Annotated in this window: 41 protein-coding genes, 1 tRNA gene, 8 rRNA genes, 1 other RNA gene, 1 pseudogene and 1 other annotated feature (2 of these 53 cut by a window edge); of the genes and pseudogenes, 8 read left to right on the top strand and 44 right to left on the bottom strand. The window is 40.5% G+C overall.

Annotation, left to right across the window (positions count from 1 at the left end; translation table 11 throughout):
• Nucleotides 1-676: the 5' portion of a TatD family hydrolase gene (locus tag I5435_RS00305; protein WP_337983059.1), read on the bottom strand. It extends 95 nt beyond the left edge of the window; the window shows 676 of its 771 coding nt (coding positions 1-676); its start codon is at nt 674-676; the stop codon falls past the left edge of the window.
• A 253-nt stretch (nt 677-929) separates the two neighbouring features.
• Nucleotides 930-2,906, bottom strand: a complete 1,977-nt coding sequence (gene metG, locus I5435_RS00300; protein ID WP_024362581.1) for a methionine--tRNA ligase — start codon at nt 2,904-2,906, stop codon at nt 930-932.
• 347 nt (nt 2,907-3,253) lie between these two features.
• On the opposite strand from metG, the gene I5435_RS00295 reads away from it, so the two are divergent.
• Nucleotides 3,254-3,532 carry a transition state genes transcriptional regulator AbrB gene (locus I5435_RS00295; protein ID WP_024362580.1) on the top strand — a complete coding sequence of 93 codons (279 nt, stop codon included), beginning with the start codon at nt 3,254-3,256 and terminating at the stop codon, nt 3,530-3,532.
• Between the two features lie 269 nt (nt 3,533-3,801).
• Here the strand turns inward: I5435_RS00295 and rsmI are convergent, their stop codons facing one another.
• From rsmI to ffs, 19 genes are all read right to left on the bottom strand, one after another.
• Nucleotides 3,802-4,677, bottom strand: coding sequence for a 16S rRNA (cytidine(1402)-2'-O)-methyltransferase (rsmI, locus tag I5435_RS00290; RefSeq protein WP_337983058.1), 876 nt, complete (start codon nt 4,675-4,677; stop codon nt 3,802-3,804).
• 2 nt (nt 4,678-4,679) lie between these two features.
• A complete protein-coding gene (locus I5435_RS00285; RefSeq protein ID WP_108031371.1) occupies nt 4,680-4,937 on the bottom strand; it encodes a GIY-YIG nuclease family protein in 258 nt (85 codons plus the stop codon).
• Nucleotides 4,921-5,670 (bottom strand): tRNA1(Val) (adenine(37)-N6)-methyltransferase, encoded by a 750-nt coding sequence (locus I5435_RS00280; protein WP_024362577.1) that lies wholly within the window; start codon nt 5,668-5,670, stop codon nt 4,921-4,923. The genes I5435_RS00285 and I5435_RS00280 overlap by 17 nt, the downstream gene beginning before the upstream one ends.
• Nucleotides 5,671-5,733: 63 nt before the next feature.
• A complete protein-coding gene (gene yabA / locus I5435_RS00275; protein WP_024362576.1) occupies nt 5,734-6,090 on the bottom strand; it encodes a DNA replication initiation control protein YabA in 357 nt (118 codons plus the stop codon).
• Between the two features lie 27 nt (nt 6,091-6,117).
• Nucleotides 6,118-6,933, bottom strand: coding sequence for a PSP1 domain-containing protein (locus tag I5435_RS00270; RefSeq protein WP_024362575.1), 816 nt, complete (start codon nt 6,931-6,933; stop codon nt 6,118-6,120).
• Nucleotides 6,926-7,930: a DNA polymerase III subunit delta' gene (gene holB, locus I5435_RS00265; RefSeq protein ID WP_337983057.1), complete on the bottom strand. Its 1,005-nt coding sequence runs from the start codon at nt 7,928-7,930 to the stop codon at nt 6,926-6,928. The genes I5435_RS00270 and holB overlap by 8 nt, the downstream gene beginning before the upstream one ends.
• 158 nt (nt 7,931-8,088) lie before the next feature.
• Complete coding sequence (locus I5435_RS00260) at nt 8,089-8,529, bottom strand: YaaR family protein (RefSeq protein WP_024362573.1); 441 nt, start codon at nt 8,527-8,529, stop codon at nt 8,089-8,091.
• Between the two features lie 95 nt (nt 8,530-8,624).
• Nucleotides 8,625-8,954 (bottom strand): cyclic-di-AMP receptor, encoded by a 330-nt coding sequence (locus tag I5435_RS00255; RefSeq protein WP_024362572.1) that lies wholly within the window; start codon nt 8,952-8,954, stop codon nt 8,625-8,627.
• 281 nt (nt 8,955-9,235) lie between these two features.
• The gene (gene tmk / locus I5435_RS00250; RefSeq protein WP_337983056.1) at nt 9,236-9,865 is read right to left on the bottom strand and encodes a dTMP kinase; all 630 of its coding nucleotides are present in this window, start codon (nt 9,863-9,865) and stop codon (nt 9,236-9,238) included.
• A gap of 17 nt (nt 9,866-9,882) precedes the next feature.
• On the bottom strand, nt 9,883-11,307 hold the full coding sequence (locus tag I5435_RS00245; protein WP_337983055.1) for an aminotransferase class I/II-fold pyridoxal phosphate-dependent enzyme: 1,425 nt from the start codon (nt 11,305-11,307) through the stop codon (nt 9,883-9,885).
• Between the two features lie 534 nt (nt 11,308-11,841).
• A 5S ribosomal RNA gene (rrf, locus tag I5435_RS00240) occupies nt 11,842-11,957 on the bottom strand.
• Between the two features lie 65 nt (nt 11,958-12,022).
• Nucleotides 12,023-14,950 (bottom strand): 23S ribosomal RNA (locus I5435_RS00235).
• Between the two features lie 366 nt (nt 14,951-15,316).
• Nucleotides 15,317-16,868: ribosomal RNA gene (locus tag I5435_RS00230) — 16S ribosomal RNA — on the bottom strand.
• Together the 16S, 23S and 5S rRNA genes form the textbook arrangement of a ribosomal RNA operon.
• A gap of 291 nt (nt 16,869-17,159) precedes the next feature.
• Nucleotides 17,160-17,432 carry a pro-sigmaK processing inhibitor BofA family protein gene (locus tag I5435_RS00225; protein ID WP_024362957.1) on the bottom strand — a complete coding sequence of 91 codons (273 nt, stop codon included), beginning with the start codon at nt 17,430-17,432 and terminating at the stop codon, nt 17,160-17,162.
• 70 nt (nt 17,433-17,502) lie between these two features.
• Entirely contained in the window at nt 17,503-17,718 is a 216-nt protein-coding gene (locus I5435_RS00220) for a YaaL family protein (protein ID WP_024362956.1), read from the bottom strand.
• Nucleotides 17,719-17,731: 13 nt separating this feature from the next.
• Nucleotides 17,732-18,328 carry a recombination mediator RecR gene (gene recR, locus I5435_RS00215; RefSeq protein WP_024362955.1) on the bottom strand — a complete coding sequence of 199 codons (597 nt, stop codon included), beginning with the start codon at nt 18,326-18,328 and terminating at the stop codon, nt 17,732-17,734.
• Between the two features lie 11 nt (nt 18,329-18,339).
• Nucleotides 18,340-18,654: a YbaB/EbfC family nucleoid-associated protein gene (locus tag I5435_RS00210; protein ID WP_024362954.1), complete on the bottom strand. Its 315-nt coding sequence runs from the start codon at nt 18,652-18,654 to the stop codon at nt 18,340-18,342.
• 20 nt (nt 18,655-18,674) lie between these two features.
• Complete coding sequence (dnaX, locus tag I5435_RS00205; RefSeq protein WP_025218323.1) at nt 18,675-20,462, bottom strand: DNA polymerase III subunit gamma/tau; 1,788 nt, start codon at nt 20,460-20,462, stop codon at nt 18,675-18,677.
• A gap of 144 nt (nt 20,463-20,606) precedes the next feature.
• An RNA gene (gene ffs, locus I5435_RS00200) (signal recognition particle sRNA large type) lies at nt 20,607-20,874 on the bottom strand.
• Nucleotides 20,875-21,056: 182 nt separating this feature from the next.
• Here ffs and I5435_RS00195 point away from each other — a divergent pair.
• The 4 genes from I5435_RS00195 (at nt 21,057) to I5435_RS00180 (ending at nt 24,805) form a co-directional block, all read left to right on the top strand.
• Nucleotides 21,057-21,149: transfer RNA gene (locus tag I5435_RS00195), tRNA-Ser, on the top strand.
• A gap of 147 nt (nt 21,150-21,296) precedes the next feature.
• Complete coding sequence (locus I5435_RS00190) at nt 21,297-22,559, top strand: ATP-binding protein (protein ID WP_025218322.1); 1,263 nt, start codon at nt 21,297-21,299, stop codon at nt 22,557-22,559.
• Nucleotides 22,560-23,438, top strand: coding sequence for a response regulator (locus I5435_RS00185; protein ID WP_024362951.1), 879 nt, complete (start codon nt 22,560-22,562; stop codon nt 23,436-23,438).
• Between the two features lie 92 nt (nt 23,439-23,530).
• Entirely contained in the window at nt 23,531-24,805 is a 1,275-nt protein-coding gene (locus tag I5435_RS00180) for a cation:dicarboxylate symporter family transporter (RefSeq protein WP_024362950.1), read from the top strand.
• A 48-nt stretch (nt 24,806-24,853) separates the two neighbouring features.
• On the opposite strand, the gene I5435_RS00175 is transcribed toward I5435_RS00180, so the two are convergent.
• The 11 genes and pseudogenes from I5435_RS00175 to I5435_RS00130 all read right to left on the bottom strand — a co-directional run bounded on the left by I5435_RS00175 (nt 24,854) and on the right by I5435_RS00130 (nt 33,725).
• Nucleotides 24,854-25,474 carry an RraA family protein gene (locus tag I5435_RS00175; protein ID WP_337983054.1) on the bottom strand — a complete coding sequence of 207 codons (621 nt, stop codon included), beginning with the start codon at nt 25,472-25,474 and terminating at the stop codon, nt 24,854-24,856.
• A gap of 193 nt (nt 25,475-25,667) precedes the next feature.
• Nucleotides 25,668-26,159 carry a methyl-accepting chemotaxis protein gene (locus I5435_RS23120; protein ID WP_443136942.1) on the bottom strand — a complete coding sequence of 164 codons (492 nt, stop codon included), beginning with the start codon at nt 26,157-26,159 and terminating at the stop codon, nt 25,668-25,670.
• A 42-nt stretch (nt 26,160-26,201) separates the two neighbouring features.
• Nucleotides 26,202-26,576 (bottom strand): annotated as a pseudogene (locus I5435_RS23115) (PAS domain S-box protein); the annotation flags it as partial.
• Nucleotides 26,577-26,736: 160 nt separating this feature from the next.
• Nucleotides 26,737-27,267 (bottom strand): LOG family protein, encoded by a 531-nt coding sequence (locus I5435_RS00165; protein WP_029747256.1) that lies wholly within the window; start codon nt 27,265-27,267, stop codon nt 26,737-26,739.
• 301 nt (nt 27,268-27,568) lie between these two features.
• Nucleotides 27,569-28,237 (bottom strand): deoxynucleoside kinase, encoded by a 669-nt coding sequence (locus tag I5435_RS00160; RefSeq protein WP_024362947.1) that lies wholly within the window; start codon nt 28,235-28,237, stop codon nt 27,569-27,571.
• Entirely contained in the window at nt 28,234-28,872 is a 639-nt protein-coding gene (locus I5435_RS00155) for a deoxynucleoside kinase (protein WP_024362946.1), read from the bottom strand. The genes I5435_RS00160 and I5435_RS00155 overlap by 4 nt, the downstream gene beginning before the upstream one ends.
• Before the next feature lie 369 nt (nt 28,873-29,241).
• Nucleotides 29,242-31,653 carry a heavy metal translocating P-type ATPase gene (locus tag I5435_RS00150; protein ID WP_337983052.1) on the bottom strand — a complete coding sequence of 804 codons (2,412 nt, stop codon included), beginning with the start codon at nt 31,651-31,653 and terminating at the stop codon, nt 29,242-29,244.
• Between the two features lie 81 nt (nt 31,654-31,734).
• Nucleotides 31,735-31,941, bottom strand: coding sequence for a copper chaperone CopZ (gene copZ / locus I5435_RS00145; protein WP_024362944.1), 207 nt, complete (start codon nt 31,939-31,941; stop codon nt 31,735-31,737).
• A 57-nt stretch (nt 31,942-31,998) separates the two neighbouring features.
• Entirely contained in the window at nt 31,999-32,331 is a 333-nt protein-coding gene (locus I5435_RS00140; RefSeq protein WP_024362943.1) for a metal-sensitive transcriptional regulator, read from the bottom strand.
• A 76-nt stretch (nt 32,332-32,407) separates the two neighbouring features.
• Nucleotides 32,408-33,358, bottom strand: coding sequence for a cation diffusion facilitator family transporter (locus I5435_RS00135; RefSeq protein WP_024362942.1), 951 nt, complete (start codon nt 33,356-33,358; stop codon nt 32,408-32,410).
• Between the two features lie 31 nt (nt 33,359-33,389).
• Entirely contained in the window at nt 33,390-33,725 is a 336-nt protein-coding gene (locus tag I5435_RS00130; RefSeq protein WP_108031380.1) for an ArsR/SmtB family transcription factor, read from the bottom strand.
• Between the two features lie 139 nt (nt 33,726-33,864).
• Between I5435_RS00130 and tadA the strand changes: the two genes are divergently transcribed.
• Both tadA and I5435_RS00120 read left to right on the top strand, forming a co-directional pair.
• Nucleotides 33,865-34,380, top strand: a complete 516-nt coding sequence (gene tadA, locus I5435_RS00125; RefSeq protein ID WP_337983051.1) for a tRNA adenosine(34) deaminase TadA — start codon at nt 33,865-33,867, stop codon at nt 34,378-34,380.
• Between the two features lie 192 nt (nt 34,381-34,572).
• On the top strand, nt 34,573-38,085 hold the full coding sequence (locus I5435_RS00120; protein WP_337983050.1) for a S8 family peptidase: 3,513 nt from the start codon (nt 34,573-34,575) through the stop codon (nt 38,083-38,085).
• Nucleotides 38,086-38,310: 225 nt separating this feature from the next.
• Here the strand turns inward: I5435_RS00120 and serS are convergent, their stop codons facing one another.
• From serS to pdxS, 3 genes are all read right to left on the bottom strand, one after another.
• A complete protein-coding gene (gene serS, locus I5435_RS00115; protein WP_337983049.1) occupies nt 38,311-39,591 on the bottom strand; it encodes a serine--tRNA ligase in 1,281 nt (426 codons plus the stop codon).
• 79 nt (nt 39,592-39,670) lie between these two features.
• Nucleotides 39,671-39,887 (bottom strand) — a binding site (T-box leader).
• A 49-nt stretch (nt 39,888-39,936) separates the two neighbouring features.
• Nucleotides 39,937-40,500 (bottom strand): pyridoxal 5'-phosphate synthase glutaminase subunit PdxT, encoded by a 564-nt coding sequence (gene pdxT, locus I5435_RS00110; RefSeq protein ID WP_337983048.1) that lies wholly within the window; start codon nt 40,498-40,500, stop codon nt 39,937-39,939.
• A 1-nt stretch (nt 40,501) separates the two neighbouring features.
• Entirely contained in the window at nt 40,502-41,386 is an 885-nt protein-coding gene (gene pdxS / locus I5435_RS00105) for a pyridoxal 5'-phosphate synthase lyase subunit PdxS (protein WP_108031386.1), read from the bottom strand.
• Nucleotides 41,387-41,491: 105 nt separating this feature from the next.
• Here pdxS and pdxR point away from each other — a divergent pair, with 105 nt between their 5' ends.
• Entirely contained in the window at nt 41,492-42,922 is a 1,431-nt protein-coding gene (gene pdxR / locus I5435_RS00100; RefSeq protein ID WP_024362935.1) for a MocR-like pyridoxine biosynthesis transcription factor PdxR, read from the top strand.
• A gap of 18 nt (nt 42,923-42,940) precedes the next feature.
• On the opposite strand, the gene asnB is transcribed toward pdxR, so the two are convergent.
• From asnB to I5435_RS00055, 9 genes are all read right to left on the bottom strand, one after another.
• Nucleotides 42,941-44,779 carry an asparagine synthase (glutamine-hydrolyzing) gene (asnB, locus tag I5435_RS00095; RefSeq protein WP_337983047.1) on the bottom strand — a complete coding sequence of 613 codons (1,839 nt, stop codon included), beginning with the start codon at nt 44,777-44,779 and terminating at the stop codon, nt 42,941-42,943.
• 107 nt (nt 44,780-44,886) lie between these two features.
• A complete protein-coding gene (locus I5435_RS00090; RefSeq protein WP_107897517.1) occupies nt 44,887-46,218 on the bottom strand; it encodes a D-alanyl-D-alanine carboxypeptidase family protein in 1,332 nt (443 codons plus the stop codon).
• Between the two features lie 140 nt (nt 46,219-46,358).
• Nucleotides 46,359-47,822 carry an IMP dehydrogenase gene (guaB, locus tag I5435_RS00085; RefSeq protein ID WP_024362932.1) on the bottom strand — a complete coding sequence of 488 codons (1,464 nt, stop codon included), beginning with the start codon at nt 47,820-47,822 and terminating at the stop codon, nt 46,359-46,361.
• Between the two features lie 405 nt (nt 47,823-48,227).
• Nucleotides 48,228-48,343 (bottom strand): 5S ribosomal RNA (gene rrf / locus I5435_RS00080).
• Between the two features lie 66 nt (nt 48,344-48,409).
• Nucleotides 48,410-51,337 (bottom strand): 23S ribosomal RNA (locus I5435_RS00075).
• 180 nt (nt 51,338-51,517) lie between these two features.
• Nucleotides 51,518-53,069 (bottom strand): 16S ribosomal RNA (locus I5435_RS00070).
• Nucleotides 53,070-53,373: 304 nt separating this feature from the next.
• Entirely contained in the window at nt 53,374-54,267 is an 894-nt protein-coding gene (locus tag I5435_RS00065; RefSeq protein ID WP_024364927.1) for a patatin-like phospholipase family protein, read from the bottom strand.
• 517 nt (nt 54,268-54,784) lie between these two features.
• Nucleotides 54,785-54,900 (bottom strand): 5S ribosomal RNA (gene rrf, locus I5435_RS00060).
• Between the two features lie 66 nt (nt 54,901-54,966).
• Nucleotides 54,967-57,671: ribosomal RNA gene (locus I5435_RS00055) — 23S ribosomal RNA — on the bottom strand (it continues 223 nt past the right edge of the window).

Below are 57,671 nucleotides of genomic sequence, written 5' to 3'. Positions count from 1 at the left end.
CAACTAATGGCACCAATGCTGGTTCATTACGTTTACCACGATAAGGATGTGGAGCTAGATATGGCGCGTCTGTTTCGATCATCAAGTGCTCTAAAGGTATCTCTGTTGCTACTTCTTTCGGCATGCGAGCATTTTTAAAAGTCACCGGTCCGCCAAGACTAATCATAAAATTCATTGCGATGCATTGACGTGCTGTTTCTACACTTCCGCTATAGCAATGCATAACGCCTCCAACAGAAGCAGCATTCTCTTCACGTAAAATATCCACAACATCTGCTGTCGCATCTCGATTATGAATGATAATTGGTAAATTTACTTTTTGCGCTAAATGAATTTGCTTGCGAAAAAGAGCTTGCTGAACATCCTTTGGTGATTTATCCCAGTAATAATCTAAACCTGTTTCACCAATTCCAACGACTTTAGGATGTGCTGCCAATTCCTCAATCCATTGTAAATCTTCTTCAGTGCAATCAATAGCATCTACTGGATGCCAACCAATCACACCATAAATAAAATCGTATTGTTCTACTAATTCCATTGTTTTTTCAATCGTTTTACGATCAAAACCTACAACTACCATGGTTTCAACCTTTGCTTCAAGAGCTCGATCTATGACTTCTTGTAAGTCTTCTTGATACTGCTCTGCATTCAAATGTACATGTGTATCGATAAACATTGTCATTCCCCTAACCTTGATTTTATTAAAGATTATTATTTCATATTTTTCATCTGCATTACAATTTTGTTACAAACAAATTAGTATTGTGACAATACACTTATAAATATTCGGCAAAACTATTACCATGTACCTAAAATTCGTCAATTTACGCGTTGCATAAGTTATAGTAAAATAACTTTTAGCCGAATAATAGTCCAAATTTAGAATGGCCTGCTGAATATTTTCTACTCAACAGGCCATACTGCATTTTTTATTTTACTTTTGCACCATTTTCAAGTTTTGGATCAACAGAGGCTAGCTTTAAAATTCCATCTTTTTCACCCGCTAAAATCATCCCTTGTGATAATTCACCACGTAATTTTACAGGTTTCAAATTTGCAACAACAATCACTTTTTGTCCGACTAGCTCTTCCGCAGTATAATACTTAGCAATTCCCGAAACTACTTGGCGTTGCTCATATCCAAGGTCAACTTGAAGCTTTAATAATTTATCCGCTTTCGGAATCGGTTCACATGCTGTAACCGTTGCCACACGTAAGTCTACTTTCATAAAATCATCAATAGATATTTCTGGAATTTCTGGAATTTCCACAACTTTTGATTCTGTGCTTGGTTCTTCTTCTTGAGAAGTTTTTACAGAGCCGCGCATTTCTTCACGAATGTAAGTAATTTCAATTTCACTATCTAAACGTGGGAAAATTGGTGTACCTTTTTCTACCACTTTAATGTTTGCTGGAATAGTATTACCGAATGTTTCAATTGTTTCCCATGATAAAAATTTGTCGTCTAATCCTAATTGTTGCAATATGCGTGTCGGTGTAGATGTCATAAATGGTTGTAACATAACGGCAATATGATGTAAACTCTCTGCCAAATTTCGCATAACAGCCCCTAATTTTGGCTTATCTGCTTCTTCTTTTGCAAGTACCCAAGGCTGTGTTTCATCAATGTATTTATTTGTACGAGATACTAGTGTCCAGAGGTCAGCTAATACAACACTAAATTGCATTTTTTCCATACTTTCTTCATATTTAATACGTACAGTTTCTGCATGCACTTTTAATGCCTCATCAAATTCTGTCGATTGAAGATTTTCTGTAGGAATATTGCCATCAAAATACTTATTAATCATAGAAATTGTACGGTTTAATAAATTACCTAAATCATTAGCTAAATCAAAATTTGTTCGCTCCACAAATGATTCTGGTGAAAATACGCCATCTGAGCCAAATGGTAACTCTCTTAATAGGAAGTAACGTGTTGCATCTAATCCATAACGTTCGATTAACATTTCAGGATAGATAACATTTCCTTTTGATTTCGACATTTTTCCGTCTTTCATCATAATAAATCCATGCGCGAACACTTTTTTAGGTAATGGTAAATCAAGAGCCATTAAGAATATCGGCCAATAGATTGTATGGAAACGTACGATATCTTTTCCTACAACATGTACATCGGCTGGCCAATATTTATTAAATAACGTTTCATCTTCTGATAAGTAACCTAAAGAGGTAATATAATTTGTTAACGCATCTACCCAAACGTAAATTACGTGTTTTGGATCTCCCGGTACTTTAATGCCCCAATCAAATGAAGTTCGTGAAACTGATAAATCTTCAAGCCCTGGTTTAATAAAGTTATTAATCATTTCGTTTTTACGAGATTCCGGTTCGATGAATTCTAAATTTTCTTCATAATAAGCGAGTAGGCGATCTGCGTATTTCTTCATATTAAAGAAGTAAGATTCTTCTTTAACTTTGTGTACAGCGCGACCACAGTCTGGACACTTTCCATCTTCTAATTGTGTTTCAGTAAAGAATGACTCACAAGGGGTACAGTACCACCCTTCATACTCACCTTTATAAATATCGCCGTTGTCTAAAAACTTTTGGAAAATCTTTTCGACAGTTTTCTTATGACGTTCTTCCGTTGTTTGAATGAAATCATCATACGAAATATCCATTAATGCCCAAAGTTTTTTCGCTGCCTCGGCAATCTCATTTACATATTCTTGAGGATGCTTGCCAGCTTCTGCAGCTTTTTCTTGAATCTTTTGTCCGTGCTCGTCCATCCCAGTTAAGAAACGTACATCATAGCCACGTAAACGTTTGTAACGTGCAATCGTATCAGACGCTACTGTCGTATACGCAGTACCAATATGAAATTTTCCACTTGGATAGTAAATCGGGGTTGTTATATAGAATGTTTTGTTTTGTTCGCTCACGAGAACTGCCTCCAATGTTTCACAGTATAATATCTATTCTATCGAAGTACGAAATTCGTTTCAATGAAAGTTTATCGAATGCGAAAAATGTCGAATATTATATTAATCCATTTAATGTCTTTTATAAGAAGCTTTTTTACTATAAAATAAAATCTATAATAAAAACCTTTTAAAAACGTAGAAATAACAGTTTTCTCCTCAAAAATTTTTACAAACAAGAAATAATTACTGTATTAATTAATTGACGTTTATGGCATTACTTGGTATGATAACTATCAGACAAGGAAATTATGTCGAAATTTGACGAAACACAAATATAACTTTTACTTATAGGAGGAAAAATAATTATGAAATCAACAGGTATTGTTCGTAAAGTCGATGAATTAGGTCGTGTGGTAATTCCAATCGAACTTCGTCGTACATTAGGTATCGCTGAAAAGGACGCTTTAGAAATCTACGTAGATGATGACAAAATCATCCTAAAAAAATATATGCCAAACATGACTTGTGCTGTTACTGGTGAAGTTTCTGATGATAACTTCCGTCTAGTTGGAGGCAAATTAATTTTAAGCCCTGAAGGCGCAGAAATGCTGATGAAAGAAATCCAATCTAGCTTAAAAAAATAAACCCTTTCCTGCACCTAAATCGACAACAGCGGTTTAGGTGTTTTTATTATTTAATAAAAATTTCTTTTTATAATGGTAAAGTATTATATATACTTCCCATATAATGTCCATGTCAGACCTCTTTTAATAAGATTACTCGCTTTTACAATTATTATCAATTTAAACATTTGCATTTTAATAAGGATAATCATTCTCAATCGTTATAATTTGGTAAATATTGTTTATTTCGAATAAAAAAGATTGCCTCCGTGGAGACAACCTTTTCATACTCACTCACTATGGTATTCGTTATAAATATCACGCTTCGCTACTTGGCGCAGTTTCGCTACCTCTTTTATTGCTTCCTTAGAAGTAACGCCTGATTCGGCAATAATATAATCGACATGTTCCACAACATTCATGTCAATCCAATATACATCTTCTTGCATATCTTCTTCTACATTTTGATTTCCTTCTAAAACAATACAAAATTCTCCACGGATTTCTTCGGTTTGAGACCATTCCACCGCTTCTGATATAGTACCACGAAGAAACTCCTCGAATTTTTTTGTCAGTTCACGCGCCAGCACAATGCGGCGATTACCAAGAATTAATTCCATATCCTTTAGTGTTTCTTTTAAACGATGGGGAGCCTCGTAAAATAAGATGGTTTCTTGTCTTTTTTTTAATTGCTCTAATTGTTGTCGTCTCTCTTTTTTTCCACGATTTAAAAACCCGTAAAAGAAAAAGGGTTGTGGTGTTAAACCAGAAGCAATTAAAGCAGAAATTGCGGCATTTGCACCTGGAATTGGTACTACAGCTATTCCTTCGGCAATTGCCTTACTCACAATATCTGCCCCTGGGTCCGAAATACAAGGTAAACCAGCATCACTTACTAATGCCACCGTCTTTCCTTGACGTAAAAAACTTAGTAGCTTCTCTCCCCCGGCATCAATATTATGTTCGTGATAACTTACAAGTGGAGTTTCAATATCAAAATAGTTGCAAAGCTTCTTTGTATTCCGTGTATCTTCAGCAGCGATCACATCCGCTTCCTTTAAAATACGTAGTGCACGTACACTCATATCCTCTAAATTGCCAATGGGTGTTGCTACAAGGTATAAATGTCCTTGATGATCGTGCATCGTACTTTTTTGTGATTTCACGATTAATCCCTCCCTATATAGTTCGTTTTTTGCGCCCGTGTTAACTGCTTAAAAGCATATTCTGCCCGCATCGCTTCTTGTTTTGTGTCGAAAGTTTCGACATAAATACATTCAACTGGTCCTCTAGCCCGTGTATATTTGGCACCTTTTCCTGCATTATGTGCGGCAACACGTTTTTCTACATTATTTGTATAACCTGCGTAATAAGTCTTGTCCGCACATTCTAACACATAAAAGAAATGACTATTCGTTTTGTCCATAAAGCATTGCTCTCACTTCGGCTGTATATTCATTATTTGAATCATAGACATACAGTGGGGGTAATATTTTCAAATCTGGTTTACCATCCTTTATTGCTTCTATTAATAAAGTATTGGCTTCCTTCCCTACTTTCGGATAAATCAGTTGCATGCGTTTTGGTTCTAATCGATTTGCTCGCATAGCTGTGACAATATCCAATAAGCGACCAGGGCGATGTACAAATGCTGCTTTTCCACCTTGTTTTAATAATCTACTTGCCGATTGCACTGCTTCATCGAGTGTTAAATGTAATTCATGTCGTGCTATCGCGTAATGTTCGGATAAATTTTTATCACTTGCTTCATGCGCTAAAAAATATGGCGGATTACAAGTCACTACATCATATTTTTCTATTCCTAATTGAGATGGAATTTCCTTTACATCCCCAAGTACCATATTGATTTGTTGCGCTAGGTTATTATACCGAATACTTCGCTCTGCCATATCAAATAAACGAGGCTGTAATTCTACACCCGTAATATGCCCTTTCGTTCTAGCACTTAAAAATAACGGAATAACACCATTGCCTGAGCATAAATCCACTATTTCCCCTTTATGATAAGGTACATTGACAAATTTCGAAAGTAACACTGCATCCAATGAGAAAGAAAAGACAGATGGGCTTTGAATAATACGTAAATTCTCTGCCAACAAATAATCTAACCTTTCATCATCCTTCAACCAATTTTCCATGAGCCTTCCTCCTACTATACAAAACAAAAGACTGATACCACCGAAGCGGGAATCAGTCTTCTATTACACATTTTGCTTATTTAAAAATGATAGACAAAACAGACAATCTTCACCTTTACGTGAACTTCCAAAATGAACATGACAAACGTGGAAGCCCTCTTGGTATAGACGTGCTAAGTTATCATATCCCTCGCCAATATCTAATGGATTCTCTTTCTTCTCATCTGTAGCCTGTACGGTGTTCTCTTTAGAAAGTAGTTCTTCTAGACGTGTACGAAGGTGATGATTTTCTGTTTCGAGTGCCTTATGTTCTTCCATCATTAACGCTACAAATTGCTTCAATGCACCAAATTGCGCCTGCATTGCTTCGAGCTGTTGTTCGAACTCCATAACGGTATCTAAGAAATTACGGTCCTTCACCCAAGCCACCTCGTTAAATTCTCTATCTTATATAAGATTTTTTTCGCATGCTAGCAGTTCTTCGAGCGTATACTCAACCGTGCGCTCTTGCTCCTGTAAATATACTTGAATAAGTCTCTCTAGCACATTTAAACCAACAACTCTCCCACGGCCATCTGGTGTCATTGTCATTTCACCAATATCCGGCATACCCTCTTTTGCTTCTTCGTATTCATCGTTTTCATACTTCAAGCAGCACATTAAACGACCACATAACCCAGATATTTTAGATGGGTTTAAAGATAAATTCTGATCTTTTGCCATTTTAATAGACACCGGATCAAAATCACCTAAAAATGTTGAACAGCATAGCATTCGGCCACAAGGACCAATACCACCTAATAATTTTGCTTCATCTCGAACACCAATTTGGCGGAGCTCGATACGCGTTCTAAAAACAGATGCTAAATCTTTTACTAAATCCCTGAAGTCAACACGACCTTCTGCCGTAAAGTAAAAGATTATTTTATTGCGATCAAATGTATATTCAACATCAACAAGTTTCATCTCTAGTTTATGTTCTATAATTTTTGCATTTGCTAGCTCAAATGCACGTTTTGACTCTATCGCATTTTCTTCAACTTGAATACGATCACGTTCATCTGCTGGTCGTAGTACTTGTTTAAGTGGCAATACGACATCATTTTCCCCTACTACTTTTTGAGGGACAACTACCTTCCCGTATTCTACACCACGAGCTGTCTCTACAATGACATATTGACTGTCCTCTAGTAGAAATGATGCTGGATCGAAATAATATATTTTACCCGCCTTTTTAAAGCGGATTCCTACTACATTATACAAATGTATATCCCTCCTGCAGATTTAGCATTAGCTGCTCCATCAATAACGTCCTATTCATGTTACGCTGTAAAGATGCACGCGCCTGTAAAATGGACTCCATTTGACTAGATAGGCGTTCAAAAGTCGAATGTAACGCAGCTTCTTTAAAAGTCTGTAACATGTCTGGATAAGTACAAGCTGCTTCGGGATTAGCTTTTATTGACACTATATCACGGTAAGCAAATAGTAGTAAATCCAATGCTTGCTCCATTTCGCTTTTTTCCTTAAATAGTGGCAACCATTCCTCATGTACAACTATCATAGCTTCATGTACATTTTGGCGAATTGCCTCTACTAATTTTAACACTGTTTTTCGAGCCTGTGCAAACTGCTCATCTTTTGCTAAAAAAATAGCGGTTTCGAGCTCGTTCGTCATCATGCTAACCGTAGAAGCCATGGAGTGGGGAACGTCATTTTCTTGCAAATGCTTTAACAACAATTGACGCGGCATCTTTTGAAACTTAATATGCTGACAGCGCGAACGAATAGTAGGTAATATTGATTGCATCTGCTCTGTTAACAAAATAGCCGTAACTTCTCCATTGGGTTCTTCTAAAAATTTTAAAATCATATTAGCAGATGCTATATTTAAACGATCCGCATGATGCAGAACGTAAATTTTACGTCCTTGCTCAACACCCATCATTTTCATCTCAGAAATAAGATCACGTATTTGATCAATTTTAATAAATTGACCTTCCGGATAGATTTCGTGAATATTCGGATGATTTCCCGAATCAACACGTCTGCAATTTCGACATGTTTCACATGGAACATTTTCATGTGGATGTTCACATAGCATTAATTTTACAAAAAAATGCATAATATCCACTTTCCCTGTTCCTTTTTCGCCATCAAAAATGTATGCATGGGCTAATCTATTTTTGTCAAAAATCGTTTGAAGCTGCTTCATTACGACTGGCTGTAGTGTGAAAAGCTCTTCAACATTCTTCGCCATTTTTTATTATATTCCTTCCTATATCTATAAAGCCTTTTGGACTTGTACATGTAAATTTATTTTTGGTAGAAGCAACGCTTTACCAATTGTGATAGTAAGGAGTCCTACTGATCAAATTTGAAAAAAGCCCGCGCCTACAAGTGAACAAGACACGGGTTTTACATATATAAATTAATTAATAGACCTTTAATCTCGCCAATTTTGTCAAGAAGGTCAATCGCTTCCTTTTCTTCATCTAAAATATCTTGTGCAAGCTCCACAAGACGCGTATCAATTGTCTCAATGATTTTCAATCGTCTTCCTTCACCAAAACGATTCCATGTATGCGATTGTTTTAATTCCATACCATGCTCTACAGTTTCCTGTAAGAAACGCTTCACAAGCATTTTAAAACGAGCAAGCTCTCGCAAATTACGGGATCTTGCGACACGGTCACCAGCAGTTGAAATATCCCCCAACAATCGTGTTAGTTGTTCGGTTTGCAATTTGGAGCCTTGCTTGACGACCATATCACCAAATCGGTTATTTTGATTATTATTTTGTAGAGGCTCCTTACGATTAGTATTGATCCCGACACGTATATCTTGATTGATCTTCAAGCTTCATTCGCCCCCAATTGCTTTATTATCAATGTCATCTATAGTTATGAATTTTTACTGCCAGTTTGGCAATGCTCACTAAATATTAAATACTGTTAAAAGTGGTGAAATTGTTCGATTGGTAAAACAAAGACGGTAGCGCCCCCTACCTCTACCTCCACTGGATATGGGATATAGGAATCTGCATTACCACCTAATGGCGATACGGGTGCAACCAATTGTTCCCGTGCTCGACAATTATCACGGATAATATCTAAAACTTTGGGTATGAGAGAGTCTTCTGTTCCAATTAGAAACGTCGTATTACCAGAGCGTAAAAAACCCCCTGTACTCGCTAATTTTGTTGCGCGAAACTGATTTTTCGTTAAAGCATTCGATAAGCGGCTACTATCCTGATCTTGTACAACAGCTACGACTAACTTCATTCGCACTCACCCCTTTATATAATTGGCCTTGATAGAATTTATTCAAAACAGCAACATCTACTAACAATTTCAATCCACACTTAGAACGAAAAGGACGCTAACAACATTCATGTTAAAAAATCTTTGCGACAATTTGTCTTTGTTCATACGCGTATTAGATGAAAGTAGGCACATTGCATTCTTCTTAGCACTTATAAGGTAAAGTTTTCTTTTATCCGATGCAGTAAATGGGTCATCAGATGTTACCATTATATCACAATATGGTAGTTAACTTCATGTTTTTACTGCATTGCCTTATACACTATTGCCCATACATCTTCAACTACATGCTCCATATTTTGGTCGGCATTAATAACTCTGATACGTTCTGGATATCGTTTTACTAATTGTAAATATCCCTCACGCACCTTTTGATGAAAGGCCAAGCTTTCAACATCAAGGCGGTTTACTTCACGATCCCCATGTGCGTGTATTCGCGCTAAACCAACCTCTGGTGAAATATCAAATAGGATAGTTAAATCGGGTAATTTTTTCCCAATTGCAAATTCATTAATTGATAGTACTTCATCTACACCGATGCCACGTGCATATCCTTGGTAAGCTAACGATGAATCAATAAATCGATCACAAATAACCATTTTCCCAGCATCTAAAGCAGGACGTACTTTTTCAAAGTAATGCTGACTTCTCGCTGCTGCGTACAACAATGCTTCCGTCCGTTCATCCATTGCTGTGTGCGCGGGATTTAAAATGATTGTTCGAATTTTTTCGGCGATTTCAATGCCTCCAGGTTCTCTCGTTGCTAAAACATCTATATTTTCTTGTGCTAATCGTTCAGCTATTTTTTTAATTATGGTTGTTTTCCCGGCACCTTCTGGACCTTCAAATGTAATAAATAAATTGCAATTCATGCTGTTATTGCCTCCAACTATTTAATGACCTCGATCATTTTTTCCTCTAACCTGTGATTTCCTTGAAATGTTGCACCTGTTGCAAGTAATTCCTCTAACTGACTTAGTTTAGCCACCGTAATTTTTTCTCCTGGAACGAGTAATGGGATGCCAGGAGGGTAAGGAATAATCATACTTGCAGCCGTACGTCCCATTGTCCGCATGTAGGGTAGCCATTCCTTCTTCATATTTGCAATTTCATCAAATGAATATGCTGGTTCCGTAATAGCCGTGAAACTGTAGGCATTGTGCGAAACGGCTTGTATTTCTGTTTTTTCAGTGTTTAATAATGCTGTCACAGCCTCTTTTATACGTACGCGAATCTCTGCAAATGGAAAACTATACCCTTGTTTTAAAAGTGGCAATACAAGTAATACCTGATGAGCATCGGCAAGCTCTGCATATACCTGCTTCGCTTCTAATGCTTCCTGTAGTTGATAGCCATTATAACCTTTAACACGAAGCAATAACTTTAAAGGGTCATCTACCTCGATGACTTCAAGCGAACCAATTGAACGTAATGCATCGACCCATTGATTTTTTTTCTCTATTATATATGCACCATCGCTCTCCATATATGTCTGTATATAATAGCGTGCATCATCCAAAGAAGCTAACAATATATAAGATGGACTGCTGGATTGTAACATGCGTAAATAGTGATGGATACTATCAACATTCACTAATTGTGAGTTCACATGCATAAAAGAAGCCATGGTCATAGCGGGCAATGTTTTGTGCGCTGACTGCACAACAACATCCGCGCCGAAGGTTAAAGCAGATGGCTGGAATAAAGAACAAGCATTAAAATGAGCCCCGTGCGCTTCATCTACTAAAACGGGAATGTTTTTTTCATGACAATATGCTATTTGCTGCGATAGTTCTTTAGATATCATACCGTAATATGTTGGATACGTTAAAACCACTGCCTTAACGTCTGGATACTCATCAACTGCCTGTTTTAGATCGTGATAGGAAACATGTGTTGCAGTTAATGTTCGGTCGTCCCAAAGTGGAGAAACATAAACAGCCTTTGCTCCAACAAGCTCAATTGCATGAAAAATAGATTTATGAGCATTGCGTTGTACAATGATCGTATCGCCTCTTTTACATGTAGCATATATCATCGCTAAATTCCCAACTGTTGAGCCACCTACTAAAAAAAAGCTTTTCGTCGCACCATATGTTTCAGCTAGTAAATTTTCAGCCTCTAATATCATTCCCTCAGGATAGTGCAAGTCATCCATTCCTGTTAACTCTGTTACATCGTAGCGCATAACATCTTTAAAAGCCTGTGGTAAACGAGAAAATTCTCCATGTTTATGCCCTGGTACATGAAAGGATATATTTTGTTGTTGTCGAAAACGCTCTAAACCTTCTACAATTGGCTTTTTCTTTTGCAAAACAAGACACCCTTTTTCGTTTATTATATTCTTTAATTATACGGGATTATGGCACGATAAAAAAGCTATCCTATAAAATAGGATAGCTTAAGATTTAAGATGTAAGAATAACCATAAAACAGCATTTGGTTTTCATTCCAACTGCTACAACGATTCAAAAAGTGCCAATAATTTAGTTAGGTCAGCAAAATGCAGAAACTTCTCTCTTATTCCTAAAAAAGAATGGCCCCTCTCAATATAGCAAATTCTTTAAGTATCTCTTTTTCATCACTTTCACCATTTACAATACCTCTATCTATTTCTTACCGTATCTATTGATGTATGATGTCACCCATTCTCCAATAGTTTTCTCAGGTTAACGATACACATGCTGTTTAGAGTATCTCAACTATAAGTTAGAATAAGTGTCACATACTTTTTGAGCTAAGCAACTAATCATGATATTACAATGTGTGATTGTTTCTTTAGCGCTTTGGATACGTTAGGATTTCAAATAAAAAAAGACTGAAGATTTCTCTTCGGTCTTTTTAAGTTGCCTAGCGACGTCCTACTCTCACAGGGGGAAGCCCCCAACTACCATCGGCGCTAAAGAGCTTAACTTCCGTGTTCGGTATGGGAACGGGTGTGACCTCTTTGCCATCATCACTAGACAGTATTTAATTGAAAGATTGTTCTTTCAAAACTGGATAAACGGTGCATTGAATGTTTCAAACTTTTGGTTAAGTCCTCGATCGATTAGTATTCGTCAGCTCCATGTGTCACCACACTTCCACCTCGAACCTATCTACCTCATCGTCTTTGAGGGATCTTACTTACTTGCGTAATGGGAAATCTCATCTTGAGGGGGGCTTCATGCTTAGATGCTTTCAGCACTTATCCCGTCCACACATAGCTACCCAGCGATGCCTTTGGCAAGACAACTGGTACACCAGCGGTGTGTCCATCCCGGTCCTCTCGTACTAAGGACAGCTCCTCTCAAATTTCCTACGCCCACGACGGATAGGGACCGAACTGTCTCACGACGTTCTGAACCCAGCTCGCGTACCGCTTTAATGGGCGAACAGCCCAACCCTTGGGACCGACTACAGCCCCAGGATGCGATGAGCCGACATCGAGGTGCCAAACCTCCCCGTCGATGTGGACTCTTGGGGGAGATAAGCCTGTTATCCCCGGGGTAGCTTTTATCCGTTGAGCGATGGCCCTTCCATGCGGAACCACCGGATCACTAAGCCCGTCTTTCGACCCTGCTCGACTTGTAGGTCTCGCAGTCAAGCTCCCTTGTGCCTTTACACTCTACGAATGATTTCCAACCATTCTGAGGGAACCTTTGGGCGCCTCCGTTACCTTTTAGGAGGCGACCGCCCCAGTCAAACTGTCCGCCTGACACTGTCTCCTGCCCCGCTAAGGGGCATGGGTTAGAATTTCAATACAACCAGGGTAGTATCCCACCGACGCCTCCTTCGAAGCTGGCGCTCCGAGATCTCTGGCTCCTACCTATCCTGTACAAGTTGTACCAAAATTCAATATCAGGCTACAGTAAAGCTCCACGGGGTCTTTCCGTCCTGTCGCGGGTAACCTGCATCTTCACAGGTACTATAATTTCACCGAGTCTCTCGTTGAGACAGTGCCCAGATCGTTACGCCTTTCGTGCGGGTCGGAACTTACCCGACAAGGAATTTCGCTACCTTAGGACCGTTATAGTTACGGCCGCCGTTTACTGGGGCTTCAATTCGCAGCTTCGCTTGCGCTAACCACTCCTCTTAACCTTCCAGCACCGGGCAGGCGTCAGCCCCTATACGTCACCTTACGGTTTTGCAGAGACCTGTGTTTTTGCTAAACAGTCGCCTGGGCCTATTCACTGCGGCTCTCATGCGCTTGCACGCTCAAGAGCACCCCTTCTCCCGAAGTTACGGGGTCATTTTGCCGAGTTCCTTAACGAGAGTTCTCTCGCACACCTTAGGATTCTCTCCTCGACTACCTGTGTCGGTTTGCGGTACGGGCACCTCTCACCTCGATAGAGGCTTTTCTTGGCAGTGTGAAATCAGGAACTTCGTCCATACGGACTCGCCATCACAGCTCAACGTTACAGTGTGCGGATTTGCCTACACACACGCCTTACTGCTTGGACGCGCACAACCAACGGCGCGCTTACCCTATCCTACTGCGTCCCCCCATTTCTCAAACGGTGAGGAGGTGGTACAGGAATATCAACCTGTTGTCCATCGCCTACGCCTATCGGCCTCGGCTTAGGTCCCGACTAACCCTGAGCGGACGAGCCTTCCTCAGGAAACCTTAGTCATACGGTGGACGGGATTCTCACCCGTCTTTCGCTACTCATACCGGCATTCTCACTTCTAAGCGCTCCACCAGTCCTTCCGGTCTGACTTCAACGCACTTAGAACGCTCTCCTACCACTGACATCGTAGATGTCAATCCACAGCTTCGGTGAATCGTTTAGCCCCGATACATTTTCGGCGCAGCGTCACTCGACCAGTGAGCTATTACGCACTCTTTAAATGATGGCTGCTTCTAAGCCAACATCCTGGTTGTCTGTGCAACGCCACATCCTTTTCCACTTAACGATTACTTTGGGACCTTAGCTGGTGGTCTGGGCTGTTTCCCTTTTGACTACGGATCTTATCACTCGCAGTCTGACTCCCGTGTATAAATATCTGGCATTCGGAGTTTGTCTGAATTCGGTAAACCGGGATGGCCCCCTAGTCCAAACAGTGCTCTACCTCCAGTATTCTCATCACGAGGCTAGCCCTAAAGCTATTTCGGAGAGAACCAGCTATCTCCAAGTTCGATTGGAATTTCTCCGCTACCCACACCTCATCCCCGCACTTTTCAACGTGCGTGGGTTCGGGCCTCCAGTAAGTGTTACCTCACCTTCACCCTGGACATGGGTAGATCACCTGGTTTCGGGTCTACGACCACGTACTAATTCGCCCTATTTAGACTCGCTTTCGCTGCGGCTCCGCCTTCTAAAGCTTAACCTCGCACGTAATCGTAACTCGCCGGTTCATTCTACAAAAGGCACGCTATCACCCATTAACGGGCTCTAACTACTTGTAGGCACACGGTTTCAGGATCTCTTTCACTCCCCTTCCGGGGTGCTTTTCACCTTTCCCTCACGGTACTGGTTCACTATCGGTCACTAGGTAGTATTTAGCCTTGGGAGATGGTCCTCCCGGATTCCGACGGAATTTCACGTGTTCCGCCGTACTCAGGATCCACTCTGGAGGGAACGAACTTTCGACTACAGGGCTTTTACCTGCTCTGGCGGACCTTTCCAAGTCGCTTCATCTAACTCATTCCTTTGTAACTCCGTATAGAGTGTCCTACAACCCCAAGAGGCAAGCCTCTTGGTTTGGGCTCTTCCCGTTTCGCTCGCCGCTACTCAGGGAATCGATTTTTCTTTCTCTTCCTCCAGGTACTTAGATGTTTCAGTTCCCTGGGTCTGCCTTCAAGACGCTATGTATTCACGTCAAGATACTACGCGATTAAACGTAGTGGGTTCCCCCATTCGGAAATCTCCGGATCAAAGCTCACTTACAGCTCCCCGAAGCATATCGGTGTTAGTGCCGTCCTTCTTCGGCTCCTAGTGCCAAGGCATTCGCCGTGCGCCCTTAATAACTTAACCTGCAGCTTCCGATATACATCGTAATCCAGCGTCAGCTTCATTCGTTCGGTCAGTCACGTACAGAGGTACGCTCCTTCTCTCACTCAATCGCTTCCTTGTCTTACTCGTATCTCGAAACCTTCATTTGTTATTAAGCCTATAAAAAACTTAAAAAAATAAATGTGTTTGTTACAATTTCAATGTCGTTTTATCCAGTTTTCAAAGAACAAATTCACTACCTGTTTCTACTTCTTCGCAAATTTGCGACGAAAGCGTAGCGACAGGAGCACAGTTTTGAAGTGTTTCATTCAGAAGAATGAACCTTCAAAACTGAACGCAAAACGTAATCTTACAAACCCAAGGTTTGTATTCCGAAAATATCCTTAGAAAGGAGGTGATCCAGCCGCACCTTCCGATACGGCTACCTTGTTACGACTTCACCCCAATCATCTATCCCACCTTCGGCGGCTGGCTCCAAAAGGTTACCTCACCGACTTCGGGTGTTACAAACTCTCGTGGTGTGACGGGCGGTGTGTACAAGGCCCGGGAACGTATTCACCGCGGCATGCTGATCCGCGATTACTAGCGATTCCGGCTTCATGTAGGCGAGTTGCAGCCTACAATCCGAACTGAGAACGACTTTATCGGATTAGCTCCCTCTCGCGAGTTGGCAACCGTTTGTATCGTCCATTGTAGCACGTGTGTAGCCCAGGTCATAAGGGGCATGATGATTTGACGTCATCCCCACCTTCCTCCGGTTTGTCACCGGCAGTCACCTTAGAGTGCCCAACTAAATGATGGCAACTAAGATCAAGGGTTGCGCTCGTTGCGGGACTTAACCCAACATCTCACGACACGAGCTGACGACAACCATGCACCACCTGTCACCGTTGTCCCCGAAGGGAAAACCATATCTCTACAGTGGTCAACGGGATGTCAAGACCTGGTAAGGTTCTTCGCGTTGCTTCGAATTAAACCACATGCTCCACCGCTTGTGCGGGCCCCCGTCAATTCCTTTGAGTTTCAGTCTTGCGACCGTACTCCCCAGGCGGAGTGCTTAATGCGTTAGCTGCAGCACTAAGGGGCGGAAACCCCCTAACACTTAGCACTCATCGTTTACGGCGTGGACTACCAGGGTATCTAATCCTGTTTGCTCCCCACGCTTTCGCGCCTCAGTGTCAGTTGCAGACCAGATAGTCGCCTTCGCCACTGGTGTTCCTCCAAATCTCTACGCATTTCACCGCTACACTTGGAATTCCACTATCCTCTTCTGCACTCAAGTCTCCCAGTTTCCAATGACCCTCCACGGTTGAGCCGTGGGCTTTCACATCAGACTTAAGAAACCACCTGCGCGCGCTTTACGCCCAATAATTCCGGACAACGCTTGCCACCTACGTATTACCGCGGCTGCTGGCACGTAGTTAGCCGTGGCTTTCTAATAAGGTACCGTCAAGGTACAGCCAGTTACTACTGTACTTGTTCTTCCCTTACAACAGAGTTTTACGAACCGAAATCCTTCTTCACTCACGCGGCGTTGCTCCATCAGGCTTTCGCCCATTGTGGAAGATTCCCTACTGCTGCCTCCCGTAGGAGTCTGGGCCGTGTCTCAGTCCCAGTGTGGCCGATCACCCTCTCAGGTCGGCTACGCATCGTTGCCTTGGTGAGCCGTTACCTCACCAACTAGCTAATGCGCCGCGGGCCCATCCTATAGCGACAGCCGAAACCGTCTTTCAGTATTATCCCATGAGGGACGATAGATTATTCGGTATTAGCCCCGGTTTCCCGGAGTTATCCCAAACTTTAGGGTAGGTTGCCCACGTGTTACTCACCCGTCCGCCGCTAACGTCAAAGGAGCAAGCTCCTTCTCTGTTCGCTCGACTTGCATGTATTAGGCACGCCGCCAGCGTTCGTCCTGAGCCAGGATCAAACTCTCCATAAAAGAAATTTGATTAGCTCAAATTGTTTTGCTGGCATCAATTTTGATGTCCAAAATTTTGTTTCGTTCACTAACAAAGTTAGCTAGTAAAAACTATATTGATTACGTTTTGCTTGTTCAGTTTTCAAGGTTCATTTTGTCGCCTCTTGTTTCAGCAACTCTTATATAATACCATCTTTTCAAATCGATGTCAACAATTTATTTTAAATTGTTTTTTGTTTTATACAAGTTGTTTCAGTTGTTATCTTAACGACTCTTATTACTATATCACAATATTTATAGTTTGCAAGCCTTTTATAAAAATAATATTAAAAAAGTGATTCCTAGTACACCTGGAATGCCCAACAATGCAATTGTGAAAACGGAAAACAGGTTAATTGGTACATTATAACCGCTATAACCAACACCTAAATGAATAATGAATAATAATAAAAATGCAAATGCAAATCGGAACCAAAATACTGATAGTCCTTCTAATACTTTACCCAATTTAATGTGTCTTCCTACTATATAAAGAAAAAGAAGCGCTACAGGAACACAAATACTCACAATTACAGTCCACGGCATATGCTTGCCCCCTTCGATCATAATTATGTAATTTTATGATTCCTATAGCACGTCTATAACTCTACAATCATTATTTTATTAGTACTCGTCGAATTCTAGCTTCTTTAAATAAATAAAAATGAATACTCTCTGCTGCTTTTCGCTGAGCAATAACTTCTAAATCATAATCATTTAATAATTCTTCAATCAATTTTGCTTGTTGTAAATCTTCTTTTGTTTGTTTAATGAGATTAACAAGCTTTTCGTCAAATTCTCTTTTTAGCTTTCCTTTATTGCGGAAGAACATTTCAATCCCTCACTCATAACTCTCGGCGGCCTTCCATTGCCTTCGATAACGTTACTTCATCAGCATATTCTAAATCTCCACCTACTGGTAATCCGTGCGCAATGCGTGTTGTGCGGATGCCAGATGGTTTAACAAGACGAGAGATATACATAGCCGTCGCTTCACCTTCAATAGTAGAATTGGTTGCTAAAATAAGCTCCTGCACCGTTTCATCTTGTAAGCGTACTAACAGTGAGGCTACATTAATATCCTCTGGGCCGATACCATCCATAGGTGAAATAGCCCCCTGTAACACATGGTACTTACCATGGTAATCACGCATTTTTTCCATTGCAATAACGTCCTTTGTATCTTGTACAACGCAAATTACTGAGGCATCGCGTTGTTTATCGGTACAAATATGACATGGGTCTACATCGGTAATATTGCCACAAACAGAGCAATAACTTAAATTACGTTTTGCATCTATTAAAGCTTTGGAAAAAGAAAGAACGTCATCTTCTTTCATTGTTAACACAAAAAACGCCAGTCGGGCTGCGGTTTTTGGCCCGATACCTGGCAATTTCATAAAACTATCGATTAATTTTGATATTGGTTCTGGGTAATACATATTGTTACCTCCTAGAATGGAAGGTTCATGCCTTGCGTAAATTTACCCATTGTTGCATTTGTTTTTTCTTCTACTTTTTTAAGTGCTTCATTCGTTGCAACAACAATTAAATCTTGTAACATTTCGATATCGTCAGGATCTACTACTGAAGTATCAAGATTCACTTCTACTACTTCACGTTGACCTGTAACTGTTACTTTCACCATACCGCCGCCAGCAACACCTTCAAATTGTTCAGCATTTAAAGCTTCTTGAGCTTCCATCATTTCTTTTTGCATTTTTTGCATTTTTTTCATCATGCCTTGCATATTTCCCATTCCACGCATAACCTATTCCTCCTAAGTAATCAGTCTTCAATAATTTCAATAAAATCCTTACCGAACAGCTTTTCCGCTTCCGTCACCAATGGATCTTGTGATGCCAGCGGTTGCGCATCATCGATAAAAGGTTCTTCTGGCATTTCTGCCGGTGGTGGTTCCAATAATTCAACATTCGGATCATCGTTAGCTAATGGTGCTTTCTTTTGATGTAATCCGTGATCACGAATGAACTCTTCACGCAACTTTAACCATGTTTCTTCTGGCGTACAAAGCATTTCATACATCGTGCCTGTTTGACCTGCAATAAGTTGTGTGAATTGTGCTTTTAGCATTTGATTATCAGCAACCATTTGACAATGAATATCATACTTGAATTTTAACACAAAAGCACTCGAAGATGCCGCAACAGGTTCAGCTTCTGCTAAAAGAGCTGATTGTGACTTTTGCAATTGATTTAACGCCTGCGCCCATACAGCCTTTACACGTTGCACATCTTGCTTTGTCGCATCCTTTAGCACTTCTTGAATACGACCAGTAGGCGCCTTATAACCATTTGGACTTTTTGCACGCGGACGTTGTTCTTTGGCAACCTGAGTAGCTTGTGACGGCGCACCATTTTGTATTTGTAAAGATAGTTGTTGCACCATTTGCTCAAGCGCAATGATTTTTTGCGCTAGTTCTGGGCTCATTACCGCCTCACTTGATGGGGCAGTTTGATTGACTACGCCACCCGAAAACTGTGTCATTTTTAGCAATGCTGTTTCCAAATAGATTTTCGTATGATGCGAGAAACGCATTTCTTGTTGTGTTTTCGCTAAAATGTCGATGTAGCCGTAAAGCATATCTGGTGCAAAGTCATGTGCCAATGCAAATACGCGCTCCTCAGGTGATACTAACTCTAATAGTTCAGCTAAATTCTCACTCGTTTGTAAAAGCAGTAAATCGCGGAAAAATGTAATTAAATCCTCCGATAAGCGCAACGGATCCTTCCCATCTGCGATTAGCTGCTCTAATAGCGCAAGCATTTGTGCCACATCTTTGACCTTTAAAGCTTCAGCTAAATCATAGAAAACATCCTGACTAATTGAGCCTGTGACTAGTAGTGCATCCTCTAGTTTCAACATTTCACCGCTAAAGGATACAACTTGGTCCAACAAGCTCAATGCATCACGCATACCGCCCGCAGCTGACTGCGCAATCACTTTTAGACCTTGTTCTTCAAATGGGAGTTCAATATCTTCTAGTACGACCTTCATGCGCTCGATAATATCGTTAGTTGAAAGTCGCTTGAAGTCAAAACGTTGGCAACGCGAAATAATCGTTGCAGGTAATTTATGAGGTTCTGTTGTTGCTAAAATAAATACAGCGTGAGGTGGTGGTTCTTCTAGCGTTTTTAAAAGCGCATTGAAGGCACTTGTAGACAGCATATGCACTTCATCAATGATGTACACTTTAAACCTGCTACTAGCTGGAGCAAAACGTACCTTTTCAATAATGTCCCGTATTTCTTCAACACGTGAATTAGAAGCTGCATCAAATTCAATAACGTCTGGATGAGAACCATCTGTAATGCTTAAACAAGTTGCACACTCATTACAAGGTTCACTTGCTGGAGCATGCTCGCAGTTTAAAGCCTTAGCAAAAATTTTAGCTGTACTTGTTTTCCCTGTACCCCGAGGTCCAGAAAACAAGTAAGCATGAGTTGTTTTATTCGCTAGGAGAGCATTTTGCAGCGTTCTTTTGACATGCGCTTGACCTGACATTTCTCGGAATGATTGTGGTCTATACACACGATAAAATGCTTGATACGTCAATGATTTCCTCTCCCCTTCTTTTTCAATATTAATAAAACTATTATAGCATCGGCAGCCTTGTTTATAAAACCGTGTCCTATTTTATAATATAAAAAAACGCACTCGCCTACAGTAGACGAATGCGTTTAAATTGGCAATTTAATGCCGTGCACCTTTCTTCGACAGCCGCACATAAGCGTTACTCTTGTCGTTAGCTCAGATTAGGCAACCCCGCGGCACATGAATAAGACCACTTAATGCTGCTTCCTTCCGGACCTGACATGGTTCATGGGTATCCATTGCGCAGGACCCAATCGTCAACACTACGTGCAAAAGGCAGACCAAACAATACGGACAGCCTCGAAAAAGGAATTCAGTCTCGCTAGAGCGGATTGCGAGTTACAGGACACCGCTACCTTCCCACCTAGCACGGCAATAACTAGTATACTTTCAGTTTGTATAAATTGCAACGAATTGCACAAATTATTTAAGTACATTCTTAATTAATAAAAATTAATTTTTTAAAACCTACTATTTTTTCAAAAAGATGTTGACGTCAAAATAAAATCATGATAAATTAGTTCTTGTCGATAAGACATCGAAGCAATATAGTATGGAGGTATACCCAAGTCTGGCTGAAGGGATCGGTCTTGAAAACCGACAGGCGGGTAACACCGCGCGGGGGTTCGAATCCCTCTACCTCCTCCAGTTTTTTAAAATCCGACTACACGATGTAGCCGTTTTTTTTTGCTTAAAAAATTGTATGTCATACTTATTAAATACCACTTCCGATTAGGTTGTGGTATTTTTTTATTAGCTATCTTGCTCTTAAATACTTTAGGGAGGATATTTAATATGTATTCCAAAGCCTTTATTTCTCGTAGTTCCCTCACATGGATTATATCCATCGCTTTATTAACGGCTATCGGTAGTGAAATTAAAATCATCCCTTTCGCCAATACTTCTTTTCGCTTTGGTCTGGGGACAATTATATTCTTTTTATGCACCTTACTTAGACCGACACCTATTATATTAGCCGGTATTGTAACTAGCATTGTAACAACCACTTTACGAATCGCTATTAGTTACTATACGCATAATACATCTTTAATAGATGGTATTTATACTCACTTACCTGCTGGGACATTTTATTTATTGTTTGCAATATGCCTACAGCTTTTAAATATTCATCAATATCGTGAAAAGCCATTAAAGTTAGGATTACTAGTAGCCTTCAGTGAGGTCATTAGTAATTTAGCGGAACAATTGCTACGTTTCCTTGTACAATCCTATACAATTTTATTTATTCATGACCTGCTCATCTTATTAGCCGTTGCCCTATTACGTAGTTTTTTTGTTGTTGGCATTTATAGCTCTATTGTTATTGCCGAGCAAAAAAAACGCGTGCAGGAAATGCTTACGATTGGTTCAGATTTATATGTAGAGACGCTCTATTTAAAAAAATCTATGAATCATATTGAAACGATTACTGCTAATGGGTTTGATTTGTATAGACAATTAAAAGCACAGGGCAATCGTTCAGAAAGTATACAAGCACTTCATATTGCCCAGGAAATTCATGAAGTCAAAAAAGATTCTCAGCGTATTTATGCGGGTATATCTAAAATTGTTGGGGACAAGAGCTTTGGCTCATTACGATTATCAGAATTATTACATTATATAGAAGACGGCAATCGCAAATACAGTGAGTTACTCGGTAAAGACATCCAGTTTAATATAAGTTTAGATACTGATTTTTTAACGAAAGAGCACATTGCCTTGCTGGCACTATTAAATAATTTAACTGCTAATGCCATTGAAGCAATAGAAAAGCAAGGTATCATATCTATTGATATTCAACAGCAGGAGGTTGATACTGTAATAACAGTAAGTGATGATGGAAAAGGCATCTCCGAAAGTGACCTTTCTATTATTTTTGAACCTGGCTATACGACGAAATACAATGTTGAAGGTGTAGCAGCTACAGGAATTGGACTATCACATGTCGCTGAATTAATTTCAAAATTAAATGGCTCCATTTCAGTTGAATCAAATAACTACAAAACGGTGTTTAAAATTATAATTCCTACGCAAACTATTCTAACGGGAGAGACTTAAATGAGGTATTTTATTGTAGATGATGATCGTGCAAGCCGCGTGATGCTAAAACAAATTATTGAAGATAGTGGTTTAGGTACAGTAATCGGCGAAGCACGCAATGGAGTAGATGCCATTCCACAAATATTAATGACACAACCTGAATTTGTACTAATCGACTTACTTATGCCTAAGTTAGACGGTATAGCAACAGTGGAGCATCTTCTTCAGAATCGATTTGAAGGACAGTTTATTATGATTTCACAAGTTGTGAATAAGGAAATGGTCGGCGAGGCCTATGAACAAGGGATAGATTTCTTTATTCATAAACCCATTAACCGTATTGAGGTTGAAAATGTTTTACGCAAAACAACGGAACAATTTCGCCTAAAAAATTCCCTATTAGTTATTCGACAATCGCTAACGAACATCGATCTAAGTGAGCAAATAAACAATAAAGCTACATCGCGAGACCACATCCAATCGATCTTAAATGATATGGGGATTGTCGGTGAAATTGGAAGTGAGGATATTATAGCAATTATTGAAACATTATTAGCTCATCAGCACAAAATTGCGCCACTTCCTCCATTAAAAGAGCTCTATGAGGAAATAGCAGCTGTCACAAAGTCAACTCCTGATGAAATATTGAAAGAGAGTAAAGCGATTGAACAGCGTGTACGTCGAACGATTTTAGCTGCCATGATTAATCTCGCCAATTTAGGTGTCGTTGATTATACAAACTCTGAATTTGAATATTATGCACCTCGATACTTTGATTTTAAAGAGATTCGCCAGCTTATGACGCAAATCGAAGACCACGGGAATCGCAAAGCAAAGGTCAATATTAAAAAGTTTATTCAGGTGTTATATTCAGACATTTTAACAAAAGTAAATTAATTTTCTCGGATTTTGTCGGATTTCATAAGTCCTCCGTATTATTAAAGTAAGGCGTGTCCTAAAAATTTTAATATAGGGGAGGAATTAAGATTTTGAAAAAGAAATTTAAAATCAGTTTAGCCGCTCAAATTTTAATCGGTTTGATTTTAGGGATAATTATTGGTGGTATCTTTTATGGTAACCCCAAAGTTGAAACATATTTACAACCATTAGGGGATATCTTCCTACATCTAATTAAGATGATTGTAGTACCTATTATCATTTCGACTTTAATTGTTGGTGTTGCTGGAACTGGAGACATGAAACAGCTCGGAAGATTAGGCGGAAAATCGCTTATTTACTTTGAAATCATTACAACAGTAGCGATTGTTGTTGGATTACTTTCAGCAAACCTGTTCCAACCAGGTGCTGGCATCAATATGAACGAACTTTCGCAAGGGGATATTTCAAAATACGTTTCAACAACTGAAGAAGTACAGCATGAAGGTCCATTTGATATTATTGTAGGTATTGTACCGACAAATATTATTCAATCAATGGCTGAAGGCAATATGCTTGCCATCATCTTCTTCTCTGTTATTTTTGGTTTAGGGGTAGCTGCAATTGGAGAACGAGGTAAACCAGTATTGGACTTCTTCCAAGGTGTAGCAGATGCTATGTTCTGGGTAACGAACCTTGTGATGAAATTCGCTCCAATTGGGGTATTTGGTTTAATTGGTGTAACCGTTTCCAAATATGGTTTTGCTTCCCTCATACCTTTAGGTAAGCTTGCAATACTTGTATATGCCACAATGTTATTCTTCATCTTTGTTATTCTTGGCCTCGTTGCAAAATTTGCCGGTGTCAACATTTTCTACTTAATCAGAGTGTTAAAAGATGAGTTAATTTTAGCCTTCTCCACTGCTAGCTCGGAAGCTGTCTTACCACGAGTGATGTTGAAAATGGAGAAATTAGGTGCACCAAAAGATATTGTTTCTTTTGTTATTCCAACAGGTTATTCTTTTAACTTAGATGGTTCAACATTGTATCAAGCAATTGCTGCATTATTCATTGCCCAAATGTATGGTATTCACTTAAGCATCGGGGAACAAATTACATTAATGCTTGTATTAATGGTTACTTCTAAAGGGATTGCCGGTGTACCAGGCGTATCATTCGTAGTATTACTTGCCACTTTAGGTACTGTTGGTATTCCAATCGAAGGTTTAGCATTTATTGCTGGTATCGACCGTATCCTTGATATGGGACGAACAGTAGTTAACGTAATCGGTAACTCACTAGCTTCATTAGTAATGGCGAAATGGGAAGGCCGCTTCGATAAAGAAAAAATGAAAAACTACTTTAAAGAAAATGAAAATTTAGCATAAATTCATAAAAAATGCCTCACGATGGCTTAAGCCATCGTGAGGCATTTTTTATTTTGTCAGTACTTTATCTAAATAAGCAATAATAGACGCTTTGCCATTGACATGGGCTTCTTGTGCACGCACTTCATCCTTTTCGACTTTCGCCTCAGCGGCTGCAACAATACGCTCTGCATCCTCTTGAGGCACGACAATAACGCCATCTACATCTCCAATAATATAATCACCTGGTTGCACTGTTACACCGCCAATTGCGATTGGCACATTCACTTTACCGCCGCCATTTTTGTTGCCTGCTGCTACGGTTGTCCCAATTGAAAATACAGGAAAATCTAGTTCCCGAATCGCGGCAATATCACGAATAACCCCGTCTACTACAAAGCCCTGTACACCCATACCCTTTGCTAAAGAAATAACAAAATCTCCTGCTACCGCACGATTTCTATTACCCTTTGCATCAATGACCAAAATATCATCCTCGCTAGCTGCTCGAATCGCTTCAAGTACAGCTCCATTTTCGCCATCTGGTAAACGTACAGTAACCGCTCGACCTGCTATTTTAAAATGGTCTGCTAACGGTTTAATGTCACTGCGTAAATTTGTATGTCCCCCAGTTGCATCTGAAATTGCTGTCGTTGGTAAATGTTTAAAACTTATTTCCACCTTTGCCATGCATAACACCCCTATTATGATTTATGAATACCTTACACAATTATTGTAAATAAAACACATCTACTATTTCAATATAATTCAGAAAATTTAGTAAAATATGTTGTTAAAAACAAATCGCCGTTATCCCGTTTTTTAAACAAAATAAAACACCTAAGGCAATGTTCTTATCGTGACCATTTGCCTTAGGCGCCTTTTAAATTATTTCAATAAATTGTTTAGACCGTTCATCTAAAGCCTCTGCTGCAGAAGCGATTTCAGCAAAATCACTCGTCGTCACAGTAATTTGCCCATTCGTTTTTTCAATTTCCTCAGAAATTCGCGTGATGCTTTCTGTTACTTGCCCAACCTCGCGTACAATCCCTTCCACATTTTCTTTCACTTCTGAAATTGATTGCTCTACTCTTACGGAAAGTTTTCGTACCTCTTTGGCGACAACATCAAAACCTCTGCCATACTCTCCAGCTCTTGCGGCTTCAATAGCTGCATTTAAAGCTAGTAAGTTTGTTTGGGAGGCAATTTCTTGAATTGTTTTGACAATGCCTTTAATGGAATCTGCTTGATTTTGTAATTGATCTAAATTTTTAACATTTTCCGAAGATTCCTTTGAAACTTGTTGAATTGTTGCAAGTAAATTTTCACTATTTTTAATACCTGCCTCTGAACGACTGTAAAGCTTAGTGGACATTTGTTTTAACTGATCTGCTACATTGACAATGGTATTTTGACGTTCCGTAATATTTGTTGCTATTTTGGATACACCAATAACTCTTCTTGAATGATTATCAAATACGGGCATATAGGTAGCTTCTAGCCAAATACTATTTCCACGGGCATCCATTCGTTCTACTTTATCTTGATAGCTCTTACCTGCTGCTAAATTACGCCAAAACCTCTCGTATTCAGGACTCTTCACGTAATTAGGAAAACAAAATTCCTTATGGTCTTTCCCCATCATTTTTTCTACTGTATAGCCCATTGTTTTCGCAAAAAGCTCATTTACATAAGCAACTTTTCGGTTCATATCAAATCGGATAATCGCTATATTACGCTCAATTGCTTGAACAACTAATTCATCTGTGACTTGTGTATCATTCTTTTGCACAACATCCACCTCTATCACCCTATTGTACTAGCGTTATCTCTAATCTACTTTCTTCTTTTTAAAAAATGCATTGTTATATATTATAATATATCTAATAGTATCTTAAAAATACTATAAATTTGTATTTTTACTATTCTTATGCTCAATTATGCTTTTTTTCTTATTTTATCATTGTTAAAACTTCTTCTGCCGTTGTTGCGACACGAATTAATGCCTTGTGTTCTGGGCGTATAAAGCCCTCCTCTAGCATTTTAGAAAAATGTTGTAGCAGTGCGTCATAAAAACCATTGACGTTAAATAAAATAACAGGTTTTTCATGTAATCTAATTTGCGCCCATGTAAATACTTCAAAATATTCGTCCAGTGTACCGCCACCACCTGGTAACGCAATAAAAGCATCTGCTAATTCAACCATTTTTGCCTTACGTATATGCATGGATTCTACAAAATGGATTTCTGTCAATGCGGCATGAACAATTTCTTGTTTTTGTAAATGAGTAGGCATGACACCAATCACTTCTCCACCTGCTACTAATGCAGCATCTGCCACTTTGCCCATCAATCCTATTTTAGAACCTCCATAAACAATACCATGTCCATGTTGTGCTAATACCGTTCCTAATTCACTTGCCTTTTCAGCATAAATCGGGTTATTGCCAAGTCCTGATCCACAATATACTGCGATTCTCATATTTATTCCTCCTATTACAAAAGACGTGAAAACAATAGGTATCATATTGTCTCACGTCTCTTGGTCTTATTTCTGTTATTTATTTTAAAATACAAAGTCCTTATATTTCTATCTGGAAGCTTTCTACGTTCCTTTTGCTTTCGGCCAGAACGCTTTGAGGTTCCCTTCTTCAACGTCTTTACTGTTGCATAGCTTTTCTTCTATTTACGTAAATGACTTGTTTGGGCCTGATGCTTTGCTTTCGGCCAGAACGCTTTGATATTCCCTTCTTCAACGTCTTTACTGTTGCATAGCTTTTCTTCTATTTACGTAAATGACTTGTTTGCTTTAGCATATGACTTATGCGACTGACAATTGATTCAATTGCGTCTGGATTTTTTAATAAATCATAATCATTAATATCTAAACGTAGGACAGGGCATGAATTAAAATTATTTATCCAATTTTCGTAACGCTCATGCATTTCAATCCAATAATCATTCGGTGTTTGCTGCTCCATCTCACGACCACGCTCTTGAATACGTCCAATGACGTCATCAATCGGCCCCTCTAAATAAACTAATAAATCTGGGTGCGGGAAATACGGTGTCATCACCATCGCATCAAATAAATTACGATACGTTTCATAATCAGTTGGACTCATTGTTCCTTTATCATAATGCATTTTGGCAAAAATCCCTGTATCTTCATAAATAGAACGATCTTGCACAAAGCCCCCACCATATTCGAAAATACGCTTCTGCTCTTTAAAACGCTCTGCTAGAAAATAGACTTGTAAATGGAAGCTCCATTTTTCAAAGTCATCATAAAACTTATCTAAGTATGGATTGGTATCTACTTTTTCAAATGATGTACGGAAATTTAACGCTTGTGCTAGCGCCTTTGTCATCGTTGATTTTCCTACACCTACTGTTCCGGCAATTGTAATAACAGTTTGTGGTGGAATATCATATTTCTCTCTCAAATTCATTGTTGCAAGCTCCTTTGTTGTAACGTATCTTCGATTGTTTTTAATACATATTGTAAATCTTGTGGGTTTTTCACAAAATCAAGTTGATCTCCATTAAATCGGATTACAGGTATTTCGGGATGTAGCTGCTCAAAGTGCTCTGTAAAAGTATGATAGTCTGCTACTAACTGCTCCATATATTCACGTGAAATCATTTTCTCAAATTCACGCCCTCGTTTAGCAATGCGTTTCATTAACGTATCAACACTAGCATGTAAATAAACAACGACATTAGGCACAGGCATATCTTTTGTTAAAATTTGATAGATTTCTTCATACTTTTCGTACTCGGCAGGTGGCAATGTACGCTTTGCAAAAATTAAATTTTTAAAAATATGATAGTCCGATACAACTGATGTCTTTTGTGCTAAACGTAACTTCTTTATATCTGTTAATTGTTTATAGCGATTACATAGGAAGAACATTTCCGTTTGGAAACTCCATTCCTCTATATTTTCATAAAACTTATTTAAAAACGGATTTTCGTCTACAATTTCTTTTAATAGATGGTAATTAAATGTCGCCGCTACCTCTTTTGCCAATGAAGTTTTGCCTACACCAATCGGACCTTCTACTGCAACAAATGGAACCGTCACTAGAAGTTCCTCCTTTATATTTAGGATTCTATAAGTCAATTATGCCACTATTTTAAGGCTATATTGTATGAAACTAAAATGAATCAGTGCTTTTCATTGTATCATAGTGAGAAAATGAAAAACAGAATCAACATGTATCTCAATTTTTAACATTATTTGACCTGCCTAGTTGATAGATATCAAACAAACTTATAGCTCCATGCAACAAAAAAGACCCACCTTAGTGGGCCTAACTTTAGCCAGCAAATACTGCGTAAATTTCCGCTAGGCGGACGCTTTCCTCTCTGCACAAGTAACGTCCATTCTACGCAGGCGTTTTAGTAAAAATCTACTTAGAGAATTGTTTGAGAATTGTTTGAGTGACTGGCACTATAATTTTACTCGTTGTAAACGTAAGGCATTTAACACGACGGACACTGAGCTGAATGCCATAGCTGCACCCGCTACCCACGGTGCAAGAAGGCCCATAGCTGCAATTGGAATCCCTAATGTATTATATGCAAATGCCCAAAATAGATTTTGCTTAATATTGCGCATTGTTTTACGACTCATAATAATGGCATCTGCAATGCTAGTTAAATCACCACGAATAAGCGTAATATCAGCAGCCTCCATTGCCACATCTGTACCAGTTCCTATGGCCATCCCAATATTGGCAGTTGCTAATGCTGGTGCATCATTAATGCCATCACCAACCATCGCTACGTTTTTGCCTGTAGCTTGCAGTTTTTTCACTTCATCCGCTTTTCCTTCTGGAAGTACTTCTGCGATAACATGGTTAACCCCAACTTCCTGACCGATTGCTTGCGCAGTCCGTTCGTTATCACCCGTCATCATAATGACTGTAATACCCATATCCTGTAAACGACGAATGGCTTCTTTTGACGTATCTTTTACCGTATCTGCAACAGCAACAAGGCCAGCATATTGACCGTTTATAGCAGCCAACATAGCGGTTTTACCGTTTTCCTCTAATGTCTCCATTGTCGGCAATATATGCTGAATATCTATATCATATTGTTGCATTAATTTACGTGTCCCGATTACCACACCTTGACCCGAAACGGTTGCTTGCACGCCGTAACCTGGAATGGCCTCAAAAAATTGAACATCGCCAAGTGTGATACTTCGCTCTTCAATTCCTTGCACAATGGCTTGTGCTAGCGGATGTTCGGATTGTTTCTCTGCTGCCCCAATCAATGAAAGAAAGGATGCTTCTTCTTGCCCCGTTGCTAGTACAACGTCTGTTAATATCGGTTTGCCGTGTGTTACGGTTCCTGTTTTATCGACAACAACTGTATCAATGCGTTGCGTTTGTTCTAAATGCTCGCCACCTTTAAACAAAATCCCAAATTCAGCGGCGCGACCAGAACCTGCCATAATAGAGGTCGGTGTCGCTAAGCCTAGCGCACAAGGACAAGCAATAACAAGAACCGCAATTAACACTTCTAGTGCAGGTGTAAATTCACCAGGTTTTACCCATAAAATCCAAACAAGGAATGTCACAATCGCAATACCAACAACAATCGGCACGAATATACCCGAAATTTGGTCTGCTAAACGTTGTATGGGAGCTTTTGAACCTTGTGCATCTTCTACAACTTTAATAATTTGAGCAAGTGCTGTGTCTCGACCAACTTTGGTTGCTGACATTTTCACAAAGCCATTTTTATTAATGGTTGAACCGTATAATACATCTCCTTGTTTTTTATCTACCGGAAGACTTTCCCCTGTTAGCATTGATTCATCAACGGCTGTTGTACCTTCTACTACTTCACCATCTACAGGAATTTTTTCACCTGGTTTAACTAATAAAATATCACCAATCACAACTTCTTCTAATGGGACTTCTTTTTCTACTCCATCTCGCACAACTATCGCAGATTTTGCTTGCAGACCCATTAGCTTTTTAATCGCTTCTGATGAACGCCCTTTTGCCTTTGCTTCGAATAATTTACCTAAAAGAATTAACGTAATTAAAACGGCACTCGTTTCAAAGTATAGATGCGGTCCATGATGTGAATTAACTGTAACAAGGGCTTGATAAACGCTGTAAAAATAAGCTGCTGAAGTCCCCATAACGACAAGGACATCCATATTAGCACTGCCATTACGTAAAGCTTTATATGCACCTACATAAAATTGTTTCCCAATAATAAATTGAACTGGTGTAGCTAACACTAATTGCACCCAAGGATTCATTAAAAAATCGGGGACATATAAAAACGATGTCAATGAAAAGTGAGCAACCATCGTCCACAGTAATGGTAGCGAAAGAATAGCTGAAAAAAGAAATTTTTGTTGCTGTTGTTTTATTGCCTTTTCTCGATAATCTTCAGTTGCTCGCTCATCCGCTTTTTGATGAGCACCATATCCCAGCTTCTCAACCTTACCGATAATATCCGATACAGAAACCTCTGTTGGATTAAATTCGATGGATGCTTTTTCAAGTGCCAAGTTTACAGTTGCTGTTGAAACACCTGAAAGCTTATTTAAACCTTTCTCAATACGAGTGGCACATGCAGCACACGTCATACCTGTAATATCAAGTTCCGCTTTCTGTTTTACGACGCCATAGCCTAACGCTTCGATTTTCTTTTCAAAGTCTACTTCACTCAATATTGCTGGATCATATTTTATAGAGGATTTTTCAAGCGCTAAGTTTACGGTTGCTTGCTCGACACCCTCCATTTTTTTCAAGCCTTTCTCAATACGCGTAGCACACGCTGCGCAAGTCATGCCAGTAATTTGTAGGTTCGTTTCCTTCAATTCAGAACGCATTAACTTCCCACCTCTTTCTATACCATATAGGGGTATATAAATTTGAAAATAATAGAGTGCCTTGTGAGCACCCTATTGATCTTATTCTACCTCGTAGCCTTGATCGTCAATCGTTTCTTTAATTTGCGCAAGTGATACTTGGGCATCGTCAAATGCGACATCTACCAAACCATCTGCTAAATTTACTGTTACTTGTTCTACACCCGCTAATGCGCCGACACTTTTTTCCACTGCATTGACACAATGTCCACATGACATTCCTTGTACGTTTAATGTTACATTTTGCATAAATATCTCTCCTTTAAATTTAATGTACATGCTATATAAGAGTAACTACCCGTAAAATTATTTTTTCATTAATTTTTGAATGGTCACGACTAACTCATCTAGAACCGCTTCATCGCCTTCAGATAGGCGATCTACGACACAGCCTTTTAAATGACCTTCTAATAAAATTTTCGCTACGCTATTCAAAGCTGATTGCGTGGCAGACAGTTGCGTGATGATATCATCACAGTAAACGTCTTTTTCAATCATTCCCTTAATACCTCGGATTTGACCTTCTACTCGATTTAAGCGAGTCGTTAAATCCTTTTTCACGCGCTCAGGGTGATGACTTTTTCGACACGATGCAGTTTCCTCTGTATGACAAGCATCCTCTTTCACTGTGTCCTCCAAATTCTTCACCTCCTATTTGCTAATATCATACTATACCCACGAAGGGTATGTAAATAGGCGTTTTATTTTTTTATAATTAATGGTGATCGTGATGAACTGGCTCACTCTTAAGATTACATAAAATTGATTCATCATGGCGGTTCGCTGCGGTTTCCAATTGAATCGTTATATGCTTTATGCCCTTATGTTCAAGATTATGTTCAATTTCACGTAAAATATGCTCGCTTTCTCCAATGTTTAGCTGGTCATCGACAACTGCATGACAGGACAATGCATTTGTTCCGCTAGTTATCGTCCAAATATGAAGATCATGAATACTTTGCACACCTTCAGTTTGCTCCATTATTTGAATGATTTCCTGAACGTCGACATTTGAAGGTGTTCCTTCCATAAGAACATGGATAGCAGACTTTGTCACAAAATATCCACTACGTAGTACTAATAATGCAACAATAACACTGGCAAGTGGATCGGCCCAGCCCCAGCCGAAAAACATAATGACTAAAGCAGCAATGATGGCACCGACAGAGCCAAGCATATCACTAAGAACATGTAAAAATGCACCACGCATGTTTAAATTGTCTTCCGTATCTCCACCCCGCATCATAATCCAAGCCACTACTATATTAATTAACAAACCAATTACACTAATAATCAGCATACCTGTTGTTGCTACTTCTGGTGGATTTGCAAAACGCTCAATGGCTTCATAGAAAATAAATAACGCAATTAAAATTAATGTTACACCATTTAACACTGCAGCTAATATTTCAAACCTTTTATAACCATATGTTTTACTAAAGCTAGCTGCTTTTTCTCCAAAAATAAAAGCAAGAAGTGCAATGGCTAAAGAAATTGAGTCACTTAACATATGGCCAGCATCCGATAAAAGTGCCAAACTATTTGTTAAGAACCCACCAATTGCTTCAATCACCATATAACTCGTAATGATGATAAAGGATAGTAAAAGCACCTTTTTATTTGCACCATGTGTATGATCATGACCGTGATCGTGATTATGCCCCATCGTTTTCCCCTCCAAATATTAATTCATACAATTAGTTGTGCGTAGCGTGTTCAATTGCTTGCTTCAATAAATTCATAATGTGGTCATCATCTTTTGAATAATATAAGCTTGTTCCTTCCCTCCTGAATTTTACTAATCGTAAATTTTTTAAAAATCGTAATTGATGGGATACCGTTGACTGACTTAAGTCTAATATTTCAGCAATGTCGTTAACCGAATGCTCATCTGAACATAATAAATTTAAAATCCGTATTCTTGTTGGATCACTCAATGCTTTAAACGTTTGAGAAACAACAAATAACGTTTCCTCATCTAAGTGCTGGCCATTACCGGTTTCTATTTCGCCCTGTTTAACTTGTTCATCCATTTTCCGTTCCTCCTATAGTTTATTTATATATGAGCATGTGTTCACATATAAATATATAGGGTTATTTTAGAAATGTCAATTCAAAGCAAAATACAAAACGCCACCCGCATGATACACTACTCTGTAAGGAGAGATTCTAGTGGATATTTTTGAAAAAGACCGCATATTTATGAACCAAGCTTTAGTGGAAGCAAAAAAAGCTGCTTTGCTTGGTGAGGTACCAATAGGGGCCGTTCTTGTATATGAAGGAGAAATTATTGCGCGCGCGCATAATCTACGTGAAACAACTCAAAATGCAACTACGCATGCCGAATTAATGGTGATTCAAGAAGCATGTAAAAAACTTGGTAGTTGGCGTCTTGAACAAACAACACTTTATGTCACACTGGAACCTTGCCCTATGTGTGCAGGGGCTATTTTGCAGTCGCGAGTGCCACGTGTTGTATACGGCGCACGGGACATAAAAGCTGGCTGTGTCGATTCACTCTATCATTTATTAAATGATGCGCGCTTCAACCATGACTGTGATGTAACGGAAGGTATATTAGCTGAAGAATGCGGACAAATTTTAACCGATTTTTTTAGAGCATTACGCGAACGAAAAAAAGCTGAGAAAAAAGCACGGAAAATGGCAGAATCTAGTGAGCCACAATAAGTGGTATTTACGAGAGCATTTGCTGTCAACATGAAAAAGGTACCCCCAAATTTAGGTGGGTACCTTTTTCTATTCTCTAATAATAGGGGTAAATCAGGAAAGTAGACCGAAATTATCCTTTTATCCGAAACTTTTCCACGTTTCATTCGTATTAGATATAGAATAAATAAAACATCATGGGAGAGAGAACAATTGAAAAAATGGATGAAGAAATCAATTGCTTTAGTAGCGTCAGCTTCACTAATGGTTCCTGCTGCTTCTGCCTATGCTACAGCACCAGAAAAAACAGCACAGCACACAGAAGTAGAGAAAAGTCTTATAGCTAGCAATAAGGAAAAAGCATTAAAGTATGTAAAAAATGATAAGGAATGGATTAGTAAAGATACCATTATCGTCAAGCATACAGGTCTTGCTAAGAACGCACATAAAAACATTGGCTCCAAAGTAATACGATCTATTCCATCACTAGGATATGATGTAATCCAACTGAAAAAGGGAATTTCTTTAGAAAAAGCAGTTTCTTATTATGCAAAGCAAGACGGCGTTAAAAGTGTATCCCCAAGCTACGTATATCATTCCTTCGCTAACGGAGCAGATCCAAAGAAAAAAGATATGTATCATTTAAACTTACTTCAAATGGATAAGGCACTAGAGTTAGCAGGTAATCATGAAGTAAAAGTAGCGGTTATCGATTCTGGTGTGGATTTTAAACACCCTGATTTAAAATCTCAAGTACTTCCACCGTATAATGCCGCAGCACCAGCCAATACCACTTATACTGGTGACCACGGAACACATGTAGCGGGCATTATTGGCGCTGCAAAAGATAATAATGTAGGAGGACATGGGATTAATCCAAATGCTAAGCTTCTTCCAATTGATGTATTCAACGGAGAAGAAGGTGCCAATGATTTCGTCATTGCACAAGGTATTCTTTACGCCATTGAACAGGGCGCTGATGTTATTAACATGAGTCTTGGTGGTTATGGAGAATCTCCATTAATGAAAGACGCTGTTAAGCAAGCGATAGATAAAGGAATTACGATTGTAGCAGCAGCAGGAAACGAATCGACAGATGAATATTCTTTCCCTGCTTCTTACGAAGGTGTCATTAGCGTAGGTTCTACAAATGATATCAACAAACTATCAAGCTATTCAAACTATGGTCCATCGGTTGACGTGGTAGCACCAGGTGAGGAAATATACAGTACCGTTCACGACGAGAAAAAGGGATCATCCTTTGTCAAATTTAGTGGGACATCAATGGCAGCTCCCGTTGTAGCAGGTGTTGCCTCCCTACTAAAATCAAAACATCCAAATTTAAAGCCTCATGAAGTAGAAGCTATTCTCGAAATGACCGCAAATAATCTAGGTGAGAAAGGCTATGATCTTACATATGGACATGGTCTTATCAACCCGGTGAAAGCATTACAGTTTAATGTCAATAATCTTCCGAAAGAGTATTCAGAAACAACGGAAGAACGTATTAAAAACGCCAAAGTTCTTGCAAAGAATACATTGAATTCAGAAAAAGGTGAATTCAAACAACCAAACGAAAAAAAATGGTACAAGGTTGATTTAGATGCAAATGAATATGCTCAACTCACATTAAAGGGTGCAAACAAATACGATTATGCACTTGAATTGTATTTCTACCCTACAGATAGCAAAGAGGAAGTCGACCCAATCCATGTCAATGATGTGCGTGTAGGAAAGCAAGAGGGATACCTATACAAAGCAGATCAAAAAGGAACACTGCTTGTTGGGGTTAAAGATTATAATGGCAGCTATAACTTAAATGGTGAGTCGAATTATGTATTCACTGCTCAAACAACGAAGGATTTACCAGTTGATTCATTAGAGATGGACAAAAAGGAGAACATTCAACAGTTCCCATTCAGTACAAAAGGGAAAAACTATACCCTGCTTTCTAAAGATCAACAAAGCGACCAAGATTATTTCACATTTTCAGTAAAAGAACCAACAACGCTGCGATTCGATTTGTCTGGTATTCCAGGTGTTACAGCCTCTATGGAACTTTATCTAAAGGAAGAATTAGATGCTGTACCAGCAGAAAACGTTAATGATGAGGAAATGTATGAGGCCTATCCAATTCAAACAAGCTATAGCGCAGATAAAGGCGACGGTGTAAACCTTATTGTTGACGCTATTCCTGGGACAGAATATGTATTAAACGTATCCAATCAAGGCAGTAGTGCTTTTTCACTTGATATGTTCTTTAGCGGCGGCATTGAAAATGAAGAAACGATAAGTGAATCCATCATCCCTTATACATTAAAGGGTGAAGTCGTTACCCTTCCTGAAGATGAAGACGGGTTACCGTTAAATGAGGAAATGCCAGAAGGTAATGTAGAAAATGAGCTTTTACCTTTAACTCAATATCAAACAAAAAAAGACAATCAAATAAATAATTTATTCAATATGTTTATGGATCCTGGTGCTATGGGTAATCCGGAAGACATAGCTCTAATTATGGAGCAAGCGGTTCCTTTTGACATTGGTCAAGATAAAAAAGCTTACTTCCAAACAGAATTTGATGAAGATTACTTCTTATTAAAGCCCGAAGAAGATGCCGTATATGGTTTCCAAGTTAAAAAAGGCATGAATCAAATTCCAGCTGGAACTATTTTTGAATATGATGAGGAAACAAACGAATTATTAGCAGTTTCTTCATTAAGTAATGATATGGGGATACTAAGTTTACTTCTTGGCTCAACTAGTAATGCCAATGATGCAAAAGCAGTCGCATTGAAAAAGGACAAAACTTATGTTGTAAAGGTAATGAATCAAGGTGCTCGCTCGGCTGAACCATATACTCTTAAAACAAGTAAATTAGCAGCTATCCCATCAGATTATAAAAGTGATAATAACACAACAATAAATGCTCAAGCGGTGCAACCTGGTACAATCTATAAAGATCATATCATTTATCAAGATGATATTGATTACTACTACTATAAACAACGAGGTCAAGATGAAATCATGAGCCTTCTTGTTTCTTCTGTACCTATGACAAATGAACAGCTAAATCAATTACCTAAAGAGCTTCAAAATGCCTTTAAATTTTCAGGTTCTATAATTGAAGATACAAATGGCAACATGGAAATTGATCCAAAAGAATTGGAAACCGAAATTCAATTTGGACAAGGCAATAACATTATTGAACAATTACTCGGTATTATTGGCACAACAGATGTTAATACCTCTTTTAAAGCGAAAAAGAATCATGGTTATTTTATTATTATTAACGGTATGAACCTTGGACAAGTATCGATTCATCCATATACTTTAAGCATGTATAAACACAATCAAGTCGATGAAGATAAGGATTCCGAATTAATCAATGGTATACCAACAAAGCCATCAAAGCTTACGAAAAAAGATAACAAATGGGTTGCTTCTCAATATTTAAATGCCGGTGTTCCGTTTGGCGATAAAGACTACTTTGAATTAAATATTGACAGCAGACGCGATGTATTCTTCTCTCTACAAACAGAAAAAGCACTGGATGGTGTTATCCGTATTATTGATGCAAAAGGAAAAACAGTAGGAACATTTGATCTTTACGGAACTGAAGATCCGGAAGTAGGTACAGTTGAATTAGACAAAGGAACTTACTATATTGAAGTAAGTGAATTAAACGGCAAAGCTAGTACTCAACCATATACACTTGAAGTACAATAGGGTATAAATCACCTAAACATAGTCACTTCTGTTGTCTGATTTAGAACTAAAACAAAAGAGAAAAAGTGTTAGATTGACTGTAGTCAATCTAACACTTTTTTGCTATGCCGTTGTTGTCTGCAACGGCGGTGCTTTCCGCTACCAACAACTAGTGAACAGTTCTAATTTTTTAGTAGTTGCAAAAGCAAGAATAGCTAAATTCTCTATATAGTTTGGAGATTTTAATTACTTCGGTGCAATGACTTTTTTGCCGCCCATATAAGGAACTAATACCTCTGGAATAGCTACGCTTCCGTCGGCTTGCTGATAGTTTTCAAGGATGGCAGCCACTGTTCGACCAATAGCAAGACCTGAACCATTTAATGTGTGTACGTATTCTGGTTTAGCATTTGGCTCACGGCGGAAGCGGATATTGGCACGACGCGCTTGGAAATCCTCAAAGTTTGAGCAAGAAGAAATTTCACGGTACATATTTTGTGCTGGAATCCATACTTCTAAATCATATTTTTTGGCAGCAGTGAAGCCTAAATCAGCTGTACACATTTTTAATTTACGATAAGGTAAACCTAATAATTGTAATACTTTTTCAGCGTGACCTGTTAATAATTCTAGCTGTTCATAAGATTCCTCTGGTTTTACAAAACGGACTAATTCCACTTTATTAAATTGGTGCTGACGAATTAAGCCACGTGTATCGCGACCGGCAGAGCCCGCTTCTGAGCGGAAGCAAGCGCTATACGCTGCAAAGCCTTGTGGTAAAACTTCAAAAGGTAGAATTTCATCACGATAGAAATTCGTAACAGGTACTTCTGCTGTTGGAATCATAAAGTAATCTGTATCATCTAGTTTAAATACATCTTCTTCAAATTTAGGTAGCTGACCTGTACCCGTTAAGCTATCTCGATTAACAATAACAGGTGGTAGCATTTCTTCATAACCATGCTCTTCTGCATGTAAATCCATCATAAAGCTCATTAATGCACGTTCTAAACGAGCACCTAAGCCACGATAGAATAAGAAACGACTGCCCGCTACTTTTGCTCCACGTTCAAAATCTACAATTTGTAAATCTGTTGCGATATCCCAGTGTGCTTTAATATCAAAATCAAAAGTTGGTACTTCGCCCCACGTATATTCCACTACATTGTCGTCTTCCGTAGTACCGACTGGCACAGATTCATGTGGCACGTTTGGTAAGCGCATCATCATATCTTTAAAACGGTCTTCTACTTCATTGAGTTGTGTATCTAGCTCTTTAATTTCATCGCCAACTTGACGCATACGTGCGATGACTTCATCAGCATTTTCTTTATTACGTTTCATAACAGAAATTTGTTCAGATACTTTATTTCGTTCTGCTTTCAGTTCTTCTGCTTTCGCGATTAATTCGCGACGTTTTGTATCTAAAGCTTCAAAATCATCTAAGTTTCCTAAATCTTCATTGCGTGTTAATAGCATTTCTTTAATTTCCGCGAAGTTATCACGGACGCGTTTAATATCTAACATCCTTCATACCTCCAGTAGTAGATTCATAAATGATGGGAATTTATAGATAAGATAGAACACAAAAAAGCCCTCATCCCATGAAAGGGACGAGAGCTACCCGCGTTGCCACCCTAATTGACCAGACAGATTGCCTAGTCCACTTATCTCATAACGGCATTTCAGCCGGCGACAGCCTACTTCATTCACTTCGACTGCGCAACTCCAGGACGGATTCACAAGTGCTTTTATCAGCTTCCACCACCCGCTGACTCTCTAAAAAAAACGTGCTTGCTACTACTTCCCATCATCGTGTTTAATTATTTAAATTTTATCCATACTGTACTATATGAAACGACATTTTGCAAGTCACACCATGGTCGTCACAAAATATTTGACAATGCGCAAATCTGTCGTTAGTTCAGGATGAAATGAACAGCCAAGTAAATGACCATCTCGCGCTAGCACAATTTTTCCGTCATGCTCCGCTAGCACTTCAACACCTTCCCCAACTGACACAATATGCGGTGCGCGTATAAAGACAGCTGGTATTGCTTCGCCAATCGCTTGGATATTTAAATTCACTTCAAAGCTATCTACTTGACGTCCATATGAATTTCGAGCAACGACAACATCCATTACAGCTAAATGTGAATCATGATCAACTACTTCTTTTGCCAATAATATCAACCCAGCACACGTGCCGAATATTGGTACGCCTTTTTGGGCAAGTGAACGAATGGGTCCTATTAGTTCATAGCGATCAAGTAACTTGCGCATTGTTGTACTTTCTCCACCTGGTAATATAAGGCCATCAAGCCCTTCTAATTGCTCCTTATGCTTGACTAAAACCGTTTGACAACTAAGTGCCTCTAACATTCGTACATGCTCTCTAACAGCACCCTGTAATGCTAATACACCGACTCTCTTCATATTACCAGCCTCGTTCTTGCATACGTTCACTTTGACTAAGTTGTGCAATATCAATACCTTTCATCGGCACACCCAGCTCTTTTGAAATTTCTGCAATCAATTTATAATCTTTATAATGCGTCGTTGCTTCTACAATAGCACGTGCAAATTTCTCAGGATTTTCCGATTTAAAAATACCAGAGCCCACAAATACTCCATCAGCACCTAACTCCATCATTAATGCTGCGTCTGCTGGTGTCGCTACACCGCCTGCGGCAAAGTTTACAACTGGTAATCGACCAAGCTTTTTAATTTCTCGTAATAATTCAAATGGAGCACCAAGCAATTTTGCCTCAGTCATTAACTCATCCTCAGTCATCCCGACAACTTTTCGTACTTGGGCATTGACCTTACGAATATGGCGTACAGCCTCTACAATATTCCCTGTACCTGGCTCACCTTTCGTCCGTAGCATAGATGCCCCTTCACCGATACGACGAGCCGCTTCTCCTAAATCACGACAGCCGCATACAAATGGCACTGTATAGTCACTTTTCAATAAATGATATTCCTCATCCGCTGGCGTTAACACTTCACTCTCATCAATATAATCAACGCCCATTGCCTCTAACACGCGAGCTTCAACGATATGACCAATACGTGCTTTCGCCATAACAGGAATTGTGACAGCCGCCATAACCTCCTCTACAATACGAGGATCTGCCATACGTGCCACTCCTCCTGCCTTTCGTATATCTGAAGGCACTCGCTCTAATGCCATCACAGCCACAGCACCCGATGCTTCAGCAATTTTCGCCTGCTCCGCATTAATGACATCCATAATCACGCCACCCTTTTGCATTTCCGCCATCCCACGTTTTACTAATTCTGTTCCTGTTTGCTTCATTCTTTTCTACCTCCACCTTTGTGATGAAATTTAGTATAATAGAAATTGACCATATCAAAATATTCAGTTTATAAAATAATTATAAGGTCAGGTGAAAAATCGAACATGGATATGCTTTTATTTCAGCTTGAAAAAAACGGTGGAAAACCGCTATATGATCAGCTTTATAGCGGTATTAAAGAAGCGATTATTACAAAGAAAATTACGGTCGGAGAAAAATTACCTTCGAAGCGAAAATTGGCAGATTTTTTAAATATTTCTCAAACAACAATCGAAATTGCCTATGCCCAATTACTTGCAGAGGGTTATATAATATCAAAATCTCGGGTCGGTTATTTTGTAGAGGATATTGATGAGCTCCCCTATATACAGCAAGATACATCTATGCTGCTAAAAGAGCAACCTCGGAAAAAAACATATGCCATTGATTTTAACCCTGGTTCCATAGATATTGATGCCTTCCCATTTCAAACATGGCGAAAATATGCAAAAGAACTTTTTGATGATACCTCCAAAGAATTATTATTGACTGGAGAACCTCAAGGAGAATTAGCGTTACGTACAGAGATTGCAAATTACTTATATCAATCGCGCGGCGTTATTTGCAGCCCAGAGCAAATTGTCATTGGTTCAGGTACAGAACAACTGCTCCCGATGATTTTGCGTCTTTTCAGCGAAGACACTTGCTTTGCACTCGAAAACCCTGGTTATCCGACCGTGCATCGGATGTTTTTACAACACAAACGACAGGTTTGTCCAATTGCAGTAGATGATGAAGGTATCCTTATTCATCAACTAGAAAAAACAACTGCTAATGTCGTTTATATCACGCCGTCGCATCAATTCCCTACTGGCGCTGTATTGTCTGCCACAAGGCGCGCACAAGCTTTAAATTGGGCAGCTCAAAGTCCATCACGATATATCATTGAAGATGATTATGATTCGGAATTTCGTTATACTGGAAAACCAATTCCCGCGCTACAAGCTTTAGATCGCAATGATAAAGTCATCTATATGAGTACTTTTACCAAATCATTAATGCCTTCCTTGCGAGTCGCCTATTTTGTACTACCACCTAAGCTACTTGCTACTTATAATGATGTCTTTAATTATTATTCATCTACAGTACCAAGGTTCGATCAGCACATTGTAGCCAATTTTATGCGAGATGGACATTTTTCAAAACATTTAAATCGTATGCGAAAAGTATATCGAAAAAAGCATGAGAAGCTCACGACGATATTAGAAAATTATTCTAATCAAATAAAAATCACTGGGGAGCAGGCAGGTATGCATATCTTGCTCAATGTTCAACATGAACTATCCGAGCAACAATTACAGCACAGTGCCAATGATGCAGGTATCGGTATCTATCCATTATCCGCTTATCGTCTTGATGAAAATACGGCCACACAAGCTCAATTTTTACTCGGCTTTGGCGGCATTCCTGTACACGAGATTGAATCTTCCATTGAGAAGTTAATGAATTGTTGGGCAATACAAACGAAACAACCATCTCCGTCACGATTCAAGTGACAAGATGGTTGTGCTTTTTTAATTTTCTTTTAGTTGAATGTTATAATGCTTAAACCATGTATCAATTTGCCCCAAATAGGCTAACAGTTGTGGTCCTGCCATTAATTGTCCATACCAAGGTTCTTTAAATGAACTTCCTCCAGAGTCAATTAGCTCCACTAGTTTTTGTCGTTCAAAAAATTCATGAAGAACTGAATGTTTATCGTTCATAATTTCTGTTAACCATCGTTGAACACCTGCTGTATAAACTGGATGATAGGTTTTTGGATAAGGATTTTTTTTTCGATATAATACTTCCTCTGGTAATAAATGCGACATCGCCTTGCGAAGCAAACCTTTTTCCATACCGTCTAAATTTTTCATTTCCCAAGGAATATTCCATGCGTATTCCACAAGCCGATGATCTGCAAATGGCACGCGTACCTCAAGACTCGCGCCCATACTCATCCGATCTTTTCGTTCTAGCAATGTTTGCATAAACCATACCGTGTTTAAATAAAACATTTCACGATGTTGAGCTGCGTCTGTACTTTCCCCTTCTAAATAAGGTACTTCACCAATCGTTTGTTCATAAACATGCTGCGCGTAATTTTCAACAGCTAACTTTGTACGCCATTCCTCGCGTAACATAGCTGTTCTTTCGGGTAATGAACGAATCCAAGGGAAACCAGTCGCTCTTTCTTTGAACCATGGATAACCACCGAATATTTCATCGGCACATTCCCCTGATAAAGCAACCGTAAAATCTTTTTTTATTTCTCGGCAAAACCATAGTAAGGATGAGTCAACATCAGCCATACCAGGTGCATCTCTTACAAAGACAGCTTCTTTCAACAAGTCAATTAACTGTTGTTGGCTAATTTGCTCCGCATGATGTGTTGTATCAAACGAGTCTTTCATTTTTTGTATCCAATAGGTATCCGTTGAATTTTGAAAAGCATGCGGATTAAAGAAACGTTCATTGTCCTCATAGTCGATAGAGTACGTGTGGAGTTTACCTTTCTTTTGTTGTTGAAAGCTGTTTGCCGCAATTCCAGTAATAATACTGGAATCAAGCCCTCCAGAAAGGAATGTACAAATTGGTACATCTGATACTAGCTGACGCTCAATAGCATCGGTTAGTAAATACCGTACATGGTCAATCGTTTCTTCTAATGATTCTTCATGTTTTTTACTTTGAAGTTGCCAGTATTGCCATATACGTAATCCTTCTTTTGAATACCGCATTGCGTATCCTGGTCGTAGCTCATGAATATTATGGAACAGCGACTTTCCGGGCGGTTTAGATGGTCCTACAGCCATGATTGTCGCAAGCCCTTCCCTATTAACAATTGGTTGGACTGCTGGATGTGCAAATAATGCCTTGACCTCCGAAGCAAATAGTAATCCTTCTTGTTGCTCAGTGTAATACAGAGGCTTTACACCTAGACGATCACGACACAGAAAGAGCGATGCCGTTTGTTCATCCCACACACCAAATGCAAAAATGCCATTTAGATAGTTCACACACTGTTCTTTCCACTCAATATACGCAGTTAATAATACTTCTGTATCTGACTGGGTTGTAAAGTCGTGTCCTCTTGTTTGCAGTTCTTTTCGCAATTCTTTGGTATTATACAGTTCGCCATTATATGTAATGACATATGTTACGCCATCATGTTTTTTCACCATTGGTTGCTTGCCACCTATTAAGTCAATGACCGCTAACCGTCGGTGGCCAAATGCGATATGTTCATTACACCAAATATTTTCATCATCTGGTCCCCGTTTACTTAATGTTTGCGCCATTAACTTCACAATGCTCTCGCTTGTTCGTAAATCTTTTTTAAAACTAGCCCACCCGGTAATTCCACACATTTAGCCACATCCTTTCGCCTATTAGCGTATGCACATTGACTGTAAAACGTGAAAAAAAGAACACGCTATGTTTTTTCAAACATAAACGTGTTCTTACTAGTTAGTTTTTAAAATAATCCACCAACAAAATCAGTAATGCCGCCCCATAAGTTTCCGAAGAAGTTACCGATACCTTGGAAGAATAGAGAAATACCGCTAGCACGTTCTACAGACGCTGTTGTCACGACATCAGATGTAAACTCCTTACCATCAATAAAGCCGTAATCTTTGCCTTCTGTGCGCTCTATAACGACCTTCCCTACTACTGTATCTTTCTTAACTTTAGCTTCAAGGCTTTTTTTATCTAAAACTAATTTAGGTTGATATAAATCCTTTTCAGAAGATTTCACCATAAATGAAATTGGTTCTTTCACAGCAATGGCTACTTTGTCTTCTTGCCCTTTAGTTACTTTCACAGTCTTTTGGTCTTTAAACTTATAGTTTGCTGGAATAATTTCATGTTTTGTAAATTGTGTGAAGCCATAATTAAATAACTTAGCCGTAGCATCAAAACGTGCTTTATAAGAGCCTTCTCCTTTTGCATCGACAGCTTTCATTACGACTGCGATTAAGCGTGTCCCATTGCGTTCTGCAGTACCAGTGAAGCAATGCCCTGCAAAGTTAGTAGTACCTGTTTTTAGGCCATCTACGCCTTCATATTGGAATACTAGACCTGGTAACATAAAGTTCCAGTTTGACATTTCAATCGCGTCATCTGTTCCTTCACGGAATATCTTTTTTGTTATTTTAGATGTCTCTAAAACCTTTGGATGATCTTTTAATAAATGATAGGCTAATTTTGCTACAGATTTAGCAGGCATTACATTCTCATCTTCTGGACCAGTACCTGCTGGGTGCATACCAAATAAATCAGCATTGTTAAGACCTGAAGCATTTACAAACTTATAGCCTTCAAGGCCAAGCTCTTCTGCCTTTTTGTTCATTAGTTTTAAAAACTCAGTTTCAGTACCAGCAATTGTTTCTGCAATTGCCACTGTAGCTGCATTAGCAGAGTAGATAGCCATTGCTTCATATAGTTCACGAATTGTATATGATCCGTCTCTTCGTAACGGTACATTACTTAATGCACGGTTTTGAGACATACGATACGTATAATCCGTCACATGATATTCCTGATCCCATTTCACCGTACCTGCATCAATTGCGTCCAGTAGTAGGTACTCCGTCATCATCTTCGTCATACTAGCGATACCTAGTGAAGTATCTGCATTTTGTTCATATAAAATTTTTCCTGAATCTGCGTCTATTAAAATCGCAGCATCAACCGTCAGCCCTAAATCTGTTTCTGCATTTGCTTTTGCAGGAACACCTGCAAATATACTAAATAATAGAACAGGAATTAGGAGCAAACGTAATACGGTGTTCGTTGTTTTTTTCACCTTTATTGCCCTCCAAAAAATAATCTTGTCCTCGACATTTTAACATAGATATCCTAGTAGGTGCGCAATCTATCTCATAAAAAATGCCCTCGTATCATCTTTGTAGACGATACGAGAGCATAAAAGTTGCTTGAAATATATTACATTGAATAGTTCGGTGATTCTTTTGTAATTTGAACATCATGCGGGTGTGATTCACGAAGACCTGCACCTGTCATGCGGACAAACTGAGCGTTGTCACGTAAATATTCAAGGTTAGGCGCACCACAATAACCCATACCTGCTCGAATACCACCAATCAATTGATAAACTGTATCTGCTAGAGGACCTTTATAAGGAAGTCGACCTTCAATTCCCTCTGGTACTAGTTTTTTTGCATCTTCTTGGAAATAGCGATCTTTTGAACCTTTTTCCATTGCGCCAATAGATCCCATACCACGGTAAACTTTGAAGCGACGACCTTGGAAAATTTCAGTATCTCCTGGAGATTCAGAAGTACCTGCAAGAAGTGAGCCAAGCATTACGATATTACCGCCTGCTGCAAGAGCTTTTACGATGTCTCCAGAGTATTTAATACCACCATCGGCAATAATTGTTTTACCTAATTCACGCGCTACTGTAGCACAATCATAAATGGCTGTAATTTGAGGTACACCTACACCTGCAACAACTCGTGTTGTACAAATTGATCCTGGTCCAATACCAACCTTCACTACATCTGCACCAGCTTCAAATAATGCACGTGCTCCCTCTCCAGTTGCCACGTTACCAGCAATAATTTCTAATTCTGGGTATGCTTCGCGGATAGAGCGAATTGTTTGTAGTACACCCTCTGAGTGACCGTGAGCTGTATCGATTACTACGATATCCACCTGTGCTTCAACAAGCTTCTCAATGCGAATCATTGTATCTTTAGATACACCTACAGCTGCTCCTACTAATAAACGACCATGTACATCTTTTGCAGCATTCGGGAACTCAATTACTTTTTCGATATCCTTAATTGTAATTAAACCAGTTAACTTACCTTCTTCATCTACAATAGGAAGTTTTTCGATTTTATATTGTTGAAGAATCTTTTCCGCATCCTCTAAAGTCGTTCCAACAGGAGCCGTAATCAAATCTTCTTTTGTCATTACATCTTCAATTTTTAAAGAGTAGTCAGAAATAAAACGTAAATCACGATTTGTAATAATTCCTACTAGCTTTTGGTTTTCCATACTATCCACAATTGGTACACCTGAAATTCGGTATTTACCCATTAAATGTTCAGCATCAAAAACTTGGTGAGTCGGAGTTAAGAAGAATGGGTTTGTAATAACACCATTTTCAGAACGTTTTACTTTTTCAACTTGTTCCGCTTGCTCATCTATGCCCATATTTTTATGGATAATACCGATACCACCTTGACGTGCCATAGCAATAGCCATCTTAGATTCTGTAACTGTATCCATACCTGCACTGACCATTGGAATATTTAATTTAATCTTTGGTGTAAGTTGAACTGATAAATCAACATCTTTCGGTAGTACTTCTGAATGAGCTGGTACTAATAATACATCATCAAAAGTTAAACCTTCTTTGGCAAATTTAGATTCCCACATTTTCGTAACTTCCTCCTATAGTTAAAAGAATATTAATTGTAAGATTAACAACGTGTCATGCTACTGTCAAGAAACTTATAAAAGAAAGACAATTCAGATTTTTTAGTTTGTCCAAAATTATACCTAATTATTCATTTTTAAAACCATTTTTCTATATTTAATGCTGAAATATCTCTTTTTAAAATATTTTTCTGTTAAACAGTCAGCTACCAAGAAAAAATTAAACATCCAAACATTATTGATAGAATTAATAGTTAGCATAATTATTTTCACTTATTTTTTCACACAATTTGAAAAAATAATAGCACTAATGGACTCATAAGAACGCTTACAATTTTATTGAAATCGTTTTCGAAAGCTAAAAATAGACAAAAAACAGCCAGCAATATGCTGACTGCTTTGTGTGCCTAGCGACGTCCTACTCTCACAGGGGGAAGCCCCCAACTACCATCGGCGCTAAAGAGCTTAACTTCCGTGTTCGGTATGGGAACGGGTGTGACCTCTTTGCCATCATCACTAGACAGTATTTAATTGAAAGATTGTTCTTTCAAAACTGGATAAACGGTTCATTGAATGTTTCAAACTTTTTGGTTAAGTCCTCGATCGATTAGTATTCGTCAGCTCCATGTGTCACCACACTTCCACCTCGAACCTATCTACCTCATCGTCTTTGAGGGATCTTACTTACTTGCGTAATGGGAAATCTCATCTTGAGGGGGGCTTCATGCTTAGATGCTTTCAGCACTTATCCCGTCCACACATAGCTACCCAGCGATGCCTTTGGCAAGACAACTGGTACACCAGCGGTGTGTCCATCCCGGTCCTCTCGTACTAAGGACAGCTCCTCTCAAATTTCCTACGCCCACGACGGATAGGGACCGAACTGTCTCACGACGTTCTGAACCCAGCTCGCGTACCGCTTTAATGGGCGAACAGCCCAACCCTTGGGACCGACTACAGCCCCAGGATGCGATGAGCCGACATCGAGGTGCCAAACCTCCCCGTCGATGTGGACTCTTGGGGGAGATAAGCCTGTTATCCCCGGGGTAGCTTTTATCCGTTGAGCGATGGCCCTTCCATGCGGAACCACCGGATCACTAAGCCCGTCTTTCGACCCTGCTCGACTTGTAGGTCTCGCAGTCAAGCTCCCTTGTGCCTTTACACTCTACGAATGATTTCCAACCATTCTGAGGGAACCTTTGGGCGCCTCCGTTACCTTTTAGGAGGCGACCGCCCCAGTCAAACTGTCCGCCTGACACTGTCTCCTGCCCCGCTAAGGGGCATGGGTTAGAATTTCAATACAACCAGGGTAGTATCCCACCGACGCCTCCTTCGAAGCTGGCGCTCCGAGATCTCTGGCTCCTACCTATCCTGTACAAGTTGTACCAAAATTCAATATCAGGCTACAGTAAAGCTCCACGGGGTCTTTCCGTCCTGTCGCGGGTAACCTGCATCTTCACAGGTACTATAATTTCACCGAGTCTCTCGTTGAGACAGTGCCCAGATCGTTACGCCTTTCGTGCGGGTCGGAACTTACCCGACAAGGAATTTCGCTACCTTAGGACCGTTATAGTTACGGCCGCCGTTTACTGGGGCTTCAATTCGCAGCTTCGCTTGCGCTAACCACTCCTCTTAACCTTCCAGCACCGGGCAGGCGTCAGCCCCTATACGTCACCTTACGGTTTTGCAGAGACCTGTGTTTTTGCTAAACAGTCGCCTGGGCCTATTCACTGCGGCTCTCATGCGCTTGCACGCTCAAGAGCACCCCTTCTCCCGAAGTTACGGGGTCATTTTGCCGAGTTCCTTAACGAGAGTTCTCTCGCACACCTTAGGATTCTCTCCTCGACTACCTGTGTCGGTTTGCGGTACGGGCACCTCTCACCTCGATAGAGGCTTTTCTTGGCAGTGTGAAATCAGGAACTTCGTCCATACGGACTCGCCATCACAGCTCAACGTTACAGTGTGCGGATTTGCCTACACACACGCCTTACTGCTTGGACGCGCACAACCAACGGCGCGCTTACCCTATCCTACTGCGTCCCCCCATTTCTCAAACGGTGAGGAGGTGGTACAGGAATATCAACCTGTTGTCCATCGCCTACGCCTATCGGCCTCGGCTTAGGTCCCGACTAACCCTGAGCGGACGAGCCTTCCTCAGGAAACCTTAGTCATACGGTGGACGGGATTCTCACCCGTCTTTCGCTACTCATACCGGCATTCTCACTTCTAAGCGCTCCACCAGTCCTTCCGGTCTGACTTCAACGCACTTAGAACGCTCTCCTACCACTGACATCGTAGATGTCAATCCACAGCTTCGGTGAATCGTTTAGCCCCGATACATTTTCGGCGCAGCGTCACTCGACCAGTGAGCTATTACGCACTCTTTAAATGATGGCTGCTTCTAAGCCAACATCCTGGTTGTCTGTGCAACGCCACATCCTTTTCCACTTAACGATTACTTTGGGACCTTAGCTGGTGGTCTGGGCTGTTTCCCTTTTGACTACGGATCTTATCACTCGCAGTCTGACTCCCGTGTATAAATATCTGGCATTCGGAGTTTGTCTGAATTCGGTAAACCGGGATGGCCCCCTAGTCCAAACAGTGCTCTACCTCCAGTATTCTCATCACGAGGCTAGCCCTAAAGCTATTTCGGAGAGAACCAGCTATCTCCAAGTTCGATTGGAATTTCTCCGCTACCCACACCTCATCCCCGCACTTTTCAACGTGCGTGGGTTCGGGCCTCCAGTAAGTGTTACCTCACCTTCACCCTGGACATGGGTAGATCACCTGGTTTCGGGTCTACGACCACGTACTAATTCGCCCTATTCAGACTCGCTTTCGCTGCGGCTCCGCCTTCTAAAGCTTAACCTCGCACGTAATCGTAACTCGCCGGTTCATTCTACAAAAGGCACGCTATCACCCATTAACGGGCTCTAACTACTTGTAGGCACACGGTTTCAGGATCTCTTTCACTCCCCTTCCGGGGTGCTTTTCACCTTTCCCTCACGGTACTGGTTCACTATCGGTCACTAGGTAGTATTTAGCCTTGGGAGATGGTCCTCCCGGATTCCGACGGAATTTCACGTGTTCCGCCGTACTCAGGATCCACTCTGGAGGGAACGAACTTTCGACTACAGGGCTTTTACCTGCTCTGGCGGACCTTTCCAAGTCGCTTCATCTAACTCATTCCTTTGTAACTCCGTATAGAGTGTCCTACAACCCCAAGAGGCAAGCCTCTTGGTTTGGGCTCTTCCCGTTTCGCTCGCCGCTACTCAGGGAATCGATTTTTCTTTCTCTTCCTCCAGGTACTTAGATGTTTCAGTTCCCTGGGTCTGCCTTCAAGACGCTATGTATTCACGTCAAGATACTACGCGATTAAACGTAGTGGGTTCCCCCATTCGGAAATCTCCGGATCAAAGCTCACTTACAGCTCCCCGAAGCATATCGGTGTTAGTGCCGTCCTTCTTCGGCTCCTAGTGCCAAGGCATTCGCCGTGCGCCCTTAATAACTTAACCTAGTTATTAAGCCTATAAAAAACTTAAAAAAATAAATGTGTTTGTTACAATTTCAATGTCGTTTTATCCAGTTTTCAAAGAACAAGTTTTGAAGTATTTCATCGTAATGATGAACCTTCAAAACTGAACGCAAAACGTAATCTTACAAACCCGAGGTTTGTATTCCGAAAATATCCTTAGAAAGGAGGTGATCCAGCCGCACCTTCCGATACGGCTACCTTGTTACGACTTCACCCCAATCATCTATCCCACCTTCGGCGGCTGGCTCCAAAAGGTTACCTCACCGACTTCGGGTGTTACAAACTCTCGTGGTGTGACGGGCGGTGTGTACAAGGCCCGGGAACGTATTCACCGCGGCATGCTGATCCGCGATTACTAGCGATTCCGGCTTCATGTAGGCGAGTTGCAGCCTACAATCCGAACTGAGAACGACTTTATCGGATTAGCTCCCTCTCGCGAGTTGGCAACCGTTTGTATCGTCCATTGTAGCACGTGTGTAGCCCAGGTCATAAGGGGCATGATGATTTGACGTCATCCCCACCTTCCTCCGGTTTGTCACCGGCAGTCACCTTAGAGTGCCCAACTAAATGATGGCAACTAAGATCAAGGGTTGCGCTCGTTGCGGGACTTAACCCAACATCTCACGACACGAGCTGACGACAACCATGCACCACCTGTCACCGTTGTCCCCGAAGGGAAAACCATATCTCTACAGTGGTCAACGGGATGTCAAGACCTGGTAAGGTTCTTCGCGTTGCTTCGAATTAAACCACATGCTCCACCGCTTGTGCGGGCCCCCGTCAATTCCTTTGAGTTTCAGTCTTGCGACCGTACTCCCCAGGCGGAGTGCTTAATGCGTTAGCTGCAGCACTAAGGGGCGGAAACCCCCTAACACTTAGCACTCATCGTTTACGGCGTGGACTACCAGGGTATCTAATCCTGTTTGCTCCCCACGCTTTCGCGCCTCAGTGTCAGTTACAGACCAGATAGTCGCCTTCGCCACTGGTGTTCCTCCAAATCTCTACGCATTTCACCGCTACACTTGGAATTCCACTATCCTCTTCTGCACTCAAGTTTCCCAGTTTCCAATGACCCTCCACGGTTGAGCCGTGGGCTTTCACATCAGACTTAAGAAACCACCTGCGCGCGCTTTACGCCCAATAATTCCGGACAACGCTTGCCACCTACGTATTACCGCGGCTGCTGGCACGTAGTTAGCCGTGGCTTTCTAATAAGGTACCGTCAAGGTACAGCCAGTTACTACTGTACTTGTTCTTCCCTTACAACAGAGTTTTACGAACCGAAATCCTTCTTCACTCACGCGGCGTTGCTCCATCAGGCTTTCGCCCATTGTGGAAGATTCCCTACTGCTGCCTCCCGTAGGAGTCTGGGCCGTGTCTCAGTCCCAGTGTGGCCGATCACCCTCTCAGGTCGGCTACGCATCGTTGCCTTGGTGAGCCGTTACCTCACCAACTAGCTAATGCGCCGCGGGCCCATCCTATAGCGACAGCCGAAACCGTCTTTCAGTATTGTCCCATGAGGGACAAGAGATTATTCGGTATTAGCCCCGGTTTCCCGGAGTTATCCCAAACTATAGGGTAGGTTGCCCACGTGTTACTCACCCGTCCGCCGCTAACGTCAAAGGAGCAAGCTCCTTCTCTGTTCGCTCGACTTGCATGTATTAGGCACGCCGCCAGCGTTCGTCCTGAGCCAGGATCAAACTCTCCATAAAAGAAATTTGATTAGCTCAAATTGTTTTGCTGGCATCAATTTTGATGTCCAAAATTTTGTTTCGTTCACTAACAAAGTTAGCTAGTAAAAACTATATTGATTACGTTTTGCTTGTTCAGTTTTCAAGGTTCATTTGCGCTAACTGTTTTTAAAAGAGTTAACTTTTATATAATAACATGTTTCTAAAATAATGTCAAACATTTTTTTGTTTTTATTTTTTTAGTTACATGTTGTAACAGCAACTTTTATATAATAACATCTAGTTTTTGAAACGTCAACTGGTTTTATTATTTTTTTAAAAAAAACTATATTCTAAACCTCGGCCAAGTTTTTAAAAATTGAATAGTACGGTTTCTACCTATCTCTAACAACGTTTCCTTTGTCTCTTCATTTAAATCAAATTGGGTAGCACTATAATCATCTACTGGAATAAAAACAATATCCCTTTCGTGTCTTCTTGAAATATATCTTTCATCATGAGCCCCTTTCATAGTAGCAAATAACGCTTCAAATAAATTCAAGCCATTCTTTATCTCTTGTGGGCATTGTTCTTCACTACTTCTACTTAGTTTAAGACCAAGTACAGGTCGCTTTTTACGCCCTTCTTTGTCATCAAATATCCATAAAGGGAAATTACTTAGTACGCCTCCATCAACAATGACTGATTCCCCCCTTCCTGTTTTCAATGTGACTGGTTCAAAAAAGAATGGAATGCCACAACTCATACGTAATGCACAAGCAACAGAAAAATTATTGGCATCAATTTGATATTTGTGTAAATCATCTGGTAAAACAATAATTCTTCCATTCGATAAATCGGATGCTACTAATTTTAATGAACCTTTAGGTAAATCCGAAAAAGTATAAACCCCCTTATCCGCTAATTTTTGAAAAAACCATTTTTCTAATGCTTTCCCTTTATACAAACCTAAATGGTTATAAACATTTATCCATTTCATAAACGGGAATGGTAGAAATGTTTTTCGAGGATCTAATAATGAAGGTACATCTAACTCTTCAAGTATACATTCAATTTCCTTTCCACTATAACCAGCAGCAATAAAAGCAGCTAAAATCGCTCCAGCACTTGTTCCTGCAACTCGTTTAAAATGAAAATTTTCAGCTTCTAATACTTGATACGCTCCAACCAAAGCAAAGCCTTTCAATCCTCCACCAGAAAAAACCCCATCAATCCACAAAATTCCCTCTCCTTTTTTAAGTAATCGTTATATTATAGAAAATTATCAAAGTGATTAGAACTTTAAAAAATGAATTTTGTCGAACTAACGGGCTTATTAGATTGTTTACGTAATCATTAAAAATACATAATAAAAAATAGAACGCCTGCCAGCATAAATCTCAATCCTAAATAAATAAGTAATACTTCAATATCTGCATGTATTCCATTAATGTTCTCATATAGAATATTCAAACTTCCAGCTTTCAAGCCTTAAGTAACTTATTTGTTTCATAATTAAAACATGCCATACTGTCACTAGAATGCCCTTAACGGGCTTAAAAATTGCAAAAATAGTATATTGCCAGCATCTACACTTTCTAATTCTTCTTCTATTGATACTTTGTTAAAATTTAAAATGCTTGATAATGAATTATGTTTTTCCATTTTTAAAAAATAACGAGAACCTATAAAAATAATAGATTCTCGTAATTGCTCAAAATAAAAAAACAGCCAGCAATATGCTGACTGCTTTGTGTGCCTAGCGACGTCCTACTCTCACAGGGGGAAGCCCCCAACTACCATCGGCGCTAAAGAGCTTAACTTCCGTGTTCGGTATGGGAACGGGTGTGACCTCTTTGCCATCATCACTAGACAGTATTTAATTGAAAGATTGTTCTTTCAAAACTGGATAAACGGTTCATTGAATGTTTCAAACTTTTTGGTTAAGTCCTCGATCGATTAGTATTCGTCAGCTCCATGTGTCACCACACTTCCACCTCGAACCTATCTACCTCATCGTCTTTGAGGGATCTTACTTACTTGCGTAATGGGAAATCTCATCTTGAGGGGGGCTTCATGCTTAGATGCTTTCAGCACTTATCCCGTCCACACATAGCTACCCAGCGATGCCTTTGGCAAGACAACTGGTACACCAGCGGTGTGTCCATCCCGGTCCTCTCGTACTAAGGACAGCTCCTCTCAAATTTCCTACGCCCACGACGGATAGGGACCGAACTGTCTCACGACGTTCTGAACCCAGCTCGCGTACCGCTTTAATGGGCGAACAGCCCAACCCTTGGGACCGACTACAGCCCCAGGATGCGATGAGCCGACATCGAGGTGCCAAACCTCCCCGTCGATGTGGACTCTTGGGGGAGATAAGCCTGTTATCCCCGGGGTAGCTTTTATCCGTTGAGCGATGGCCCTTCCATGCGGAACCACCGGATCACTAAGCCCGTCTTTCGACCCTGCTCGACTTGTAGGTCTCGCAGTCAAGCTCCCTTGTGCCTTTACACTCTACGAATGATTTCCAACCATTCTGAGGGAACCTTTGGGCGCCTCCGTTACCTTTTAGGAGGCGACCGCCCCAGTCAAACTGTCCGCCTGACACTGTCTCCTGCCCCGCTAAGGGGCATGGGTTAGAATTTCAATACAACCAGGGTAGTATCCCACCGACGCCTCCTTCGAAGCTGGCGCTCCGAGATCTCTGGCTCCTACCTATCCTGTACAAGTTGTACCAAAATTCAATATCAGGCTACAGTAAAGCTCCACGGGGTCTTTCCGTCCTGTCGCGGGTAACCTGCATCTTCACAGGTACTATAATTTCACCGAGTCTCTCGTTGAGACAGTGCCCAGATCGTTACGCCTTTCGTGCGGGTCGGAACTTACCCGACAAGGAATTTCGCTACCTTAGGACCGTTATAGTTACGGCCGCCGTTTACTGGGGCTTCAATTCGCAGCTTCGCTTGCGCTAACCACTCCTCTTAACCTTCCAGCACCGGGCAGGCGTCAGCCCCTATACGTCACCTTACGGTTTTGCAGAGACCTGTGTTTTTGCTAAACAGTCGCCTGGGCCTATTCACTGCGGCTCTCATGCGCTTGCACGCTCAAGAGCACCCCTTCTCCCGAAGTTACGGGGTCATTTTGCCGAGTTCCTTAACGAGAGTTCTCTCGCACACCTTAGGATTCTCTCCTCGACTACCTGTGTCGGTTTGCGGTACGGGCACCTCTCACCTCGATAGAGGCTTTTCTTGGCAGTGTGAAATCAGGAACTTCGTCCATACGGACTCGCCATCACAGCTCAACGTTACAGTGTGCGGATTTGCCTACACACACGCCTTACTGCTTGGACGCGCACAACCAACGGCGCGCTTACCCTATCCTACTGCGTCCCCCCATTTCTCAAACGGTGAGGAGGTGGTACAGGAATATCAACCTGTTGTCCATCGCCTACGCCTATCGGCCTCGGCTTAGGTCCCGACTAACCCTGAGCGGACGAGCCTTCCTCAGGAAACCTTAGTCATACGGTGGACGGGATTCTCACCCGTCTTTCGCTACTCATACCGGCATTCTCACTTCTAAGCGCTCCACCAGTCCTTCCGGTCTGACTTCAACGCACTTAGAACGCTCTCCTACCACTGACATCGTAGATGTCAATCCACAGCTTCGGTGAATCGTTTAGCCCCGATACATTTTCGGCGCAGCGTCACTCGACCAGTGAGCTATTACGCACTCTTTAAATGATGGCTGCTTCTAAGCCAACATCCTGGTTGTCTGTGCAACGCCACATCCTTTTCCACTTAACGATTACTTTGGGACCTTAGCTGGTGGTCTGGGCTGTTTCCCTTTTGACTACGGATCTTATCACTCGCAGTCTGACTCCCGTGTATAAATATCTGGCATTCGGAGTTTGTCTGAATTCGGTAAACCGGGATGGCCCCCTAGTCCAAACAGTGCTCTACCTCCAGTATTCTCATCACGAGGCTAGCCCTAAAGCTATTTCGGAGAGAACCAGCTATCTCCAAGTTCGATTGGAATTTCTCCGCTACCCACACCTCATCCCCGCACTTTTCAACGTGCGTGGGTTCGGGCCTCCAGTAAGTGTTACCTCACCTTCACCCTGGACATGGGTAGATCACCTGGTTTCGGGTCTACGACCACGTACTAATTCGCCCTATTCAGACTCGCTTTCGCTGCGGCTCCGCCTTCTAAAGCTTAACCTCGCACGTAATCGTAACTCGCCGGTTCATTCTACAAAAGGCACGCTATCACCCATTAACGGGCTCTAACTACTTGTAGGCACACGGTTTCAGGATCTCTTTCACTCCCCTTCCGGGGTGCTTTTCACCTTTCCCTCACGGTACTGGTTCACTATCGGTCACTAGGTAGTATTTAGCCTTGGGAGATGGTCCTCCCGGATTCCGACGGAATTTCACGTGTTCCGCCGTACTCAGGATCCACTCTGGAGGGAACGAACTTTCGACTACAGGGCTTTTACCTGCTCTGGCGGACCTTTCCAAGTCGCTTCATCTAACTCATTCCTTTGTAACTCCGTATAGAGTGTCCTACAACCCCAAGAGGCAAGCCTCTTGGTTTGGGCTCTTCCCGTTTCGCTCGCCGCTACTCAGGGAATCGATTTTTCTT

Origin of the sequence: Lysinibacillus sp. C5.1, assembly GCF_016350185.1 — a bacterium.
In the GTDB taxonomy this organism is placed as follows: Bacteria; Bacillota; Bacilli; order Bacillales_A; family Planococcaceae; genus Lysinibacillus; species Lysinibacillus sphaericus.
Note: the sequence above shows the minus strand (reverse complement) of the source record. Positions and strands in the feature narration are given on the sequence as shown.

Bases quoted from the DNA above. Each gene is read 5' to 3' on its own strand.
- I5435_RS00295 (WP_024362580.1), top strand. From the start codon at position 3,254: ATGAAATCAACAGGTATTGTTCGTAAAGTCGATGAATTAGGTCGTGTG.
- I5435_RS00285 (WP_108031371.1), bottom strand. From the start codon at position 4,937: ATGGACAAAACGAATAGTCATTTCTTTTATGTGTTAGAATGTGCGGAC.
- I5435_RS00280 (WP_024362577.1), bottom strand. From the start codon at position 5,670: ATGGAAAATTGGTTGAAGGATGATGAAAGGTTAGATTATTTGTTGGCA.
- holB (WP_337983057.1), bottom strand. From the start codon at position 7,930: ATGGCGAAGAATGTTGAAGAGCTTTTCACACTACAGCCAGTCGTAATG.
- I5435_RS00255 (WP_024362572.1), bottom strand. From the start codon at position 8,954: ATGAAGTTAGTCGTAGCTGTTGTACAAGATCAGGATAGTAGCCGCTTA.
- tmk (WP_337983056.1), bottom strand. From the start codon at position 9,865: ATGAATTGCAATTTATTTATTACATTTGAAGGTCCAGAAGGTGCCGGG.
- I5435_RS00225 (WP_024362957.1), bottom strand. From the start codon at position 17,432: ATGCCGTGGACTGTAATTGTGAGTATTTGTGTTCCTGTAGCGCTTCTT.
- I5435_RS00220 (WP_024362956.1), bottom strand. From the start codon at position 17,718: ATGTTCTTCCGCAATAAAGGAAAGCTAAAAAGAGAATTTGACGAAAAG.
- recR (WP_024362955.1), bottom strand. From the start codon at position 18,328: ATGTATTACCCAGAACCAATATCAAAATTAATCGATAGTTTTATGAAA.
- I5435_RS00210 (WP_024362954.1), bottom strand. From the start codon at position 18,654: ATGCGTGGAATGGGAAATATGCAAGGCATGATGAAAAAAATGCAAAAA.
- I5435_RS00190 (WP_025218322.1), top strand. From the start codon at position 21,297: ATGTATTCCAAAGCCTTTATTTCTCGTAGTTCCCTCACATGGATTATA.
- I5435_RS00185 (WP_024362951.1), top strand. From the start codon at position 22,560: ATGAGGTATTTTATTGTAGATGATGATCGTGCAAGCCGCGTGATGCTA.
- I5435_RS00175 (WP_337983054.1), bottom strand. From the start codon at position 25,474: ATGGCAAAGGTGGAAATAAGTTTTAAACATTTACCAACGACAGCAATT.
- I5435_RS23120 (WP_443136942.1), bottom strand. From the start codon at position 26,159: ATGTCCACTAAGCTTTACAGTCGTTCAGAGGCAGGTATTAAAAATAGT.
- I5435_RS00165 (WP_029747256.1), bottom strand. From the start codon at position 27,267: ATGAGAATCGCAGTATATTGTGGATCAGGACTTGGCAATAACCCGATT.
- I5435_RS00160 (WP_024362947.1), bottom strand. From the start codon at position 28,237: ATGAATTTGAGAGAGAAATATGATATTCCACCACAAACTGTTATTACA.
- I5435_RS00150 (WP_337983052.1), bottom strand. From the start codon at position 31,653: ATGCGTTCTGAATTGAAGGAAACGAACCTACAAATTACTGGCATGACT.
- copZ (WP_024362944.1), bottom strand. From the start codon at position 31,941: ATGCAAAATGTAACATTAAACGTACAAGGAATGTCATGTGGACATTGT.
- I5435_RS00135 (WP_024362942.1), bottom strand. From the start codon at position 33,358: ATGGGGCATAATCACGATCACGGTCATGATCATACACATGGTGCAAAT.
- I5435_RS00130 (WP_108031380.1), bottom strand. From the start codon at position 33,725: ATGGATGAACAAGTTAAACAGGGCGAAATAGAAACCGGTAATGGCCAG.
- serS (WP_337983049.1), bottom strand. From the start codon at position 39,591: ATGTTAGATATTAAACGCGTCCGTGATAACTTCGCGGAAATTAAAGAA.
- pdxT (WP_337983048.1), bottom strand. From the start codon at position 40,500: ATGAAGAGAGTCGGTGTATTAGCATTACAGGGTGCTGTTAGAGAGCAT.
- pdxS (WP_108031386.1), bottom strand. From the start codon at position 41,386: ATGAAGCAAACAGGAACAGAATTAGTAAAACGTGGGATGGCGGAAATG.
- pdxR (WP_024362935.1), top strand. From the start codon at position 41,492: ATGGATATGCTTTTATTTCAGCTTGAAAAAAACGGTGGAAAACCGCTA.
- asnB (WP_337983047.1), bottom strand. From the start codon at position 44,779: ATGTGTGGAATTACCGGGTGGGCTAGTTTTAAAAAAGATTTACGAACA.
- guaB (WP_024362932.1), bottom strand. From the start codon at position 47,822: ATGTGGGAATCTAAATTTGCCAAAGAAGGTTTAACTTTTGATGATGTA.